At 42.2% G+C, this 57671-nt stretch carries 52 protein-coding genes and 1 CRISPR repeat array (2 of these 53 running past the window's edge); of the genes, 22 read left to right on the top strand and 30 right to left on the bottom strand.

Going from position 1 to position 57671, the window contains the following annotated elements:
* Positions 1 to 225 carry the start of an FAD-binding domain-containing protein gene (locus V7L31_RS02600; protein ID WP_334694803.1) on the bottom strand. It extends 624 nt beyond the left edge of the window, so only the first 225 of its 849 coding nucleotides appear in the window; its start codon is at positions 223 to 225; its stop codon lies off the left edge, out of view.
* A gap of 327 nt (positions 226 to 552) precedes the next feature.
* Between V7L31_RS02600 and V7L31_RS02595 the strand changes: the two genes are divergently transcribed.
* Positions 553 to 2238: a SulP family inorganic anion transporter gene (locus V7L31_RS02595; protein ID WP_334694802.1), complete on the top strand. Its 1686-nt coding sequence runs from the start codon at positions 553 to 555 to the stop codon at positions 2236 to 2238.
* A gap of 453 nt (positions 2239 to 2691) precedes the next feature.
* Here V7L31_RS02595 and V7L31_RS02590 read toward each other — a convergent pair whose 3' ends face one another.
* Both V7L31_RS02590 and V7L31_RS02585 read right to left on the bottom strand, forming a co-directional pair.
* Positions 2692 to 3360, bottom strand: coding sequence for a pentapeptide repeat-containing protein (locus tag V7L31_RS02590; RefSeq protein WP_334694810.1), 669 nt, complete (start codon positions 3358 to 3360; stop codon positions 2692 to 2694).
* Positions 3361 to 3569: 209 nt separating this feature from the next.
* A complete protein-coding gene (locus tag V7L31_RS02585; protein WP_334694801.1) occupies positions 3570 to 4244 on the bottom strand; it encodes a cadmium resistance transporter in 675 nt (224 codons plus the stop codon).
* A gap of 550 nt (positions 4245 to 4794) precedes the next feature.
* Between V7L31_RS02585 and V7L31_RS02580 the strand changes: the two genes are divergently transcribed.
* Positions 4795 to 5262 carry a Crp/Fnr family transcriptional regulator gene (locus tag V7L31_RS02580; RefSeq protein ID WP_179067769.1) on the top strand — a complete coding sequence of 156 codons (468 nt, stop codon included), beginning with the start codon at positions 4795 to 4797 and terminating at the stop codon, positions 5260 to 5262.
* A gap of 137 nt (positions 5263 to 5399) precedes the next feature.
* Here the strand turns inward: V7L31_RS02580 and V7L31_RS02575 are convergent, their stop codons facing one another.
* Both V7L31_RS02575 and V7L31_RS02570 read right to left on the bottom strand, forming a co-directional pair.
* On the bottom strand, positions 5400 to 6857 hold the full coding sequence (locus V7L31_RS02575) for a cobyrinate a,c-diamide synthase (protein ID WP_334694800.1): 1458 nt from the start codon (positions 6855 to 6857) through the stop codon (positions 5400 to 5402).
* 825 nt (positions 6858 to 7682) lie between these two features.
* Complete coding sequence (locus V7L31_RS02570) at positions 7683 to 9593, bottom strand: ATP-binding protein (protein WP_334694799.1); 1911 nt, start codon at positions 9591 to 9593, stop codon at positions 7683 to 7685.
* A 317-nt stretch (positions 9594 to 9910) separates the two neighbouring features.
* On the opposite strand from V7L31_RS02570, the gene V7L31_RS02565 reads away from it, so the two are divergent.
* Positions 9911 to 10114 carry a hypothetical protein gene (locus tag V7L31_RS02565; RefSeq protein ID WP_179067772.1) on the top strand — a complete coding sequence of 68 codons (204 nt, stop codon included), beginning with the start codon at positions 9911 to 9913 and terminating at the stop codon, positions 10112 to 10114.
* 286 nt (positions 10115 to 10400) lie between these two features.
* Entirely contained in the window at positions 10401 to 11255 is an 855-nt protein-coding gene (locus V7L31_RS02560; RefSeq protein WP_334694798.1) for a cyanophycinase, read from the top strand.
* Between the two features lie 238 nt (positions 11256 to 11493).
* Here the strand turns inward: V7L31_RS02560 and V7L31_RS02555 are convergent, their stop codons facing one another.
* The 7 genes from V7L31_RS02555 to V7L31_RS02525 form a co-directional block, all read right to left on the bottom strand.
* The gene (locus V7L31_RS02555; protein ID WP_334694797.1) at positions 11494 to 12045 is read right to left on the bottom strand and encodes a hypothetical protein; all 552 of its coding nucleotides are present in this window, start codon (positions 12043 to 12045) and stop codon (positions 11494 to 11496) included.
* Positions 12046 to 12246: 201 nt separating this feature from the next.
* A complete protein-coding gene (locus V7L31_RS02550) occupies positions 12247 to 13161 on the bottom strand; it encodes a M23 family metallopeptidase (RefSeq protein ID WP_334694796.1) in 915 nt (304 codons plus the stop codon).
* Positions 13162 to 13301: 140 nt separating this feature from the next.
* Positions 13302 to 14303, bottom strand: a complete 1002-nt coding sequence (locus V7L31_RS02545) for a phycobilisome rod-core linker polypeptide (RefSeq protein ID WP_334694795.1) — start codon at positions 14301 to 14303, stop codon at positions 13302 to 13304.
* Between the two features lie 684 nt (positions 14304 to 14987).
* A complete protein-coding gene (locus V7L31_RS02540) occupies positions 14988 to 15326 on the bottom strand; it encodes a CpeR family transcriptional regulator (RefSeq protein WP_334694794.1) in 339 nt (112 codons plus the stop codon).
* Entirely contained in the window at positions 15320 to 15949 is a 630-nt protein-coding gene (locus tag V7L31_RS02535) for a chromophore lyase CpcT/CpeT (RefSeq protein ID WP_334694793.1), read from the bottom strand. The genes V7L31_RS02540 and V7L31_RS02535 overlap by 7 nt, the downstream gene beginning before the upstream one ends.
* 92 nt (positions 15950 to 16041) lie before the next feature.
* Positions 16042 to 16578, bottom strand: a complete 537-nt coding sequence (locus V7L31_RS02530; RefSeq protein WP_334694792.1) for a phycobiliprotein lyase — start codon at positions 16576 to 16578, stop codon at positions 16042 to 16044.
* Positions 16579 to 16771: 193 nt separating this feature from the next.
* Positions 16772 to 17530, bottom strand: a complete 759-nt coding sequence (locus V7L31_RS02525) for a phycobilisome rod-core linker polypeptide (protein WP_334694791.1) — start codon at positions 17528 to 17530, stop codon at positions 16772 to 16774.
* Positions 17531 to 18244: 714 nt separating this feature from the next.
* Between V7L31_RS02525 and V7L31_RS02520 the strand changes: the two genes are divergently transcribed.
* The gene (locus tag V7L31_RS02520; protein ID WP_334694790.1) at positions 18245 to 18907 is read left to right on the top strand and encodes a HEAT repeat domain-containing protein; all 663 of its coding nucleotides are present in this window, start codon (positions 18245 to 18247) and stop codon (positions 18905 to 18907) included.
* Between the two features lie 376 nt (positions 18908 to 19283).
* Here the strand turns inward: V7L31_RS02520 and V7L31_RS02515 are convergent, their stop codons facing one another.
* Positions 19284 to 20108, bottom strand: a complete 825-nt coding sequence (locus V7L31_RS02515) for a pentapeptide repeat-containing protein (RefSeq protein ID WP_334694789.1) — start codon at positions 20106 to 20108, stop codon at positions 19284 to 19286.
* A 104-nt stretch (positions 20109 to 20212) separates the two neighbouring features.
* Here V7L31_RS02515 and V7L31_RS02510 point away from each other — a divergent pair, with 104 nt between their 5' ends.
* The 3 genes from V7L31_RS02510 (at position 20213) to V7L31_RS02500 (ending at position 22615) form a co-directional block, all read left to right on the top strand.
* On the top strand, positions 20213 to 20791 hold the full coding sequence (locus V7L31_RS02510) for a phycobiliprotein lyase (RefSeq protein WP_334694788.1): 579 nt from the start codon (positions 20213 to 20215) through the stop codon (positions 20789 to 20791).
* A 181-nt stretch (positions 20792 to 20972) separates the two neighbouring features.
* On the top strand, positions 20973 to 21707 hold the full coding sequence (locus V7L31_RS02505) for a 15,16-dihydrobiliverdin:ferredoxin oxidoreductase (RefSeq protein WP_334694787.1): 735 nt from the start codon (positions 20973 to 20975) through the stop codon (positions 21705 to 21707).
* Positions 21708 to 21868: 161 nt separating this feature from the next.
* The gene (locus V7L31_RS02500) at positions 21869 to 22615 is read left to right on the top strand and encodes a phycoerythrobilin:ferredoxin oxidoreductase (protein WP_334694786.1); all 747 of its coding nucleotides are present in this window, start codon (positions 21869 to 21871) and stop codon (positions 22613 to 22615) included.
* Positions 22616 to 22875: 260 nt separating this feature from the next.
* On the opposite strand, the gene V7L31_RS02495 is transcribed toward V7L31_RS02500, so the two are convergent.
* Positions 22876 to 23772 carry an ATP adenylyltransferase family protein gene (locus tag V7L31_RS02495; protein WP_334694785.1) on the bottom strand — a complete coding sequence of 299 codons (897 nt, stop codon included), beginning with the start codon at positions 23770 to 23772 and terminating at the stop codon, positions 22876 to 22878.
* Positions 23773 to 24209: 437 nt separating this feature from the next.
* Between V7L31_RS02495 and V7L31_RS02490 the strand changes: the two genes are divergently transcribed.
* Positions 24210 to 25472, top strand: coding sequence for an HhoA/HhoB/HtrA family serine endopeptidase (locus V7L31_RS02490; RefSeq protein WP_334694784.1), 1263 nt, complete (start codon positions 24210 to 24212; stop codon positions 25470 to 25472).
* Positions 25473 to 25801: 329 nt separating this feature from the next.
* Here V7L31_RS02490 and aroF read toward each other — a convergent pair whose 3' ends face one another.
* The 5 genes from aroF to V7L31_RS02465 all read right to left on the bottom strand — a co-directional run bounded on the left by aroF (position 25802) and on the right by V7L31_RS02465 (position 31157).
* Entirely contained in the window at positions 25802 to 26860 is a 1059-nt protein-coding gene (gene aroF / locus V7L31_RS02485) for a 3-deoxy-7-phosphoheptulonate synthase (protein WP_334694783.1), read from the bottom strand.
* 391 nt (positions 26861 to 27251) lie between these two features.
* Positions 27252 to 27722, bottom strand: coding sequence for a PAM68 family protein (locus tag V7L31_RS02480; protein ID WP_334694782.1), 471 nt, complete (start codon positions 27720 to 27722; stop codon positions 27252 to 27254).
* Between the two features lie 11 nt (positions 27723 to 27733).
* Positions 27734 to 28003, bottom strand: coding sequence for a 30S ribosomal protein S15 (rpsO, locus tag V7L31_RS02475; protein ID WP_094343580.1), 270 nt, complete (start codon positions 28001 to 28003; stop codon positions 27734 to 27736).
* A gap of 851 nt (positions 28004 to 28854) precedes the next feature.
* Positions 28855 to 29622 carry a circadian clock KaiB family protein gene (locus V7L31_RS02470; protein WP_179066174.1) on the bottom strand — a complete coding sequence of 256 codons (768 nt, stop codon included), beginning with the start codon at positions 29620 to 29622 and terminating at the stop codon, positions 28855 to 28857.
* Between the two features lie 266 nt (positions 29623 to 29888).
* Positions 29889 to 31157, bottom strand: coding sequence for a type IV pilus twitching motility protein PilT (locus V7L31_RS02465; protein WP_334694781.1), 1269 nt, complete (start codon positions 31155 to 31157; stop codon positions 29889 to 29891).
* Between the two features lie 729 nt (positions 31158 to 31886).
* Here V7L31_RS02465 and V7L31_RS02460 point away from each other — a divergent pair.
* On the top strand, positions 31887 to 32258 hold the full coding sequence (locus V7L31_RS02460; RefSeq protein WP_292844585.1) for a hypothetical protein: 372 nt from the start codon (positions 31887 to 31889) through the stop codon (positions 32256 to 32258).
* A gap of 478 nt (positions 32259 to 32736) precedes the next feature.
* Positions 32737 to 33867, top strand: coding sequence for a non-hydrolyzing UDP-N-acetylglucosamine 2-epimerase (gene wecB / locus V7L31_RS02455; protein ID WP_334694780.1), 1131 nt, complete (start codon positions 32737 to 32739; stop codon positions 33865 to 33867).
* A 233-nt stretch (positions 33868 to 34100) separates the two neighbouring features.
* On the opposite strand, the gene V7L31_RS02450 is transcribed toward wecB, so the two are convergent.
* Positions 34101 to 34691, bottom strand: a complete 591-nt coding sequence (locus tag V7L31_RS02450) for a peptidoglycan-binding domain-containing protein (protein ID WP_179066178.1) — start codon at positions 34689 to 34691, stop codon at positions 34101 to 34103.
* Positions 34692 to 35541: 850 nt separating this feature from the next.
* Between V7L31_RS02450 and V7L31_RS02445 the strand changes: the two genes are divergently transcribed.
* The 4 genes from V7L31_RS02445 (at position 35542) to V7L31_RS02430 (ending at position 39975) form a co-directional block, all read left to right on the top strand.
* Complete coding sequence (locus V7L31_RS02445; protein ID WP_334694779.1) at positions 35542 to 36579, top strand: NADP(H)-dependent aldo-keto reductase; 1038 nt, start codon at positions 35542 to 35544, stop codon at positions 36577 to 36579.
* A gap of 216 nt (positions 36580 to 36795) precedes the next feature.
* Positions 36796 to 37890: an aliphatic sulfonate ABC transporter substrate-binding protein gene (locus V7L31_RS02440; protein ID WP_334694778.1), complete on the top strand. Its 1095-nt coding sequence runs from the start codon at positions 36796 to 36798 to the stop codon at positions 37888 to 37890.
* Positions 37891 to 37916: 26 nt separating this feature from the next.
* On the top strand, positions 37917 to 39044 hold the full coding sequence (locus V7L31_RS02435) for an aryl-sulfate sulfotransferase (RefSeq protein WP_334694777.1): 1128 nt from the start codon (positions 37917 to 37919) through the stop codon (positions 39042 to 39044).
* 259 nt (positions 39045 to 39303) lie between these two features.
* Complete coding sequence (locus V7L31_RS02430; protein ID WP_334694776.1) at positions 39304 to 39975, top strand: glutathione S-transferase family protein; 672 nt, start codon at positions 39304 to 39306, stop codon at positions 39973 to 39975.
* A gap of 134 nt (positions 39976 to 40109) precedes the next feature.
* On the opposite strand, the gene V7L31_RS02425 is transcribed toward V7L31_RS02430, so the two are convergent.
* On the bottom strand, positions 40110 to 41141 hold the full coding sequence (locus V7L31_RS02425; RefSeq protein WP_334694775.1) for a zinc-dependent alcohol dehydrogenase family protein: 1032 nt from the start codon (positions 41139 to 41141) through the stop codon (positions 40110 to 40112).
* 48 nt (positions 41142 to 41189) lie between these two features.
* Between V7L31_RS02425 and V7L31_RS02420 the strand changes: the two genes are divergently transcribed.
* The gene (locus tag V7L31_RS02420) at positions 41190 to 42515 is read left to right on the top strand and encodes a DUF58 domain-containing protein (protein ID WP_334694774.1); all 1326 of its coding nucleotides are present in this window, start codon (positions 41190 to 41192) and stop codon (positions 42513 to 42515) included.
* 311 nt (positions 42516 to 42826) lie between these two features.
* Here V7L31_RS02420 and V7L31_RS02415 read toward each other — a convergent pair whose 3' ends face one another.
* The 4 genes from V7L31_RS02415 to V7L31_RS02400 all read right to left on the bottom strand — a co-directional run bounded on the left by V7L31_RS02415 (position 42827) and on the right by V7L31_RS02400 (position 47897).
* Positions 42827 to 44872, bottom strand: coding sequence for a bifunctional metallophosphatase/5'-nucleotidase (locus V7L31_RS02415; RefSeq protein WP_334694773.1), 2046 nt, complete (start codon positions 44870 to 44872; stop codon positions 42827 to 42829).
* Between the two features lie 81 nt (positions 44873 to 44953).
* Positions 44954 to 45625, bottom strand: coding sequence for a maleylacetoacetate isomerase (gene maiA, locus V7L31_RS02410; protein WP_334694772.1), 672 nt, complete (start codon positions 45623 to 45625; stop codon positions 44954 to 44956).
* Positions 45626 to 45814: 189 nt separating this feature from the next.
* Positions 45815 to 46903 carry a sulfonate ABC transporter substrate-binding protein gene (locus tag V7L31_RS02405; RefSeq protein ID WP_334694771.1) on the bottom strand — a complete coding sequence of 363 codons (1089 nt, stop codon included), beginning with the start codon at positions 46901 to 46903 and terminating at the stop codon, positions 45815 to 45817.
* A gap of 328 nt (positions 46904 to 47231) precedes the next feature.
* Positions 47232 to 47897 carry a class I SAM-dependent methyltransferase gene (locus V7L31_RS02400; RefSeq protein ID WP_334694770.1) on the bottom strand — a complete coding sequence of 222 codons (666 nt, stop codon included), beginning with the start codon at positions 47895 to 47897 and terminating at the stop codon, positions 47232 to 47234.
* A 67-nt stretch (positions 47898 to 47964) separates the two neighbouring features.
* Between V7L31_RS02400 and V7L31_RS02395 the strand changes: the two genes are divergently transcribed.
* The 4 genes from V7L31_RS02395 (at position 47965) to V7L31_RS02380 (ending at position 50628) form a co-directional block, all read left to right on the top strand.
* Complete coding sequence (locus V7L31_RS02395; protein WP_292843089.1) at positions 47965 to 48372, top strand: hypothetical protein; 408 nt, start codon at positions 47965 to 47967, stop codon at positions 48370 to 48372.
* A 185-nt stretch (positions 48373 to 48557) separates the two neighbouring features.
* Complete coding sequence (locus V7L31_RS02390; protein WP_334694769.1) at positions 48558 to 48722, top strand: hypothetical protein; 165 nt, start codon at positions 48558 to 48560, stop codon at positions 48720 to 48722.
* A 64-nt stretch (positions 48723 to 48786) separates the two neighbouring features.
* Complete coding sequence (locus V7L31_RS02385) at positions 48787 to 49560, top strand: hypothetical protein (protein ID WP_292843073.1); 774 nt, start codon at positions 48787 to 48789, stop codon at positions 49558 to 49560.
* Between the two features lie 450 nt (positions 49561 to 50010).
* Positions 50011 to 50628, top strand: coding sequence for an FMN-dependent NADH-azoreductase (locus V7L31_RS02380; RefSeq protein ID WP_334694768.1), 618 nt, complete (start codon positions 50011 to 50013; stop codon positions 50626 to 50628).
* A gap of 87 nt (positions 50629 to 50715) precedes the next feature.
* On the opposite strand, the gene pdxH is transcribed toward V7L31_RS02380, so the two are convergent.
* Entirely contained in the window at positions 50716 to 51357 is a 642-nt protein-coding gene (pdxH, locus tag V7L31_RS02375) for a pyridoxamine 5'-phosphate oxidase (RefSeq protein ID WP_334694767.1), read from the bottom strand.
* Positions 51358 to 51492: 135 nt separating this feature from the next.
* On the opposite strand from pdxH, the gene V7L31_RS02370 reads away from it, so the two are divergent.
* Positions 51493 to 52578: an AI-2E family transporter gene (locus V7L31_RS02370; protein ID WP_334694766.1), complete on the top strand. Its 1086-nt coding sequence runs from the start codon at positions 51493 to 51495 to the stop codon at positions 52576 to 52578.
* 283 nt (positions 52579 to 52861) lie between these two features.
* Here the strand turns inward: V7L31_RS02370 and V7L31_RS02365 are convergent, their stop codons facing one another.
* Together V7L31_RS02365 and V7L31_RS02360 are read right to left on the bottom strand one after the other, a co-directional pair.
* Positions 52862 to 53527: an O-methyltransferase gene (locus tag V7L31_RS02365; protein ID WP_334694765.1), complete on the bottom strand. Its 666-nt coding sequence runs from the start codon at positions 53525 to 53527 to the stop codon at positions 52862 to 52864.
* 33 nt (positions 53528 to 53560) lie between these two features.
* Complete coding sequence (locus V7L31_RS02360) at positions 53561 to 54454, bottom strand: NAD(P)-dependent oxidoreductase (RefSeq protein ID WP_334694764.1); 894 nt, start codon at positions 54452 to 54454, stop codon at positions 53561 to 53563.
* A 133-nt stretch (positions 54455 to 54587) separates the two neighbouring features.
* Here V7L31_RS02360 and V7L31_RS02355 point away from each other — a divergent pair, with 133 nt between their 5' ends.
* The gene (locus V7L31_RS02355) at positions 54588 to 54899 is read left to right on the top strand and encodes a hypothetical protein (protein WP_334694763.1); all 312 of its coding nucleotides are present in this window, start codon (positions 54588 to 54590) and stop codon (positions 54897 to 54899) included.
* 102 nt (positions 54900 to 55001) lie between these two features.
* Positions 55002 to 55898: a CRISPR direct-repeat array (repeat unit 36 nt; unit sequence GTTTCAATCCCTAATAGGGATTTTGATGAATTGCAA).
* 498 nt (positions 55899 to 56396) lie between these two features.
* On the opposite strand, the gene V7L31_RS02350 is transcribed toward V7L31_RS02355, so the two are convergent.
* Together V7L31_RS02350 and V7L31_RS02345 are read right to left on the bottom strand one after the other, a co-directional pair.
* Entirely contained in the window at positions 56397 to 56687 is a 291-nt protein-coding gene (locus V7L31_RS02350) for a hypothetical protein (protein WP_292843057.1), read from the bottom strand.
* 350 nt (positions 56688 to 57037) lie between these two features.
* Positions 57038 to 57671, bottom strand: partial view of a prephenate/arogenate dehydrogenase gene (locus V7L31_RS02345; protein ID WP_334694809.1) — the 3' portion only. The gene runs 206 nt beyond the window's last position; the window shows 634 of its 840 coding nt (coding positions 207–840); the start codon falls outside the window, past its right edge; the stop codon is at positions 57038 to 57040.

Raw genomic sequence — 57671 nt, 5'->3', positions numbered from 1 at the left:
ATAACGAATATAAGGCGAAAGTCGCGTGACTGCACCTGTGAAGAAATTACGTGTTTGGGCGTAGCGAACTGGGTCAATTTTTTGCAGCGTTTTTTGTGCGGCTTTGTGTCCCCCCACAGTTTCGCTGATGTGGCCATCGCGTTCTGCTGCACCTGGAAATTGTTCGCGCAGGTAAGCTAACAACTCATCGCGGTTGGTAAATTCGCGTTGCATATCTTTAGTCATGTGAACTTTGAAGGGTGAGAATAAATAAACAAAAAACCTATAAGTTAATTTATTATTGCGGATAAATATAAGCGATCGCTCTCAACCTGATGAGAGAATTTTTTCCCTGCTAAAGAACTCTGTAGCGATCGCTAACTCTTGTATATACACTATATCTACTTTGTCAAGTCAACCTGCGCTTTTATTAATCAGCAAGTAGGCGAACTTGAACAAGAAAGCCACACCCGATGGTAAAATCTTCCACAATTCTGATGAAATCTACCGAAAAGATCGAATAACATTTGGGTGTGCTTCAACAAATTGTATACAAAAGTTGAAAATGACGATATGGCAACATCTGAGATCCTCAAAGAACCATTGCTTTTGCGCTTGAGTCGCTTGTTTGGTGGACTGCGTGGCGATTTGACGGGAGGACTAACAGCAGCAGTAGTAGCATTGCCTTTAGCTTTAGCCTTTGCGGTGGCTAGTGGTGTGGAACCAAAGGCGGGACTTTACACTGCGATTGTGGCGGGAATTGTCGCCGCAATTTTTGGTGGTTCCTCAGTACAGATTACAGGGCCAACAGGTGCAATGGCTGTGGTTTTGGTGGGAATTGTCGCCAAGTACGGCCTTGAGAAAGTTTGGATTGCTGGGGTAATGGCTGGGATTATCCAGATTGCCTTGGGGGTTGCCAAACTTGGACAGTTAGTAAAGTTTATTCCTTATCCAGTGACGGCAGGTTTTACCAATGGTATTGCCGTGATTATTTTTTGTGGTCAGTTAAATAATTTCTTTGGTTTAAAATTACCACGTAGCGAACATTTTTTACCGGGACTTTGGCAAAGTTTAAGTCATGTAGAAGCTTTAAACTGGGCAGCAGTTACCTTAGCAGTTGTGGTGATTGCAACTAATCTTTTATGGCCCAGAATCAATACGACAATCCCAGGTTCTTTAGTGGGACTGGTGTTAGCAACTGCGATCGCTTCTGCTTTTCATCTAAATGTACCAACAATTGGCACGATTCCTCAATCTTTACCGATGCCTCAAGGTATTCCCCACTGGAATGATTTTAGTGTGATTCGAGAACTAATTAATCCAGCTTTGGCTTTAGCGGCGCTGGGAAGTATTGAATCGTTGCTATCGGCGGTGGTGGCTGATGGGATGACTGTTAGCGAGAAACATAATAGCGATCGCGAATTAATTGGTCAAGGTTTGGCTAATATGATTGTGCCATTTTTTGGTGGTATTCCTGCCACAGGTGCGATCGCTCGGACTGCTGTGAATGTCCGTTCTGGCGGTAAAACTCGACTATCTGGAGTAATTCACGGACTTGCTTTAGCCATCATCGTTTTAACTTTAGCACCCCTAGCAGCACAGATTCCTTTAGCTGCACTCGCTGGGATTCTGATGGTGGTTAGCCTGCGAATGATTGAGTGGGAAGCTATTGGTTTATTGATGCGTGCTACCTACTCAGATTTTGCGGTGATGATTCTCACCTGGCTAGTGACAATCTTGTTTGATTTAGTTCTCGCCGTCGAAGTGGGATTGATTGCAGCCGGAGCCTTGTTCATCAAACGGATGAGCGATTTAAGTTTAGTTAAAATACCTGAAACCGAAGTATTTCCCCCTGGTACTCCTTTAGAATTAGGTAAAGAAATTGCCGTTTATCGGGTAGATGGCCCCGTATTTTTTGGTGCTGCTGAACGGTTTGCTACCTTCCTCCGCGATGAACCGGAAGTAAAGTATTTAATTCTGCGGTTGCGATTTGTACCAAATATGGACACAACTGGGTTAGTAGCCTTAGAAGATATTTATCATGACTTAGAACGGCACAATTGCCGCTTAATTCTCACAGGTTTACAACCCGAAGTCCAACAACTACTAGAACGTACAGGATTGTTAAAAACAATTGGATTATCAAATTGTTTTGAAACAACCACTGAGGCGATTTGCTCTATCTCTCCTCAGATTGCATGTTCTCAACCTGTAGTAGCTAATTTGGAAACAAAAGAATTGATGGAATTAATTGACTAACAATATTTTGCCATTAAGAGAATGTTTGAAAAGTCGCAAAATATCCTATAAAGCCCTCTGGGAAGAGGCTTTGATTTACCAAAAATACTTTTTAAATATCCTCTCTATTTTTCCTCTCTCTGTGTTCTCTGCGTCTCTGTGGTTGGTAGCCCTGACTTTTCACGGTATCTGAAAAACCTCTCTCTAAATCTCACTCCTTGTAGGAGAGAGACTTTGAATTTTCCCCCTTCCCGAAACGGGAAGGGGGCTATGGGGTTAGGTCAATCGTTAGCTTTTCAACATAACGTGAAAAGTCAGGTTTAGCCTGCGACAAGCACCTTTGTGTCTACGTTTATTACGAATTACATACACATTAATTAAAGCCTGATTCAGCTATGAATACAGGCTTTTGATGTTTGTTATTCAATTTGGACAATCAGGGCACAGCATTGCCGTGCCCCTACCGTGTGGTAATTACTGAATAGCGAATCCTTCCGGTCTGATTGCATCTTCCAAATCAACGCCCATCAGGTTAGCTCCCTGGATGTTTGCATTTGTGAGATTTGTATTTTCCAAGTCTGCGTTTTGTAAGTTAGCGGTTTGCAGATTTGCTCCCAAGAGGTTGGCTTTTTCTAGGTCTGCATCAAAAAGGTTTGCTCCCATCAGGTTTGCTCCCCAAAGGTTTACCTTGCCTAAATCTGCTCCTTGAAAGTTAGCCCCTTGTAAGTTTGTTTGCTGCAAGTTAGCCCTTTCTAAGTCTGCATTTTGTAAGTTAGCACCTTCCAAGTTTGCTGCTTGCAAGTTTGTGTCCTTTAACATTGCCCCAGCGAGGTTACAGCCGACACATTCATTGGTTTGTAATAAATGTCTAACGTTTGCTGCTACAGACACTATTGGCGATACAATCGGTGATATGACTGGTGTTGTCACAGGCTCCATTGGCGATATCGGTGATATGACTGGTGCGGTTACAGGCTCCATTAGTGATTCAACTGGAGCTAGTTCAGATTCCGTAGGTATGGATGGTGTTAGTGTTTGGGCTTTAGCGCTAGGCTGGATAAGCAGAGTACATCCCGCTACAACTACCAAAAACACTACTTTTACGAGCCATTGAGTTAATTTTTTAGAGTTCGATTGATTCATTAGTTCCTTCATAATCTGATTCCTATTGGTGGGCTTGCTTTTATAAGAGCCATCGATAATGTGCTTTATTCTCACTTTAGATAACTTGATTGATAAGAGCAAATATTATTTTTATTCATATTGATAAATTCAAGTGATTAATAAATCTTTGTGGATGGGAAACGATCGCTGATTTTTTGTTTAGATCAGGAATTGCGATCGCCTCATACTTAGTTCCCAAGCATTGCCAGACTAGGTAAAAGTCGATATGTTTCACTTTTAATCAAGATGGAGAGTCCCAAGTAAATTAAGACAAAGGGGAAGATTTTTCGACCATAGCGAGTTAAAACGGGAGCCATGAGAGGATTACGAGTCAGGTTGTAAGAGAGGAAACACCACACTCCAACAGTGAAGTAGCAAACACAGAGAATTACACCCAAACTTGGAAGATTGCTACTGGCAAACAATGGTACATAAATTCCAATGTTGTTTCCTCCATTGGCAATGGTGACACTGGAAACGCGGTAGGTTTGCGGATCGCGGATGGTTGCTAATAGTGATTTCTTCTGGCGTGCAGATTTTGCAGGAGAGGTTAAATCAACTGATACCGCTTGTACTGTCTCTCCCTCTTCTTCTCGATTGATAAGATTACTGATACCAATAGCTACGGGAAGCAAACCAAGCAAACCAATCCAGGTAGTGGGAATAATCAGACCGCCGAAGAAACCAGGCAAACTAGCAAACACTAAGGCAGTGAATCCCAGAAATTCACCGATAATTATATGCTTAGGCCGAAAGCTGCGATTGACTTTTCCGAAGAAAGCCGTCAAATATAAGTTATCGTCAAAGGTGGTTGCAAAAGCAGCAGAGATTCCGATAATTAACGTACTAATTAGCCAACTCATAATTCTTACTCACAGTAATTCAATGCTGTTTGTCTTAGTCCTTCTCTGCTTCTGCCAATGAGAGCAGTTAAGGAAATTTTGTGGCTGTTTCACCTAACGACAACTGATCGAGATTCGTTGTTAATCAGCCAATAACCCAATTTTTAGAGGCAATCGCCTGCAATCAAATTGGTACTTTTTTCTCAGCAAGGTACCTTGGGAACTCATGGAGTTAATATTATGGCTTTCAAGGAAATAAGATCAAATATTCTTATTTTTTAAAAGGATAAATAAAAGTGATTGACAAATGTACTTTAATTGACAAAAATTCTTCCGGCTAAACCGCATAGAGAAAAGTAGCAGTTCGTCATACCAAATACTGAGTTAATATCTGAGAAGTTTAAGTGCGTAGTTTACCGCCGTAGGCATTGCTCCTATAGAAGAGAAACCCGATCAAATGCTAAAGGCTGAGATATTCTTGGCGACTAGCATTTAACATCGGTTAAGATGACTAATTGCCCTCAACTTCAGTTTTGAGATGTTCAGTAATGTTGGATTTTAACTTGTAATTATGCTAACCAGTGTTGACCGTTTATTATTTGTCCGGCGAGTCCCGATTTTTAAGGAATTGCGGGATGATTTTATTGTGCGGCTCACTTCAGTGATGAACGAATTGTCATTTCCAGCTAATTACACCATCTTTCGGCAGGGAGAAGAAGGGCGATCGCTCTATATTGTGGTGTCAGGTCGAGTTAAAGTTCACATTGGAAACAAACAACTTGCAGAAGTGGAACAGGGAAAATACTTTGGTGAGATGGCAGTATTTGATACTCAACCCCGATCCGCCACTGCCACGACTTTAGAACCTTGTGAATTTTTAGAACTGACGCAAGAGCAACTTTATGATGCGATCGAAGAAACTCCCGAAATCGCGGTGAATATCATTCGTGAGTTATCCCGTCTGATTCGCAGATTGAATGACGATATGAGTGTAACGAATCCCCCGCGAACAAATCCGGGGGTTTTTAGCAGAGAGTAAGATCGGCACTCATTTCCGAACTCTTGAAGAAGAATTCAGGAGTCAGAATTCAGAATTCAGGAGTCAGAATTAAGAAGACGCGACTCGAAAATACTCTCTACTGCTGCGCTATCCACCAGTTACACAGAATTTATTCTCTAAGCTTTAGCCCATTCTGGCTCCTGACACCTGAATTCTGTTTCGATAATTTCAGCTTTCAGAGATGCTACTTTCAGACATTCTTTAAGAAACTGCTGGGGAATCTCTACAGTTTCTCCCCAATGCAGATGCACATAAGAGGCATAAACATTTGCAGGCAAACCCCATCCCTCGTATCCCATATTTTCGTCACAGTCGTAGCGAGAAGTTGCAAATAGGGGCTGAGTGGGAGTTGACGTTAAATGGGAACGATGAAACTCATGTCCGTAAACAGTTGTACCTGTATTCACTAACAGATTATCTTGCAAAGCTACTGCTCGACGATACCCCAAAGTTAAACGCCCACCCATCACAGCAGATGTCGGTAAAACTCCGGCCATTGGCCAAGATTTACCCTCAAAATCGACAATTTGCTCACACAAATACATCAATCCGCCACATTCGGCAATTGTAGTTATTCCTTTAAGTATTGCCGTTTTTACTGCATCACGAGCGCTGGTATTTTCTGCTAATTGCTGGGCAAAAACTTCCGGGAAACCGCCGCCAAAATACATTCCCTGGATATCTTTTGGGATGTCAGCATCCTCTAAGGGACTCCAGAAAACCAGTTCTGCGCCAAGCTGTTGTAGCAAATCGAGATTGTCTTGGTAGTAAAAATTAAAAGCGCGATCGCGGGCTACTGCAATTTTAACTGGGGATGAGGCAGATGGGGGAGATGAAGGAGATGAGGGGAGAGGTTTCGATTTTAATAAAGGTAACAAGCGTTGCCAGTCGAAGCAAGTATCTCCTAAATCGGCGAGGCGATCGATTAAAGCATTGAGTTCGGGGAGTTCGGCGGTGGGTACTAAACCCAAGTGGCGATCGGGAATTGTGATGTTATCTTGACGCCGCAGTACGCCGAAAATGGCTAATTGTAAGGGTTCTAGGGAATCTTTGAGGAGAGAGAGATGGCGATCGCTCCCGACGCGATTTAACACTACTCCAGCTATTTTAATTCGGGGATCAAAAGATCGATAGCCGTGAGCGATCGCAGCCACAGAACCAGATAAACGACTACAATCAATCACCAACACCACAGGCAAATCTAAAAGTCGCGCAATGTGTGCCGTACTCGCAAAGTCTGTAATTTGTCCTTTGTCATTTGTCATTTGTCCTTTGTTTTTTACAAATGACGAAACTCCATCAAATAATCCCATCACCCCTTCCACGAGGGTATATTCACTCAGTTGACTATGATGGGCAAAACATTGCTGAATGTAGGATTCGGAAGTTAGCACGGGGTCTAAATTACGACAAGCCCGACCGGTTACGTGTTGATGAAACATCGGATCGATGTAGTCTGGGCCTACCTTGAAAGATTGTACTAAGCGATCGCGACGGCGTAAAGATGCTAAAAGGGTGAGCGTGACTGTTGTCTTACCCACCCCACTACGTTCCCCAGCAATGACTAAAGCCATAAATGAAACAAATTAGGTTTTGATGCAGCAACTATTTTGACTATTAACTGTGTGTCTATCATCACTTTTTGCAAAAGCAGATGCACCAGTTTCTCAAACCGACTTACTATTATCCTGCGATGCCTACGGCGGTAAACTACGTAAATAGACCATGCTGTAGGGGCACAGCATTGCTCATTGGTGTCAACTTAAGCTGGAAATAGCTTAACTGTTGGCTGACATGCCCGCCCGGAAATAAATGAGTAATGAGTAATGAGTAATGAGTAATAAGTAATAAGTGATACCCATTACTCATTACTTATTACTTCAAAAATAAATTTTTTTGGCTTTTAGCTTAAGTCTACTTCAGTAGACTGGAGATTTTTAGTCATCTTCAGATGACTTTAGCTATGAGACGGGAATTTCAATTCCCGGCGGACGAGCGGTTTCACGTTAAGTTGACACCAATGAGCATTGCTGCGCCCTTACGAAAGATATGGTTAAAAACCTTACTCATATTTGGTATTTCTTGTCAATGCGTAAGTCCTAGTTATTAGCCCTTTCAAGGTGGTGAAATTTGGAACGAAGATTGGTTATTTCGACCTTCAAAAATCCCCAAATCTAGGCGGAGGATTCAAGGTGGTAGCACTGGAACAGCGTATCTTCGTTTGCCACCTTGAAAGGGCTAGTCCTAGTTATTTAATTCTTATTCCTAGTTAAGGGAACTCCAATAAATAAATTATCCAATATTGTGGGATGGGCAACATGAGCGCCCAGTCGATATGGTTCTCGTGTTGCCCACCCCACAGGAGTTAATTGGATATTTTTTATTTGGAAGTCCCTAACTCACAAAATTGCCCCGGTTTCTTTCAAATAAACCCGCGTAAATGGTTCATCTTCACCCAAAGTATAATCTTCAATCAACCCTTTGCGACGAATAGAAATACCGTTGCCTTTTCTAATTACCACAGTCGAACTATCAAAAACATCCCGCACCAAAATCGTCTCAGTTTCGGTGGGATTATCCAAAACTACGAGATTGCTATTCTGGTAAAATATGCCCTGTTCTTCGAGGATGTCTTCAGGGTACTCGGCAATTAGCAAATCAAGTTTGGGATGACGCAACAAAGTTTGGACATTACTGTTGTAATCTTTGCTTAATACTTTTTTCGCGCGATTCACAAAAACGGCATCACGACAAACAGCGCCTATTATCCAGTTGGGATGTTGCAACAGGATATGGTCAATTGTCGCTTGCAGTTCTTCAACTGAGATTTTGTTAAAGGTAATAATTGGTATCCTGGCATCTGCACCCGACTCAAAAAAGGTTTCTAAAATATGAGAAGGGACATCAACACTTTCACCAACAGAAGGTTTAAGATGCATTAAAACCCCTGGTGCAGCATTGATTTCCAGGATGGCAAAGTTACTAGACTTCCAAGATTCTGCAAGACTTTTGGTAATCACATCAATCCCTAGACAAGTCAACTGGAAATGTTGGGCAATATCTTGGGCCAAGATAATATTGTCAGCATGAACTGTCGGAGTTGCATCAATGCTTATACCTCCGGCTGAAAGATTGGCGACTTTACGCAGGTAAACAGTACGTCCTTTCTCAATCACGCTTTCTAGTGATAAGCGTTGTTCCTCTAGATAGAGTTCCATCGCTTCATCAATCTGAATTTTACTCATTGGCGAAGTTGGCGTGTCTAAACGTGCAGGTTTGCGGTTTTCTTGGCGAATTAACTCTGCAAGCGTTAAATACCCATCACCAACAACCGATGCCGGACGGCGTTCTGTGGCGGCAACGAATCGACCATTGACACACAACAAACGAAAATCCGATCCTGAGATGCTTTTTTCAACAATTATTCGGGTTTGCTGATTTTCGGGAATCGCTGCCAGTGCGCGATTATAAGCAGATACCAGTTCTTTTGAGTCTTGTACATCAGCCGTAACGCCAATTCCTTTGTGACCTACCACTGGCTTAACTGCCACTGGGTAGCCAATTTCTCTTGCTGTTGCTAAGGCTTCTTTCTCGAAAAAGACAATATTACCTTCAGGTACCGGAAAACCCAAGGTTTTTAGAAATGCCTTACAGTCATCTTTACGGGTGGTAAACTCCGAATCTAGATGGCTATCACAGTTAAATGTTGTTGCTACCCCCCGGACGTGTTTTTTTCCCAACCCATATTGCATCAATCCTTCTTCCCACAAATAAAAGGCGGGAATACCTTTCTCGTAGGCGGTTCGCAATAGGGCGTAAACCGTGGGGCCGCCGTAGACAGATGCGCGGAATCTATCTTGCAACCTCACCAACTGCTCATCAAAGGTGAAGTCTTCGTCTTGGGTAATGGCTTCAAACCAATCCCAAACAAAGTAAACTACTTCTCTAGTTGTGCGTTCATGTAATGATTGGACACTAATTTGGGTGAGATGTGGATATGGCTTAACACTCCAATGGTTAAGGTGTAAATCCATATCTAACTTGCCGACTTCGGAGACAACTTGAGCAAAGAGATGGGCATAAGATTCGTAGGTTTGATCGCGAAGATTTGGATAGCGATCGCCAATGTTCGTAATATAATCTTCAATGGGCAAAGGCTCTCTAGAGTCAATTAGAGCAAAATCGAATACTAGCGCCCCAACATCTAAATAGGGGTTGGGCCCAATATAATGCTTGAAGTTGAAAATATCGAATACATCCGTTCTTCTAGCATTAACGCGGACTAATTCACTGCTTTTTTGTAGAACCATTGATTTATGAACCTTTGGCTGAACACCCTTAATTTTAAACGCTGAGTTATGGTTACTCAGAATTGTTGACTGTAGATTAGTTGACATTTATTTTGGAGAGTAATGGCTTGGCCATTCAACTAATCAGAACCTAAGCTAACTCTATTAGTAAGCATTTTCAACTATCTCAAGGCATAATTAAATCCCCATTCCTCAGCCAGGAATCAAGCACAGTCAATTCATCCTCATGAATCATCAGAGATATAACTTTTGAAAGGTACAACACTCACTTAAGAAAGTGTATAAATAAATGTGGGGTATCAAAAAGACAGCAAAGTATGAATAGCACACAAGCTGCTCTAAGAGATGAAATTCGAGAACTTGCTGAAGAAGCTTTTCACCAAAAGCTGATTTCTGGGCACGGAGATGGGGCTGACATGGATGAGTATCAAATTGTTTACCAAGGCAAACCCAGGCATCTCCCACTAGAACAAGCACGTTTTTTCTTAACTAACTTGCTTTACAGAAGCCGGATTCATTAGCATTTGCCATTAAATATCATCTAGTTGCACTCAGCTAGAGTTATATACCAATTACTCTTAGTCACATAGCCAACAATGCCTCTAGAAGTATTTTCTAGAGGCAGTTGACATTGTGGATTTTACTGAGTAGACGAAGATTTAGGTACTTTTTAGGATAAATCTTTTGGTCTAATTGCGATCGCAAATGTTAATCCTATTTGTATCAAGTAATCTACCAAAGGGATGATTTGATAGCTTTAATTGTCATGGTTTAGTGAAATTTATTAACTCAAATTCAGGGAGCATCATGGTAGAAAATAATATCAAACGGCAGTTGGTAATTATTGGGGGAGCCGAAGATAAAGAAGGAGATTCCGTAATTTTGCGAGACTTTGTACGACGCGCTGGCGGGACGAAAGCGTACATTGTCATTCTGACAGCGGCGACAGAACTACCAAGAGAAGTGGGAGAAAATTACATCAGAGTGTTTGAGCGCCTGGGAGCCGAAACTACTCGCATCATTGATACAGAAACTCGTGAAGATGCATCTTCATCTACCGCCTTGGAAGCTATTAAGAAAGCAACTGGTATATTTTTTACAGGAGGAGACCAAGCTCGGATTACCAGTATCCTTAAGGATACTGAAATCGATGTGGCAATTCACAAACGCTTCTCTGAAGGTGTAGTTGTCGCAGGTACAAGCGCGGGCGCTGCTGTGATGCCAGATAAAATGATTGTAGAAGGTGACTCCCAGACACATCCTCGGATTGAAACTGTTGAAATGGGCCCAGGTATGGGATTTTTACCAGGGGTAGTAATTGACCAGCATTTTTCTCAGCGTGGACGTTTGGGGCGCTTAATTTCAGCTTTAATACTAGAACCTGCTGTCTTAGGATTTGGTATTGACGAAAATACCGCGATGGTAGTTACAGATAATCAAGTTGAAGTGATTGGTGAAGGCGCGGTGACGATTGTTGATGAATCAGAGGCTACATATAACAATATGGGCGAAATTTTGAAGGATGAGTCTTTGGCAATTTGTGGAGCAAAGCTTCATATTTTGCCACATGGCTTCAAATTTGACCTGAATACCCGCCAACCTATCCTAAATAACGGCTCTGTTTCAAATAGCTCTGTGCCAGTTGCTTCAATCAGCACCTAACTTTTAACAGATGTATTTTAACTGCAAGTTTTATGCTTCGTGGCGGCGGCAGCCGCTAACAATAAAGTTCGGTTAACAAAATCTCAAAATTTTACTTTATAAGTAGTGGTATACATCTGTACGCCACTACATCCGATTGATTATGCTGCACAGATTTTTGAAAATCATAATACTCAAAGGAAGATAAAGAAGAGAAGCTGAACTGTATTGAGTTATATTGGTCTCTGATAACCAATGACTAATTTTGATAATTTGCCTCAATTTTGTTTAACCAAATTACTAAGTCATCTGCATGAACTTCTATCTCACTTCCTAAAGTTTTGACATATAGAAGTCCATCACTAATGCTTAAATCTCTGATTGGATACCATGAATCTCTTGTCTGGATTAAAAGATCAGATGAAATTCCTAGTTGTAAAGTATTCTTGCGATATTTCCACCAAGCTCGCCATAAAAGGACAGATTTAGTACATTGCAACCTATAGCCTTGAGGAACTTGGCAGTATTGATAGCAATAGAAGCCATGACTATTTATGTTACCCTTAAGAATGTAATTGTATTCTGCTAAAGCCTGATTCAACAATTCCCAATGAGATGATTTAGACAAAATCAAAAATTCAGATATTGTAGCATTCAGTTGGGCAGTGCTAATTATACCTTCAGATTTTGCTGTCAAATGGTTAATTTTATAAACTGTTTGTGCTGTTAAAGACGGATTTGCCAATAAAATATCTTTTTTCTGGATAGAGTTGCCTACAAACTCCCTAACTAAATCTAAATTAGACAGCATAAAATTGTTGATACTAACTGAACTGGTGTTGTGATTTCTCTAACACTCTGTAAATTAGTATCTACACTGATTTTGTTATGAGATCAGGATAATTCTGCTCTATATTTATACTGTCTTTGTAGCGGGAATTTACCAATAACATTAGTATTGAGTACTTTTACTTACTCACTACTGAGTAGGAATTTCTAATCGCCCAATACTTTATGGCGACTTTGTTAGAGTATAAAAACTGTCAGAACGAATCTGACTGCCATTTCGCCAAACTTCCACTTTTTGAGGAGTGATTAAATAAGAAAAACTACCATTATTTGCTCGATATCTGCTTTTACCAATATGCAAAGCTTGTATCTTTATCGGCTGACTTGAATCTTGCTTTAACTGCCCAATATAAAATAACTGACCATTTTCTTTACAGACTTTTACACGAGTGCTTGCAGTCTCACCTTCAATGATGGTAGTTCCGTTGCACTTAGTATCACTGCTTATAAGTACAAAATCTCTTGGAATTGGCTGTGAAGGTGAAATTTGCTTTGCTACTGGGGGTGTCGAGACTGGCTGATTTGGGTTATCGAGTTGCTGAACTCTAGAACCAGAGCCAATACTTGCAGTTACGGATGTCAACAGACGAAGGGGGTCAACTGCTATTTGGCCATTTGGATGAACTTCAAAGTGCAAATGAGGTGCTGTGCTATTGCCTGTAGATCCCATCTCGGCAATAATTTGACCTTGAATGACCTGTTGACCCTTGCTCACCAACAAACGGCGATTGTGACCATAAACAGTAGTGCTACCGTCGAGATGTTTGATGGTTATGGCATTTCCCAATCCCCAATTATCCCAACCGGCTTTGACAACTATACCGGATGCCGCAGCAACAATCGGAGTTCCAGATGACCCGGCGATATCAATTCCTTCATGTTGATATTTGCGGAAGCCTTGAGAAATAAACCCTTGAGTCGGCCAGATTAAATTAGAAGCAGGGATAGGAGTTTGCTGGATGGGGGAATCGCCTGCTAACTGTGTTAAGGCAGATGTAGCTGTACTTAATACAGCAGTTAAGGATATTAACCCAATTATTCCATAAGTACGATATTGATAAACGCTAGTTTTTTTCATAAATTACAAGTCTATTAAAACAATAATTCAGACACTTTCTGGTTATTTGTTGTTTCAAGCCGACTCGGAAAATATCAGGAAATAAAAGAGGTGAGTTAACAAAAGCCTAACCCACCTGACAAAACTAAACAATAGATAAATTAGCCATTAAAAACACGGCTGCGCCACTTATTCAATCGGGCTTCTCCAATTGTGGCAGACCGTCGAGAATCAGCAATTTGCTCTTGCAAAACTGCAATCTGTTTTGCTTGGGCGTCAGCTTGCTGTTGTAAAGATGTATATTCACCTGTATTGCTAACAGAACTGGAAGACTGCCAACTACTACTAAATTTTGTTGCCCCGATGCTAGCAAAGGGTCTTAAGTCTGCTAGTTGTTGTTGCAAAGCTGTAATCTGACTTTCTTGGTCTTGAATCTTTTGCCGTAAGCTTTGTTCGCCTGCTGTGGGAGTTGCAATAAAGGCTGGAGCAGTAGTTTCTGGCTTTGGCTTGAATATTTCAGCAAGTATTGCACTCACATCGGTGGGTTTCAGTTTACCGTAAGGAGTGTTGGTAATTAGCGATCGCACCAGTTGGGCTTCATTATTCGTAACTAGGTTCTTATCACTGCTAGAATTGCTCCGTACCAGTTGTAGCATATTGGTAAATTCCAATATCTTTTGACCCGTTTGGGTTTTGTAACCCCGGTAATATGGGACTATATTATCCCCAAAGGCATTTAGATACTCGTCACTATCAAGATAAGAATCAATATCTGCCTCAAAACCTTTCTCATCTAAAATATTGCTATGATAAATCGTCTCGGAGTAGTCATCAGGAGCGCGGCCCAGTAGGTGTTTAAAGTTCAGTTCAATGGCACGGTAGCGGTAAACGTTATTAAAAAATCTAGAGCGATACAACTCTGATTTGGCAATCTGACGCACAAACTCACGAACATCAATTAGGCCTTGCTTGAGTTGGGATTCTGGAACGATAAGCCGCTCACTTTCCATAACGTAGGCATTACCCAATACTTGCCGATAAACTGCCCGAATTACAATTTCGATGTCATCAGCTGAAGCAATAGTCCATAGTTCGATGGGTTCTGTTTGGGAAAATGCTTGATATTGGCGTCGGCCGGTTTTGTCGTCGATGAAGGTCTGCATATTTGGGTTGGTGTGGGTAGGAGTAACTAATGACTTTTAAAGGTAATGGGAATTAGCACCTTTCTCTTACGAGACACGCAAGAAATACAGAAGTCAAAAGTAGCCGATGTGTTAGGTTAAGAGACTTTTGAGAACCCGCAAAATAGCAACTTGCTCTCAAAAATCAAAAGTCTAAAAACTTCTTTGCCTAAGCTTTCAACCTGTTATTATCTGGCTGCTTACTTTTGCCCAACAATGCTAAATGGTTGTTAGTTTTTAGTTTTCAGCACTTAGTTTTACCAATAACTACTAAAGCCTAACTACTAATACCAATTCTTTATGAAGCTGCATAGAATTCGCTCCCTCCTAGCCCCCCTTAAAAAGGGGAGAATCGGAAAATGTCTATCAAAGTCCCCCTTTTTAAGGGGGATTTAGGGGGATCAAGATATCTGCAACTTCACATTAAATTGGTATAAGCTTTGCTAATTCCCTTTACAGTCACGATTAATTTATCAAGTTTTGGGGAGCTTTTTAGTTACATTTTCTAACAAACTTAGACGGCTAACTGTTAATAGCTAACAGCTAATCACAAACAGAAATTAGCAATTAGACATTAACAATTAGCCGTCAACCCCCTTGGGGAGTATTTAAATTTCAAAATTAAATTTTGAAGTTGTCAGAAAAATTTCCACAGGATAAAGACTCTCAAGGACGCTCATCAAATCTAGTGTAGAAAGCACCGTATTTTATCCAGTATTGTTTCAAGGTATGATGAGGCGTATGTAAACTAGCTTTTGCCTGATATAAGATAACTTGACGATGAGCGCCCATCCAAATTTTATTAATGGGGTCAACGGATATTGTTGTTCCTCCTAAAGAAGCAACACATTGAGAGAATCTCTCAATCGTTGTATATTCTAATGTCTCGAATATAAAAAAATTACCCGAACAAATCAAGTGGCGGCTGCGAATCCAGCAGCGCATCTTTCTTTCAGCCTGTGGAGGTAACATTTTGGATTTAATAGATTCAAGCTGAATTAACATAATGCGTTCACCGCAAGTAATTCATCAGCAAAACTTTCTCGTTTTTCAAATTGCAATGGGCCAGCAGTTGATCCCCATATTTGCTGATGGGTTTCAATATCCATACCTTTATCTAGACTTATCCAAGTATTCTCAGTTACTTCTACTTCGCTGATTAGATATGTCTGGCATCCATTACGCTTAATCAGACATTGATTGCCTGGTTCTACACTGCCTCGAAACATTTCACCTTCTCGTTGGAAAACCATTGAACAGTGATAACGCCGTTCGATGCTTTCTGGGGTGATGGTTTTGAGGATATCTAATTCACGAGCAGCACCCGCATAGAGTATGGGGTCTTTTAAGCTGTAATTTTCGATATAAATGCGATCGCCCCAATCAACTAGTTTATGTACTCCTTGGCGATAGGGTGTCCATAAATCGTGGTCGTAAGCTTGTTCCGAATAAAAACCGATGGCGGAAAAAAATTCAATCGGTAAAGGGCGAAAATAAATGTGAATGTGGGCGTAAAGTTGCGGATTTACAAAAGATTGCTTGTAGTTGCTAAAATCTCCTGCCATCCAACAGGCTAAGGTGAGCAAATCGCTGGCGTTGGTGCTAGATTCTCTGGGCGCTATAGTCACGTCGCTTCGCTCCAAATTCAAAATTCACGTATTACAATCCTCATAAATAAATTTAGGAGCTTGTATCTTTTTATGTTTTAACCTGATATTTGCTAACTGGTTGAATTTGACAAAGAGCGAATCTCTGAAGAAAAGGAAGCTGTTGTCACACCTTTACCATCACTGGTTTTAATCATCGCTACCCGAAATCGGAGATTTGGGTTAGCAAACCAAATTCGCTCCTCAGCAGCAGCAAGTTCATATTCTGTTAGCAGGGTAAAAACACCATCGTCACTCAGATGATATTTAGCCACTGCGGGAATCGTTTCGGCGTATCCCTTGTCTCGTAGTAATTTGCCTCTAGAAGGATTTTCGATATCGGGAATTGGCACTAGCACAGTAGTACCAGAGATTGGTTTATCATCCCAGTCTGACTCACCTTCCCAAGTCATCCGAAAGGGGTGGGTAATACTGGCGGGGTCAGTGCCATACAATTGACAGATTGCTAGTACTGCCGGATCGTCGGTGGATAGAGATTCAATGTCAATGTTAGACAGTACTTCTTCAAAATGGGCGAATGCTAAATGATGACCGCTACGCTGTGATCGCCATCGTCCAATTGAAAGTTCAAAGAATTCAGTAATTTCCATTAGAAAAGTTATCTTAAAAAGTAGCTTAAAATCCAAGAGATATCTTGGCTAAAAAGTTATTCTCCTAGTCTATATAATACTAGCTTCCTAGATCGCAACTGCATTTAGGAGTGCTGAGTACTGAGTACTGAGTGCTGACTGCTGAGTTATTATTCTCCCCACAATCCCCAGTCCCCAGTCCCCAGTCCTCTATTTAAGCAACTTCAGTGATACTGATAATTTTGCCGCCTGTCCGATGAATGTTTTGCACTTGCCCAGACAGTTGATTGTAGTTAACTACATATTCCAGCTTGCCCAGACGGGTAGGTGGATTTGCTGAACCTTTGACTGCCTTAATCAAGAAACGTTTGCTGGTGCTGTTTACACTAGAACCAGCAGCAGGAGCCTTGATGGATGTGGGTAGATTTGAACCAACATCGCTGATCAGTTTAGCTTTGCGATCGCTATCGCTGGTAGCTACTCCTCTCAGTAAGGTAAAAGTGCGGTTAAAGGTAACATTCTTAATTCCGATTTGGGACTTAGTGCTACGAACATAAGGAACTATATTCTCGCCAAAATTCTGCTGATACTCTTCGCTATCGATATAGGATTCGATCTCAGCATCATAGCCCTGTTCGTTGTAGATGCGGACGTGTTCGGAAATTTCTGCCTGATCGGCAGGAGGACGGCCTAGCAGATGTTTGAAGTTCAGTTCAATGAACCGATACTGAGAAGAAGAACTGAAAAACAGGGATTGATAAAGCTCTGATTTAGCAACGGTGTTAACGAATTCACGGACGCTGATTTTGCGATCGCGTAATTGCGATTCTGCTGTGGCTAGTCGCTCACTTTCCAACAAGTGAGCATTGCCCAAAACCTGTTTATAAACTGCCCGAATTAATGTTTGTAATTCACTTTCGCTGGTGTTCGGACGCAGTTCAACATTAGGTGAATCAATTGCCCAAAGTGACATTGAAGTATCTCCTGAAAAACGCTAATTAAATTTCCGAGCATCCTACCTCTAAGAGGTAGAATTTCCCTTCAGTTGTCAGTTATTTTTGCTACTGACTAGCTTTTGTAAAACTTTAGTTTGTAAAAATGCGTTAAATATCTTCGTATGTGACAACTGACGGCGGAATTCATCAAACCTCAAATAGTCTTACCAATCCCCATTTTCATAGAGCAATTCGACCACAATCAATAGAGTCAGTATTTTCAAACAAAGTGATTTCTAACCGTGATGCTGGTCTGAAAGCCATTTAAACTATCTCCCAGTTAACAACTAAATTTTATGAGAAGGATGTTTATAAAATGTAAAAAAACTTCATATCACTCTGACAAAGGGGAAGCCATAAAGACTTTAAACCCTTATTAGTCTTGATGATTTTTAGTTTTTGCATTGTTTGACTTTATATATTCTGATACCATGATGAAGCTATATTTATTAAAATTTATTAAGTTAAATAATACTTGAGATTGAGAAAATTTCAGCTTTTTTTAGTATCTGATTGGAGACTGGGGGAGAAGCAAGGGAGCAGGGAGAAGAATTTTCCCCTCCGCCCCCCGCACTTTGCCCCTCTGCCTCTTTATCAATGCCCAATGCCCTTGGTTCAATCTTCTGAGAATGCGATCGCCATTTGGTGGCATCTGTAAAATAAAGTAAAGAATAGTTGTAGTAAATGCACCTATGGAAATCGATCAAATCCAAACTGAACTGAAGAACCCAGATTTTCAATATCGTCTGAAGGCGATCGCGGCCCTCGATAATTATGAATCAGAAGTTGCAGTTCCTCTGCTCACGAGTAAACTTCATGACTCAGAATTTTTGGTGCGTTCTTTTGTGGCCAGGGGTTTGGGTAATCAACAATCAGCAGAATCTTTTGCGGCTTTGATGCAAATTATGAAATTTGACGATACCCCCAACGTGCGAGCAGAGGCGGCAAATTCTTTATCGCTATTTGGCAGAGTTGCAGTTTCTCATCTAGTTCTAGCATTTTATCAGGATGACCACTGGCTAGTGCGGCGGAGCATTTTGGCCGCGATCGCTGAAATGGATTGCCCTGAAGAACTATTTGATATCTGCATTCAGGGTTTAAAAGATGAAGATTTTACCGCTCAAGAATCTTCTGTGGATGCACTCGGCTTACTAGCTAATTCTAGCCAACATACTGCGGCATTATCCCAAATACTAACGTTAGTGAATGCTGAATCTTGGCGGATGCGTGTGCGAGTTAGCTATGCCCTCAAACGATTTCACGAGCCGGAAGCAAAAATAGCCCTGAACCAACTCCGACAGGATGAGGATCACCGAGTTGTCGGTGCTGCTTTAGAAGACTTGTTGCCAAATTGAAGGAGGCAGAGGGCAGGGGGCTGGGAGCAGGGAGCAGGAAGCATCAGATAATCCCAAAACACTTGTAGAAACGGTGATTTATCGCGTCTTGAAAACCTAAAAATGACTTGGCGATTACCAAGTTCCTCAGAATGCGCCTTACATTTACGGCATAATGCTTTAGAACCTTAGTGATCGTATAAAGAATTTCCACAATATCTTCTACCCGATCCGCCCGGCTTTTCCGAAGGATACGCTACATTTTTAGCGCTCCTGAAAAACTGGCAGCCTTTCTAAAAAGTGCTGAGTGCCTAAAAGTTGCTGTATGTGTCAGTTAACAGCACTCCTGAATTCGACTCAGGACTCGGAAACCAGCACTCTCTAGTACTCAGTTTGCTCAAGTACTCAAACTCTCACGAGTTGTTTTGCGGGTGTAAGCGTTCCAAACGTCGAGTTCTGAATATGGACGGCTGGACAGCATGGCTCTAGTTGCTTCTGTCAGTCCTTGGGCAAGAGTAAAATCTGCTCCAGCGATACTTTGAAGATGTTCCATCTCTGCATCACTGAGGTCAGTTGCTCGCAGGTCTGTATCCCGCAAATCGGCTCCAGTTAATCGAGCATTTCGCAAGCAAGCCCCTGTCAAATAAGCTTTTGTCAGGTCAGCCCCACTCAGAGAGGCATCTTGCAAATTAGCTCCTGTCAAGTCAGCACCACTCAGATAGGCTCCACGCAGATTAGCACCTTGTAAATCTGCATTTCTTAAAGAAGCTGTATTCAGAAAAGCACCATTGAGATTAGCACCCGGTCCTACTGCTCCAGAAGCTTTGTAATTATATTCTGGGGGCCATTTCGTTTGTGAATCATAACGCGCTACTTGGAGTTTGGCTCCCTCTAAATTTGCGCCACTGAGATTTGCTTGTTGAAGATCGGCACGGTTTAAATAGGCTCCCTGCAAATCAGCCCCACTTAAATCGGCTCCTCGCAGATTCGCACCTCGCAAATCTGCCCGACTCAAATCGGCATGACTCAAAACCAACCCACTGAGATCGGCTCCTAATAGCTTGGCTTTACTCAAGTTAGCTTTTTGTAAATCGACTTCTCTTAGGTTGAATTGGTACAAATCGACCCAATCCACAGCAATTCCGCCTTTAAGGGCTGTTAAGATTTCTGGAGTTGGACTGGGGCGAACGCTTGTAATAAGTTGAATTTCACTATTTGTCATCAGCTGATTAAAATATAACTTTTGGAGTTATTCTACACTTTAGCTAAATCGCGACTTCATCATTTAATAACGCCAAAATTTGATAAAACGAGGTTTCAAAACAGATGCATATAATACCGCCCTTGGCAATGATCGAATTCTTCCGTAAAAGTGAGGGTACATGGTTTACGGAACGTTCCGTTCATCATTTTGACTCGGCGGCGGATGAGTCAGGGGAATCGAATTTAATTATTAAAGTCCTAGAAAAGGACGATCCAAAAGTTCAAGAAGTTTGTATAGCCCAAGGAATAGACGCTACGAAAGCAACAGGCGGTGCTAGCTTTTCATGGCAGGCTAATCTGGATACCAGGCTCCCAAATACTGATAATGCCGCCATTTTGGTTGATGTTCCTGACGAAACCAGGCGTTTTGGAAAACTGATCCGCAACCAGGGCTATGTTGAGAGCATCCCGGTTGTGAGTCGGTATCGGTTTGCCGATGATGGAGTGCTGACCATTGATACTGACTATGACAATAATCAAGGTCAGGAACGTTGTTGGTTTGTTACAGATGATTTTCGTGTCAGGGTCAGTACAGTACGAATGATGAACGGAGTCAACTTGATGACTTATTGTTCTGAGCGTCGTTGTATTTCCCAAGAAGCCTTGGAGCAAATGATCGGTCGGAATCATGCTCGGCGTTAGGGGGAAGCAGGGGAGCAGGGGAGCAGGGGAGCAGAGGAGCAGAGGAGAAGTTACAGTAAATTTTTCCCCTCTGCCTCTTGTACCCCATGCCCCATTAAGGAATGTTGCTTTGTTTCTCATAAATGAGACGTGCATGATTGCCATAACTTATTTTCATGCAAGGGTTAACAAATCATGCTCCATGTATAAGCCTTTCCTGGAATTTTTAGAAAAAGAGCTATTTCAGCGGTTTGATTTACAAAGTAGGGTTATTCCCCCTGGTTTGGAATTCAAAGTTAGCGATCGCGGCAGAAACCCAGCAACTATCCGCAGTTGGTGTTACCAATCTCAAGAGTTGCGGAAAATTCGCTATACCTACATTGATGCCGGGGAAAGTGCCCAAATTTTTAACAGCGTAGTTTATCCCAGTCATAACTACGATCTACCTCTGTTAGGGATTGATTTTTTATCCTTTGGTAAAGTCAAAAACCTGATTGTGCTTGATTTTCAGCCTTTGTTTCAGGATGAAGATTATCAAAACAAATATATCGTTCCGCTAAAATCTCTCCACGATAAATACCCAGATTTGGCGCAAAACTTAGAAATGAAGTTTTACGATGCCAACCAGTATTTTTCTAAGTACCTATTGTTTGCCAAAACAGACCCAGAAACAGTTGCAACGCGAGTCTTTGAAGCTTTTCAAGATTATTTAAACTTGTATTGGCAAATGCTAGCAGATGCCCAACCGCTTGAAGATCCAGAAGATATCCAACGGATTGTCAAAGCCCAAAAAGACTATGACCAATATAGTGCAGACCGCGATCCTGCATCTGGTTTATTTAGCAGCTACTTTGGCCATGAATGGGCAGAGCGGTTTCTCCATGAATTCTTATTTGAAGATGCTGTTCCTTTAGCGGTTGCTGTCGGCAAAAGATGACTATTGTTGGGAATTGGGCATTGGGAAAGAGGAGGCAGGAGGCAGAAGTTCTTTAATTTTGAATTTTGTTAGCGAGTCTGCGTACTCTTACAGAGAAGCAAGCTACGCGCAGCGTCTCGTAGAGAGCGTCATTTTGAATTTTTAATTGGAGCGAAGCGACTGTGACACTGTATCAGCCATTTCTCGATTATGCGATCGCCTATATGCGATCGCGCTTGGATTTACAACCTTATCCTATTCCGGCTGGGTTTGAATCAAAGAGTGCTGTTGTGGGCAAGGGAAAGAACGAAGAAGAGGTTGTCACCACCAGTTATGCTTTTCAAACCACAAAATTACGGCAGATTCGTGCAGCTCACGTACAAGGTGGCAATTCGCTGCAAGTACTGAATTTTGTAATTTTCCCCCACCTCAACTACGATTTACCCTTTTTTGGGGCGGATTTGGTAACATTGCCAGGCGGGCATCTCATTGCTTTAGATATGCAGCCCTTATTTCGTGATGATTTAGCATATCAGGCAAAATATACTGAACCGATTCTGCCCATTTTTCACGCCCATCAACAGCATTTATCTTGGGGAGGGGATTTTCCAGAAGAAGCACAGCCCTTCTTCTCTCCCGCTTTTTTATGGACTCGTCCCCAACAAACGGCTGTAGTAGAAACTCAGGTGTTTGCCGCTTTCAAAGACTATTTGAAAGCTTATCTAGATTTCGTGGAGCAAGCAGAACCCATAACAAATTCCCAAAATTTAGAAGCCATTGAGCAAGCCCAACTGCGATATTTAAGATATCGGGCTGAAAAAGATCCAGCACGAGGGATGTTTAAACGCTTCTACGGTGCTGAATGGACTGAAGAATATATCCACGGCTTTTTATTTGACTTAGAGAGGAAATTAACAGTTATCAACTAGAGGCTCTTGTACAGGAAGTCAACCCCTTCTCTGCGAGACGCTACGCGAACGGGAATTAAAAATTAAAAATTACAATCCCCATAAATAAATTTAGAGTCAGGGGTAACAGTAAGGACAAGAATTTTTTCTTCTCCCAAAGGGAGACGCTAAGAGCGAACACGCGCGTTTAAAATCGGGGGCTTTAAACCTTAATTCTACATCCAGTCGCACAAAATCCATTCTGGATTCTGGCTCCTGAATTCTGAATTCTTCTTCGGTAATTAGGATATAGCAACATTTTTGAGGATGTTCATCGGCCCTTGGGCTTTGAGAATTTCCATTTCTGCTGCGTTTCGCACTAGCAAAGCACCAGCGAATCCTAATGAATTTACAGAGATAGAGTGAAAATGCTCCTGCGATCGCGGTACAATCAACATCCATTCTCGTGTCGCTAGCAGGTTGTAAGCACCACATTGCTTTGCATCTAAACCCACAGCCTGACGCAAAGTGCGATAAACTTCCAGTGTTTCTTGTGCCCCTGTAAAGGGCGACTGCGCCCAATTGGAATTTAGTGGTGCGAAAGCGTGTACAAAAGGAAGTTTTAGTGAAGTTGCATTCGAGTTGTGAAATTGTACAGACTTCACCAGAGGTTCAATAGGTATCTGCGGCCCTTCAGGTGCAAGTGGTAAGGGAACTAATTGCAAGTGTTTGTGTCGCTGACTAGCACCTGCGGTTTTACCACTGTTGTAAAAGACTAGACCATCGAAATCAGCCAAACACGCCCACATCGCCGCAAAATCTTCCAGAGTGAGTAAACTTTCCTGTTCCTCAAAGCGACGGGTGATAATTAACAGGTGATAATCAACAACATTGAATTTATTTAAAATACATAAATGAGTATCAGAAATATCTGCCACAAATAAATCTTCTTCATAGGGCAAAAAAGGATTAAACTCTTGGCCAGACTTCACAGATTGTTTTTTCTGTTTTTCGTCGGCTGCTTTTTTGCGATTCAGGTTAGACAAAATCCGCACTAAAAAGCGCACGTTATCCTGTTCGACAAATTCAAATTCCGTCGGTATGGATAGCAACGCCCCGCATTGCAAAGCATGTTCTGTCTGTTTTTTGACACTTGTCCATAAAGTACCAGGTTGAAGTAAGATTTTGTCCTGTGCCATTTTATTCCTTCAGACATAGATATAATACGCGATCGGGGCGTACATCTGTTCATTGGTGTCAACTTAATGTCAAAGCAAGTCTAGAACTAGCTTTTAGATTGCCTCATTCCCAGTCGGAGACTGGGATGCTCGTCTTTGAGGCTCCGTGACACCAATAACATCTGTGCGCCCCTAACAATGAATGACTAAGCTGTTGCGTCTTTAATTTGCACTAATATTTTTTCAATATGATTGTGGGGTGGGCAACATGAGCGCCCAGATAATGCAAGCTGTATACGTAACAGCTTATTAATCGTTTTTACCCCTGCCTTTCTGTATCAGGTGAGATGCGGTAAGTAAAATACCAAACCTTTCACAATAACGCAATACCCTCGCAACAAAACTGTCATAAATAATATCTACATTAGTAATACATCTAAATATCTTTCCAGACAGCAATGCAAAACCAATCTCACGATGGAGAAAACCCATCAAATAGCATTTTATCCAACACTGCTGACACCAAATACCATAATCGAGCGCCCTGGAAAAAGGCTGCTGCCTCTCTATCGCTGGTGCTACTGGGATCAGGTATGACGTTGGCAGGTGGCTATATGGCCGGACATTCTCAGCAGGTGTCTGAGACTGCATCTAATTTAGCGGTGAGTCGAGTCAGTGCTGCTCCTCCATTAGCAGCAGGTACAGATCCTAACTTTGTTACACAAGTGGTACAAAAGGTTGGGCCAGCCGTGGTGCGAATTGACTCTTCACGAACGATAAAAGCCCAGTTACCAGATGAATTTAACGATCCAATTTTTCAACGCTTTTTTGGCTCTCAACTACCACAACAACAGAATCGGGTAGAACGGGGTACTGGTTCAGGTTTTATTATTAGTGCTGATGGTCGTATTCTTACCAACGCCCACGTAGTCGATGGTGCTGATACGGTGACAGTTACACTCAAAGATGGGCGTAGCTTTAAAGGAAAAGTGTTAGGAAAAGACGAGTTAACTGATGTTGCTGTTGTCAAGATTCAGGCAGATAATCTACCGTTAGTAGCTTTGGGTAACTCAGATCAGCTGCAACCCGGAGAATGGGCGATCGCGATCGGCAACCCTCTTGGACTAGATAATACAGTAACTACCGGAATTATCAGCGCTACCGGACGCAGTAGCAATTTAATTGGCGCTCCCGATAAGCGAGTCGAGTATATTCAAACCGACGCAGCGATTAATCCTGGTAACTCTGGCGGGCCCCTACTAAATGCCCGTGGCGAGGTAATTGCCATGAATACAGCCATTATTCAAGGGGCACAAGGATTAGGCTTTGCAATTCCCATCAACACAGCACAACACATTTCTAGTCAATTAATAGCTACAGGCAAAGTAGAACATCCTTATTTGGGAATTCAGATGGTGGGGTTAACGCCTCAACTCAAACAAAATATCAACTCAGATCCCAATAGCGGTTTGAGTGTGAATGAAGATAAAGGTGTATTAGTTGTGAAGGTTGTGCCAAATTCCCCAGCAGCGAAAGCCGGGATACGTGCTGGTGATGTGATCCAAAAGCTTGGCGGCCAAGCAGTTACAGATGCCAGCAGTGTCCAAAAGGCAGTAGAAAATAGCCAAGTTGGAGGCGATTTACGTCTAGAATTAAGTCGCAATGGCCAGAATATTAACATAGCTGTGCAACCTGGCGCTTTCCCCACACAAGTACAATAATCACTGTGATTTATCAGGGCGGAAATCTTGATTACAAACTTTAGTTTAACGTGAGTTTGACTGGTCATATCATGTCCACCCAAAAGACCTCTCTCTGGTTTTACTACGCAAACCCTGTCCTTCTCCGAGTCGGAAAGAGACAGACTTGAACTTTAGTTTAAGGCAGGGAGAGGTTTGTCGAACTCACGTTAGTTTATTTATGCGTATAGCAATCCTCTTTGATTTGTAAGAATTACAACCCTAAAGATCCCCGACTTCTTCCAGAAGTCGGGGATCTTTTTTCTTACAGATGATTCAAAATTGCTATATCAAGAGGTTGCAACTAAATTTTAAGCTAGAGCGACTGCTGGTTGCTGCCAACGTCCGACAGCCTTGCCAATGACTGCTAATTCTTGCATCAAGTTATCGAAACGGTCTGGTGTCAGAGATTGGGGCCCATCAGATAGAGCTTTGGCAGGGTTGGGGTGAACCTCTATCATCAGGGAATCTGTACCAGCTGCGATCGCAGCCATTGCCATTGAAGGCACAAACTCAGACCAACCTACGCCGTGACTAGGGTCGATCATAATTGGTAGGTGAGTCAGCTTTCGCAACACTGGCACTACTGATAAATCCAGTGTATTTCGCGTATACTGGCGGTCAAAGGTGCGTATTCCCCGTTCACACAAAATTACATTGGGATTGCCAGATGCCAAAACATACTCAGCCGCCATCAACCAATCTTCAATCGTAGCCGCCATTCCCCGCTTTAAAAGAACTGGTTTCGGCTGCGCTCCCACTTTTTTGAGCAAGGAGAAATTCTGCATATTCCTTGCCCCCACCTGAATCACGTCAGCAACTTCTGCTATTTTATCCAGGTCAGCAGCATCCATTACTTCTGTAATAATACCTAGTCCGCTGACTTCCCGCGCCTTTGCTAATAAATCCAAAGCACTCTCACCGTGTCCTTGGAAGGCGTAAGGTGAAGTCCGGGGTTTGTATGCCCCTCCACGTAAAAATGCGGCTCCAGCAGCCTTGACGCGCCGCGCTGTCTCCACAATCATTTCTTCATTTTCTACTGAGCAGGGGCCAGCCACAACTACCAAAGGCTGATGTTCGCCAAATACTACCGCTCTATTGGGAGTATTAACCACTACTTCCGAAGCTTCACCGTGGCGGTACTGGCGGCTGGCTCGTTTGTAAGGTTGCTCAACCCGCAATACCTGCTCAATCCAGGGGCTAACTTCCTGAACTTGTAATGGATCTAAGTTGGCGGTTTCACCTACTAGACCAATAACTACTTTGTGTTGACCAACAATTTTTTCTGGAGTTAGCCCCCAGCTAGTTAGTTCCTCATCAATGCGGTTTATTTCCGCCTCTGGGGAACCACTTTTCATTACTATAATCATATTAAAGTTCCTAATTAAGTAAAATTTTCTGTAAATGGGATAACTTTATTGTTGCCTATTGGCTAATTACGAGTAGTTAAAAATAAAATTTGTTTACAAAATAAGTCAATAAATGTGGCGCTCAGTCAGTATTTTCACTAATAAATAACTTAATATTGGGTATAAAAAAGATTTTATAATTTTAATTGGCAATGTTGAGGTTTTAAAAAAGAACTCAGGACTCAGAATTCAGGAGTCAGAATCAAATTAGTCGAGGATTCGGACTCGCCAATAATTGATTCTGAATTCTGGCTCCTGACTCCTGAATTCTTTCTTGATAAAATTTCAACTTCAACATTCACTTTTTCATTTACCCAATACCGCAGTTACTTAATTCCTGAGCGCCGTTCGTTTATGAGTTTTTTTGCCGAGTTTCGCGCCAAGCTTGCGCCATTCGTCCCCAATTGGTGTTGAATTCACCAAAACCCAGCAAACTTCCAACTTTTTCTTCATCCCAAGAGGCAGAGAGAACGCCATAAGTTATCCCTAAGACCCCCAAACCAAATAATCCCATATTCACCAATAACACGGCGATGGGAGGTAGTTTGATGTCGGAGTAGATAGCAAGCAGATAGCTGACTACCAGAGCGCTAATGCCCAAAGCTGTTGGTACACCACAAAATCCAGCAACCCGTCGAATCATCCGCTGGCTGACTACTTGGGGAATTGCCATCTCTTGTTTGGTGTAAGGCGCTTTTCTATCAGCCTGTTTAGCAGATTCTTTTGGCTGTGCTGCTGGTTTACTTTGAGTTTTTGCGGGTTTTTGGCGCTTTTTGTTTGGTTCAAAGGGCAAGCGACTGCGTTCAGATTCTTCAGCAGACATAAGCGATAGTCCTATCCACGAATACCAAGGCGAGCAATCAAAGCTTGATACTTTTCCCGGCTTTCCTGCGATATATAAGCTAGAAGACGCTTGCGCTGACCAATTAGCTTCAACAATCCTCGACGGGAAGAATGGTCTTTTTTATTTGCCTGGAGATGTTCGCTGAGGCGGTTAATGCGCTCAGTGAGCATGGCAACTTGGACATCGGCCGAGCCAGTGTCGGTTTCGTGAACTTGGTAGGTGGAAATTATTTCTTGTTTCCGCAGTTGCGTGAGGGCCATGATCGATTCAGTTTCTAGTTTTTCTAAATGTATGTAGCAGTCTCCCATAATATCACAGCCCTCAATCTGGATGTGAAATGACCTGTGTTGCAAAAATTTGTATTCTTTTATACTAAATAATCAGTAGATCAAATCCCTATGATACTTCGTTTCAATCTCTACTAATGTTGATTGCAATCCATAAGCATAATAATCTCGTTGAATTGATTTTGTGAGTTTCAATCTCTAATAGGGATTTTAAGTAGGCAGGCACAAATAAATACAACTATGTAACGAAAAGTAAAAGCGGTGAAAACTTTGTGATTGCTTCACTCCACTTCGTTACGTTCGCAATGACATAGTTATAAATTTTCTCACCTACCTACTTAGTTGATTGCAATTGATGCCTACGCAGCAACATTTTTGTCTCTAGTATGGTTTCAATCCCTAATAGGGATTTTAGTTGATTGCAATTTTACCGGTAGCTTGTCATTAACTACAAATAAGAAAAGTTTCAATCCCTAATAGGGATTTTAGTTGATTGCAATCATTTGTTAATGGAGTTTTCCACCACTGGAGAAAAGTTTCAATCCCTAATAGGGATTTTAGTTGATTGCAATCGCTGGCCTCTGAGAGCTTTGTGTTATTTGGTTTTCAAGGTTCAATAGCGCGAATGTAGAAATCATAACATAAGGAGTGGTAATTGTGCTAGATGTAAATAGCTGAAAGTCAGTCTACATAAGGTGCGCGGATGGTTTAAAGATGATATAGCCCTGAAATCCTTGTATATACGACGATCTAGCCATTTTTGTTGTTACCCCTTCTCCAACACCCACCCATTCGCGCATTTGGCAAGAAAATTAGTCGATTATTTAAAATGTTTCCTTAGCAGCTAGCATTTGTAAAATCTTTTCTACATGATCCAACTCTCCAACGATGCGCCGAATTGGGTGAGGCCAAACCTTGACAAGGGTAGGAGTTGCAGAAACCTGATTGAGTTCTGCTTGTTCTGGATGACTTAAAACATCAATCACCTTCAGAGTATAAGGATGTCCGAGCGATCGCTCTAATAATTCATGTAAATTCTGAAGGATGCGTTCAGTAGTACTGCTATGTCCGGCGACAAACAAGCGGAGAACATAGCCTTGTGCGATCGCTTCTTTTTTTTGGACTATAACTGGTTGGTGGTATTTTGGCACAGGTTCAGAAAGGTCTAGGCGAACAATTAAATCGTGATCTTCCCAAAGCTGCGGGAATGAGGAACGATAAGTTGTTAACACCATGCGATCGCACAACCCCTCTTGCCAGGGAGCTGCTTGCCATACTAACTCCCCTGTGCCAAAAATGGCATTAAGTAAAGCTTGATGTCTAATTACAGCCGGATAAGCTTCAGCAAAAGTTCGCACTTGCTGAGTGCGCGGATCTAACCAGTTGTCAATAGTTGCAGTATAACAAGGCACTAAAAAATGCGGCGGCTCTGGCAAATCTAGAATTTCTTGCAAAGCCGAACACAAATGCAAATGCCATCGACCCTGCTTGCTAGGGTCGATGCAGTAAATTAAATCTCCTCCAGGTGTAAATAGGGCAATGCCTTTAAACAACTGGGGTGTAGATAGTTTATTTGTCGTCAAGTTATTCACAGAGGTTAGGAAGCTAAAAGTAAAAAATTCTCTCTTTTACCTTTTACCTTAGCTATAACCGCAACCAGGATCGCAAAGATATTTGGAATTGGGTACTAGGGACTAGGGACTGGGTGAAGATGAGGGTGATGAATCTGCGATCGCGAGTACATTTTCTACAGAAGTGAAGATGAGGGAGATGAGGGAAAATTACTGACTACTAAATATTGACCAATCCCCAGTCCCCAGTCCCCAATCCCCAATCCCCAATCCCCAATTCCCCAATCCTAAACCCGACCTCGGAGAAACTGCGCCATTTCGTTAGGAGTTGGCGACATTTCTAAAGCCGTTTCTTCAGTGATGCGGCCGTTTTGATAGAGATTGAGCAACGACTGATTCATCGTAATCATGCCATCAAAGCTAGCTTGTTTCATCAACTCGCCAATTTCATCATACTTACCGTCTTTAATCCATTCTTTAATAGCCTCGGTATTGATCAGCACATCGTGGAAAGCAGCCCGCTTACCATCAGTTGTACGACACAAACCTTGAGCAATTACTGACACTAAAGACTCAGAAATTGCCACCCGCATTGCATCCTGTTCGTCACCAGAGTAGAGGTTAAGAATCCGCTCAATGGTTTTAACAGCGCTATTGGTGTGCAGGGTTCCCATGACCAAGTGACCTGTTTGAGCAGCTTTTAGGGCGGTGTTAACTGTTTCCTTATCCCGCATTTCCCCTACCAGAATCAAATCTGGGTCTTCCCGCAAAGCTGCTTTCAAAGCGTTGTCAAATTTCCGAGTATGCATTCCCACTTCCCGCTGTTTGACTAAAGACTTGCGGCTTTGATGGATAAATTCTATCGGGTCTTCAATGGTGATGATATGCTTGGCCATCTCCTTATTGATGTAGTCAACCATCGCTGCCATTGTGGTGGACTTTCCAGAACCAGTGGGCCCAGTTACCAAAATTAAACCTTTATGGTGATGACAAATATCCCGAAAGATTGGAGGTAAATTCAACTGTTCCATAGTTAAGATTTTTAGCGGAATTAACCGCAACACCATTGCAGGCCCTCTAAGAGTACCAAAAACATTAATCCGCACGCGAGCAAAATCATATTGAGTTGCTCCGTCAAATTCTAAGTGTTCTTCAAAGCGCTGAATTTCCGCCTCACTCATCACCTCCCGCAGCCAATTCATAAAAGCTTCTTTATCTGTTTCGGGATAATCCATTGATTGAATTTCTCCTCGGCTGCGAAAGCGTGGTACTTCACCTACTCCTAAGTGAAGGTCAGAATATCCCTGGTCGTAAGCTTCCCTAATTAACTTTTCTAAAGTTGGCCCCTTACTGTTCTGAGGGCGAACTGAAGTCGGTATTGGTGGTGGACTACCCGGACGATGACCTGCAACAGGCGGGTTACTTGACATATCTAGTGTTTGTGTCATCTGCCGCGGCGTACTAACGGTTGGGGTTGGCGGTGGTGGCGGCGGCATTGGTGGCAGGTTACGTCCGGGAGCAGAGTTAGTAGCTAATGGAGACTGTGATTCTGTCATATATCTTCACATTTGGCAATTAAAAAGTTGAATTAACGAGAAGTCAAGTCACTTGCTTTGATGACTTTTGAAAAATGCTTGTCTGCAAGCTTTAGCAGTGATGTAAGACGATTGAAACTCTAGAACCACGGTCAATCCATTTAATCCACCTCAATTGGTATCTTTTTTTCCTGAGATTCTACTACTCAGAAAATTTAGATAAATTATTTAACTTATCTAACCTGGTTTAACACACGCAAGGACTCAAAACACCTCAGCAAATATACATTGATTTAAAAGTAATTTTTAATACTTAAGTTTTAAGGTGAATTTTATTAGGATTTAGATGAGAAATTTATTTTAGGTATGGACACGAATTGCCAGCAATTAACAGCACAAATACTGGCAGATCATTTATTCAGCCCATTTAGGAATTATGAGAACTACTGCTAATTTTTATAAGAAATGTTAAGTTGAATAGAAGCGATATCGTGGGGATCAAGGTTAAAAGGTGTGAGCTTTTAGGTTATATATCTCAAGATAGATGCAGTAAACAAGTTTTTTAAATAGATAGAAAATTGAGTTTATATCCATAATTACAAAAAATTAACTGTAAACTTTAGTAAACAAATGCTCATTTTTCCCATTAGTTTTTATATACTGAATTTCACTGAAAGAATTCAGTTTTACTTGCAAAAAGCGAGATATGACTGAAATTAAAATATGCTCTGTATTTTGGGAGGAAAAGTCATGGTTTCTGCTCAAAGCTCTAATCTAGGAAAGACCTACTCCTTGTTGATGATTAAAAGCTTTTTAATATGGACTTTTACATTAGCAGTATGCTTGTTGGTTGTGGGTTTTCCACTAGTTGTTTTAATGGCTACGGTCGGATGTCTGTTGTCGATTATCTTGCAATCGGTGATGCCTGTTAGTGCGGTTTTGCTGGTAGCAGGCGCTTTAATCATGTTTAATGTCATGGCAGTTGTATTGGCTGCGGGTGTGCTAACTGTTAAAGGAGTTCATCCTAGTGAAGTTAAATGGTTAAGCTGGCTGCATGGAGAGGCAGACCAAACGCAGACTACTGTTTATGCTGCTTGCCCTCTAACTTGTGAGATCAAATAGTTATTACAAGTGAATTGACAAACAGTGCGTCTGCCCGGTTAAGCCGGGTTTTTTCATTTGTGAGATCAAGAATATAGTCATTAACGTGAGTTCGACAGACCTCTCCCTGCCTTGAACTAAAGTTCAAGTCTGTCCCTCTCCGACTCGGAGAGGGACAGGTTTTGCGTAGTAAAACCAGGGAGAGGTCTTTTGGGTGGACATGATATGACTAGTCGAACTCGCTTTCATTAGTGCCAATGACCAATGCCCAATCACTAAAGCGGCGGGGCGGCTATCCCTCTCCACCGATTTGCGGGATGGTGTTTCCCACCGCTTTTAATAAATAGTGCATTTGCCCGGTGAAGCCGGGTTTTTTTGTATCTTGTGTGATTTATGATTTTATATTTATGGTTTGTGTGATGATTGACCGCCCACTCTTGACTATTGAGCAAAGACCATTGACTATAACCATTGGCAAATTACACACGACCAATAACTAATGACTAATCAAAAACGCGTTTGCATTATCTTAGGTACTCGCCCAGAAGCGATCAAACTAGCTCCGGTGATTCAGGTTTTCCAGAAGTATTCAGGTTTTAAGTTGCAAGTAATTCTAACTGGACAGCATCGGGAGATGGTCGAGCAAGTTATGCAACTGTTTAATATCAAGTCAGATTATAACTTGGAAATTATGCAGGTTCAGCAATCTCTGAATGATATTACCTGCCGGAGTTTACAAGGGTTAGAAGCATTATTTAAGGTGGAAAAGCCAGATTTAGTAATCGTGCAGGGGGATACTACCACGGCTTTTGCGGCAGCTTTGGCAGCTTTTTATCAAAAAATCCCTGTTGGTCATGTAGAAGCAGGGTTAAGGACTGATGATATATTCAATCCTTACCCAGAAGAAGCTAATCGGCGGTTGATTTCTCAAATTACTCAGTTGCACTTTGCGCCGACTCCTTGGGCTGTGGAAAATTTGCATTGTTCTGGTGTTTTGGGTGAAATTCACATGACGGGTAACACGGTAATTGATGCCTTGTTGAATGTGGCGGCAACCCAAGTAGTTTGTAATGTGCCAGGTTTAGACTGGGAATCATATCGGGTTCTGTTAGCAACAGTGCATCGGCGGGAGAATTGGGGAGAACCTCTCGAAGCGATCGCAGAGGGCTTTTTACAAATTTTAAACAAGTTTCCTGATACAGCTTTGCTTTTACCATTGCACCGCAATCCCACTGTGCGAGTCCCATTGCAGGAACTTTTAGGGAATCATCCCCGAATTTTCTTGACAGAACCTCTAGATTATGGTGAATTGGTGGCAGCAATTGGGCGATCGCATCTTTTACTGACTGACTCTGGTGGCTTGCAAGAAGAAGCCCCCAGTTTGGGAAAACCAGTACTGGTTTTGAGAGACACTACCGAAAGACCGGAGGCTGTTACAGCTGGTACAGCCAAACTTGTAGGCACTACAAGTGAGAATATTTTTGCGGCTGCTAGCGAGTTACTCAGTGACTCAGATGCCTATGAAGCGATGGCAAATGCAATCAATCCCTTTGGAGATGGTCATGCCGCAGAGCGCATTTTGCAGATTGTGCAAAATTACTTGGGTATTTCATCAGAAACATCAACTTAGGAACTTATAGATTAAACAAAGTGCAAAATTTCTGTTTTGTATGGTGTATAAAATCAGTTTTGATCCCGGTTTTTCATTTTTACCAGTTTTTGTCTAGTGAGGTCATCTTGCCCGCTTGAGGACGGGCGAGACGGTGCGAAGTTTTGATTTAAGTTCCTGATTTATGATTTCTCTCGATTGCGCCAGAAAACAGGTAGAACTTGGAAAGGAGATTTTTCAAAGATAGCTTCTGGCTAAATACCCAAAGCAGATCGAGTTTCGGGCCCCACAACACCATCTACCAGTAGACCTTTACTTTGCTGAAAGCTTCTGACTCGGCTAACAGTTTCTTGACCATAAATTCCATCAACTGTGAGATTACCTAAAGCTGTTTGAACATCTCTGACCAGCTGACCTTTAGAACCAGGGGTAAGAATCACCGAACCACCAACACCACCAGGTTTAGTCACAGGAGGGTTGTTAGGTTTATCACCAATCCATCGGGCAAAAACGTATCTACCCGTAGAAAGCCTAGCAAAACCGTTTTCATACCTTTCAATCTCTGGAAGTGTCGCCCCATTTGATACACAATCCACATAAGAGTAGTTAGTACTTGGGCCTGTACGGATACGTAAACAACTGCCGTTAGTTTTTACATAAGCAGCCGAACTCATTTGAATTTGGCTGACAGCACCAAGTAATACACCAACACCAGCTAAAGCTAACCAAGCCGAAGATTTAAGTAGTTTTTTCCAATTGAATTGAGGTTTAGGAAGATTATACTTAGGGTTTCCAGATGCCTCTTCTTGAGCAATAAACATGTGGGAATAAGCAAGATATTCCATAATTCGCTCCTTTATATGAAAAAATGAGTAATTGCAGAGAACTACTTGGTTGTTCTCTGTATTTATTCTTAGTATATTTTATATCACGGTTCTTTCCAAAGGTTTTTTTAGTAGTGAAATTAAGAAAAAATAAAATTAGTCATTGGTCATTAGTCATTGGTCATTGGTCATTGGTACTAATGATTAAGGAGTAATGACTTGTTTGAGTCCAAATAAACTCACAAAGAAGCTAACTCGTCTAAGTCTTTCGGCTTGTATCGGATCGTCTACCGAAGCCTCATATCCTTTTCAATATTTATTAAGTTTTAATTTTAGAAGAATCTGAAGACTTTTTGGTATACTACGGTAAGTCAGTCCATTTGTCGGAGTATATGCTTAGACTGAAAAAGTCGAACTCACAAAAACTCAATAAAAGCAAGTATTTTTTACTACAATTTCAGATTTTTTATCACTCCAAGCTAGATTACTTATCTGGCGGTTCACTACGTCCATTAAATACTTGCTGTGTATCAATTTAACGTAGTATTAGCACATAAAGATTTTGCTGATAGTTTTTTATTGGTTTATTGCCAGACGACTGTAGTTTTGAGACAAAAGAGTTGTATGACGAAAGCTCTATGATGAACATCGACTCAAAATGAGTGTAATGCAAACTTTACAGTATTTCAATTCCAGAAAATATCGTCTATTTTTTAGCGGACAAATGTTATCGATGAGTTTTACAAGCAATTATAAAAAATAGAGAATTTACTGCATCAAAATTATATTAAACAGGAAAATCTTTTAGAGTCAAGCTTGTGTGATAGATTATCTAAAAACCGCGTTTCTGACCTAAGACTAATACAAGAATATGAAGTATAACCAACTTGGCAAAAGTGACTTAAAGGTTTCCGAAATTTGTCTGGGCACAATGACTTATGGACAGCAAAATACTATCGAAGAAGCCCACGAGCAGCTAGATTATTCTATTGCCCAAGGAGTCAATTTTATTGATGCGGCAGAGATGTACCCTGTGCCAACAAGTGCTGAAACTTATGGCTTAACTGAAACTTACATCGGGGAATGGTTAAAACGTCAACAAAGAGAGCAACTTATTATAGCTACTAAAATTGCTGGCCCTGGACGAGGCTTTAAATGGGTACGTGGTGGAGCCAAAGCAATTGATCGTGATAATATCAAACAAGCTGTAGATGATAGTCTAAAAAGATTACAGACCGACTATATCGATCTGTACCAAATTCATTGGCCAGATCGCTACGTGCCACGGTTTGGGCAAACGGTATTCGATCCGACTCAGGTGGAAAAAACTGTTCCCATAACTGAACAGCTAGCAGTTTTTGATGATGTAATTAAAGCAGGGAAAATTCGCTATCTTGGTTTGAGTAATGAAACCCCTTGGGGAGTTGCCCAATTTAGTAATGCTGCTAAACAATTAGGATTGCCCAAAGTTGTTTCGATTCAAAATGCTTACAACTTGCTAAATCGAGTATTTGACGGAGCCTTAGCAGAAGCAGTCTATCACGAAGAAATTGGGTTACTAGCTTATAGTCCTTTAGCATTTGGCTACTTGACTGGCAAATACCTAAATGGCAAACCAGAGAAAGCAAGAGTTACGTTGTTTGAAAATTTTGGTCAGCGCTATTTGAAACCAAAAGTCAGTCAAGCAGTAGAAGCTTATGTGGAAATTGCCAAGCGCTATCAACTTAGTCCAGTACATCTAGCTTTGGCATTCGTGCGGAGTCGTTGGTTTGTGCCTAGCACAATTATTGGTGCTACCACACTAGAACAACTCAAAGAGAATCTGGAAAGTGTGGATGTAGTTCTCAACAAAGACATTTTGGAAGAGTTGGATATAGTTCATGCTCAGTCACCAAACCCGGCACCGTAGGAGTGGTGAGTAATGAGTAATGAGTAATGAGTAATGAGTGATGAGTAATGAGTGATGAGTGGTGAATTACCGAACTAACTTATAAACGGCGCAAGCCTGAGGAGTTTTGCCTCGTTACCAGGCTCCAGCTTGGTAACGCCTTCCTGAGCCTCTGGCTCTCATTAATCAATTTCCAGTTTGTCTGGAATTATCTTAGTTTTATGGAGCAATAAATCATTGACGAGTAAATTTAAAAATTCTTATTTGCGGTGTAGCTTAAAAAGTTTGCTTCGAGTTGGTCAACAGGGTTCAACCAAAGCACTCATCTGGTTATTGGTAACGCAATCTAGCTTGAGTTTGATGGTTTCTGGATGTAGCCCAACGAACTCTGCTAATTCCACAGTAAAACCTGTGAGTGACCAGAGTCAAACTTCCTCAACAGCACAAAATTCTGCAACTGAAAAACAGACAGTAGTTCGCATTGGTTATATTAAAGGAAGTTTGTCTGCGATCGCAAAAGAACGCGGCACTTTAGAGCGTGAACTCACTCCCAAAAATATAAAAATTGAGTGGGTTGGTACATTCCCATCATTTGCACCTGTATTAGAAACAATCAATGCTAAAAGTTCTGATTTAGGAGCAGGCGGTGATATTGCTGGTTTATCTGCTTTATCTGGTGGGATTAATGCTTGCATCATTGCCTACCGACCGGCTAATCGCAACTCAGAAGGCATTGTAGTTCATGCCGATTCACCCATTCGGAAATTCGATGATTTGATTGGTAAAAAAGTCATTGTGAATCGAGGCGGAATCAGCGAACATTTGCTATTGAAACTATTAGAAAAAGAAAATATTCCCAAAGAGAAAGTAAGTCGCGTTTACATGAAACCCGATGAAGCCTTACCCGCTTGGGCATCTCATCACGTCGATGCTTGGACAGTTTGGGACCCTTGGGTTGCTACTGCTGAACTCAAATACAATGCCCGCCAAATTCCTTTGCCTGCACAAGTCCCCCATTACTCCCTTTATATGGTGGATAGGGATGCACTAAAAGAAAAATCTCAGGCGATTAGGGAAGTTATTGCAATTCTTGCTAAAGAAGCTGAATGGCTAAATAAAAATCCCCAGGAGAATCAAAAAGTATACCAAAAAGTATCAGGATTACAGCCTGAAGTTGTAAAGCGTACATTTGAACGCCGGCCTGTTGATGGAGTACTTCCCTTAGAACCAAAAGTAATTGCTGATTTACAGAGTGCTGCTGATTGGATATACAAACAGGGAATTGTTCAGAAACGAGTAGAAGTGCGTGATGCACTCTGTCCGAGTTCTTAGATTCAAAACTAGATATTAGGTAAAATATGACTTTTACAGCAACATCAGTTGATCAAAATACTATTCGTCGTCGGGGTACTGGTTTAAAGGCTTACAATCCCGAAAAAGTATTCAAAGGATACACACTTTTCACACCTCTAACAGGCCAAGGTGAAGTCTACCTCCTAAATCTAGAAGGAGAAGTAGTACACCAGTGGAATCTGCCTTATCCACCAGGGTTATATGGTTATCTCTTGCCCAATGGCAACCTTTTTTATAACGGTAAGACTCCACCAGAAGAACCACTACGTTTTGCTTTGTGGGCTGCATTCAAAAGTGGCGTTGTTTTAGAAGCAGATCCCAAAGGAAATATTATCTGGGAATATAAGCATCCAGATCATCATCATGATGGACGCAGACTAGCCAATGGCAACACAATAATACTCGCCATTGAAAAGATACCTCAGTCGTTAGTTCCCCGGATCAAAGGCGGTGTAGCAGGTACAGAACCAAATGGTGAGATATATGCTGATGTGCTTTATGAGGTGACTCCAGGAGGCGAAATTGTTTGGACTTGGCACGCTCACGAACACCTCGATCCAGATATATTTACGATTACACCCCAAGATCATCGACATGAATGGACTCATGGGAATACTGTGGGTGAACTCGCGGATGGCAACATTATAGTCAGCTTTCGCAATATCTCCACAGTTGTCATTATCGATCGCAAAACCGGAGAAATCATCTGGACGTTGGGTGATGATGTGCTAGCACAGCAGCACTTCCCGAACGAACTCGCTAACGGTAATATCTTGATTTTCGACAATGGCGCACATCGTCGTAACATCGCTCTCAATTTCTCCCGTGTAATTGAGGTGAACCGCCAAACCAAAGAGATAGTTTGGGAATACAAGGACAACCCGCCCCAAAATTTCTTTAGCTCTTACATATCAGGAGCGCAACGTTTAGCCAATGGCAATACCTTGATTACAGAAGGTGCTTATGGTCGAATTTTCGAGGTGACAGTTACAGGTGAAATTGTTTGGGAATATATCAATCCCCACTTTGCAGTTAGAAATATTCCTGGTGAGAAGTCGCCCGTAACTAGTGGGGAACAAAATACAGTTTTTCGCGCCTTCCGGTATGCACCTGAAGAAGTGCCCTGGCTTTAGGGGAAGGCAGGGGGGCAGGGGAGCAGAGGAGGAAATAATTAATCCCTATTACCTATTCTTTACCCCCTATCCTTACCAACAATTTTGGGTTATTTGAGTATTACTCCAGTTTTAAAGTTTGGTTAGTGTCAAGAATTTTTCACGCTACACACGCCTCAAAAAGGATTTTGTGACACTAACAATTTAAGATTTGGGATTTTGGATGAAAATTCAATTCCCAATGGCGATTAACAAGTCCTATTTACCAAGGTACTTAAACATGGCTGAAATTAAAGTATACAGTGCAGTTGTTTGTCCTTATGCTCACCGTACCCGCTTGGTACTCCAAGAGAAAGGCATCGACTTTGATTTGATTGAGATTGATTTGCAGAATAAGCCGGAAGGGTTTACCAAAGTTTCCCCCTATGGTAAAGTTCCTGCGATCGCTCATGGCGATAACCGAGTTTGGGAGTCTGCGGTAATTAACGAATATCTCGATGAGGTATTTCCCAATCCACCACTGTTACCCAGCAACCCTATTGCTAAGGCACAAGCTCGCATCTGGATCGATTTTGCCAACACCAGGTTCGTTCCCGCTTTTTCTACCCTGTTGCGGAGTTCTGATCCCCAAAAACAAGAAGAAGCTAAACAGGAACTATACAAACACCTGGAATTCATTGAAAACGAAGGTTTAGCAAAGCTATCAAAAGAAGGCCCCTACTGGTTTGGTGAATCCATCAGTTTGGTCGATTTCACCTACTTCCCCTGGTTTGAGCGCTGGGCTGCACTCAAGCAGTATCGTGGCTTTGGAATCCCAGAGCAATTCACCCGTGTACGTCAGTGGAAACGGGCTTTGAAAGAGCGTGAATCAGTGAAAGCGATCGCTCATTCTAAGGAATTCTACATCGAGCGGTATGCTAAATTCGCTGCGCCTACTCTCGCTGCTGTTTAGGGACTTCCAAATAAAAATATCCAATTACTTCTTGTGGGGTGGGCGTCTCGCCCGCCCAGTCCATAGGGCGGGCAAGATGCCCACCCCACAATATTGGATAATTTATTTCTTGGAGTTCCCTACTACAAATTACGTTAGCGTAGCGTTAGCGAGTCCGCGAGCGTCATTACGACTTTTCCAAAGTGAGCCGCGCTTTTGAGGTAATGATAAGCCTCTCGTGCCTCAGTGAAGGGGAAAACTCGATCAATAATCGGTTTGATTTGATGTTGTTGCATCGCCTGATTCATCGCCTCAAACATTTCGCGACTGCCAACATAAATTCCCTGAACTGTTAAACTCTTAAAAAGTATTGGCATGGGGTCAATCTCATTTCCTCTGCCTGACAATACACCAATCAAACTAATACGTCCCCCAATGCGGACTGCTTGTAGCGATTTTGGTAGAGTACCTGCACCGCCTACCTCGACTACATGATCTACACCTGTACGATTGGTTAATTGATAAACTTGCTTTTCCCAATCTGGTGTTGTTTTATAGTTGATTGTCTCGTCAGCACCAAGTTGTTTCGCCCGTGCCAACTTTTCATCGCTGCTGGAAGTAATAATCGCTCTCGCACCATGTATCTTCGCAAACTGGAGAGCAAAAATTGAAACTCCTCCAGTACCGAGTAATAAAATACTATCACCTGCGCCAATATTGCCTTTTGTCACTAGTGCGTGCCAAGCTGTAACTGCTGCACAAGGTAAAGTTGCACCTTCAATATAGGATAAGTATTCAGGTAATATCACTAAACCATCTTGGTGTAATACAACATACTCAGCCAGCATTCCATCGATCCCGCCTCCGAGATCGGATTTCATTTTCTCTTTAGTTAAAGAGCCATAAATCCAGTCTTGGAAGAAAATACCAGCCACGCGATCGCCTATTTTTACCCGTGTCACACCTTCTCCCACCGCCACCACTTCCCCTGCACCGTCAGATACCGGAATTAACGGATATTTCTGTCGAGTACCGTAAGATCCTTCAATAACAAGCAGATCGCGGTAATTTAAGGATATTGCTTTGATTTGAATGAGAACTTGTCCAGCTGCGGGTTTTGGTTGGGGGCGATCGCCTAACGCTAGGGCATCAATTCCGGCGTTGCTTTGAATTTCGTAAACTTTCATATAATTTCTGTCTTATTCCCGCTTTAACTTATCTTCTCGCTTTAAAAAATGGTTCCTTCCAAACGAGTTTATTTATTATTGGTTTTGGGTATAGCGATCGCTCCGATCCTATCCTTATTTCTGAACGTTAGAGCAGCCATCGCCATCACTGTGCTATTTGATGCCATCGTTCTCGGACTGATGGTTGTAGATGGTTTACAGATGCGGCGTTCTCGTGTGCAAATTACCCGCGAGTTGCCATCACGGTTATCCATTGGGCGGGATAATCCCGTGGTGCTGAAGGTGACATCGCCAAATACCAACGCCCAAATTGAAATCTGCGACTATTATCCAACAGGATTTGGCGTTTCTGCACCTACACTAAATGCGATTATTCCCAGTAACAGCACGGAGGAATTGACGTATACCGTACATCCAACACAGCGCGGAGAGTTTCCTTGGGGGAATATCCAAGTTCGACAGTTGGGGATTTGGGGATTAGCTTGGGATGATTGGCAAATCCCTCAAAGTCTGCCAGTGAAAGTTTATCCTGATTTAGTCGGATTGCGATCGCTCACAATTCGTCTGACACTGCAATCATCGGGATCAATGCGCCAATCTCGCAAAACTGGTATTGGTACAGAGTTTGCCGAATTGCGAAACTATCGCACTGGTGACGATTTGCGGTTTATTGATTGGAAAGCTACTGCCCGTCGGGTTGGCGCTTATGGTAATGCTATGCCACTGGTGAGAGTTCTAGAACCAGAACAGGAACAAACATTACTGATATTACTTGATCGCGGACGGTTAATGACAGCAAAAGTGCAGAGTTTGCAGCGATTTGACTGGGGTTTAAATGCAACTTTATCCTTAGCTTTGGCAGGTTTACATCGAGGCGATCGCGTGGGTGTTGGTGTATTCGACCGCCAGATGCATACGTGGATTCCCCCAGAACGCGGTCAACATCATCTGAATCAGCTAATTGATCGCCTAACTCCCATTCAACCAGTGTTTTTGGAATCTGATTACTTAGGGGCAGTGACAAACGTTTTACAGCGACAAACTCGCAGAGCGCTGGTAGTAGTGATTACCGATTTAGTTGATGTCACCGCCTCTACAGAACTCCTAGCCGCACTCTCCAAACTAGCGCCCCGCTATCTCCCCTTTTGCGTTACTCTGCGAGATCCGCAAGTTGATCGTCTAGCAAACACCTTCACCGATGATGTTACAGGTGCTTATGCCCGTGCAGTATCACTAGATTTATTAATGCAACGACAAGTGGCTTATGCCCAACTAAAACAAAAAGGTGTATTGGTACTAGATGCACCAGCAAATCAAATTGCCGATCAGTTAGTTGAGCGATATCTGCAACTCAAAGCCCGAAATCAACTTTGACCAAACTTGAGGGCAAGTAATATCATGTCCGGTTAAAGACTTATCATTAAAGCAGCAGAGGAGCAGGGGGGCAGAGGGGAAGGGTTTTTGATAGATTCGGGAATCATAACTAATTAGCCGGACTTGATATAATGGGCGCTCTCAGACTCTTTACTAGGGACTGGGGCAATACGCTTGGGTTAAGGGCGACTGGCAACAATTTTGGGTTTTCGAGACGGCGATTTATCGCCGTCTCTACAAGTGTTTTGTTGCTCATTCTGAACTGTATTAGGGACTGGGCAAGAAATTTCATAATCCCCAATCCCCAATCCCTAAAACACCCCATCTTTACGGAATTTGAGATTTTGAATGCGAGTATCTTCAGCCGGTGGTACATCCTCTTGAGCAAAGGGAATCTGCTTAAACTTAGCAGCTAGATATTCTGCTAAGGCATCTTGCTCAGAACCATCAGCAGCAAAGGTGGCTAAACCTGTGCGTTTACTCTTATCAGCATCCTTTGATGTCAAATCAACTCGTTCTCTTTTAGGAAAAGGATAGCCATCACCACCACTTGCTAGAAAGTTGAGGGTAACAGTGCGGAAAACCCGATTAGGATCGCCCACTAACTCTGCATTTTTAACTACTACATCAATAATTTTGCCTTTCCCATCTTTGATAGCAAGGGATTTGACACGCTTACCTGCTGGCAAGTTTGGGTCAAAGCTAAAGGCTAATCCCGCTACTTGGGGAAAACTGCCAGGGGTAGAACCTGGTGCTATGGCTGCAACGCTGTGTTCAATTACTGTCAGCAATTCCACAGCATTCAGAGTAACTAAAGTCAAGCCATTGTTAAATCGTAAAGCATTGGTGATATCAAGTTGGGAAATTTCTTTTTCTTTCTTGCCTGCCACAGGATTTGCTTGGGGTGGTAGTTTGATAACATCTTGTGAGCGAGTCGAACCTTGGGGAAAGGTATATATACCGATATTGTCACGGATACTACCGCCGTTTTTAATGGAAATGACAGTTTTAGGATCGTATCGTTTAGCGATCGCTAAATTAGCTTCGGCTGTCAAATTTCCTAAATTCGTTTCTTGGGTGCGGACATCACCCCGCCAGCCATTGAGAAAAACGTTGGTTTTCCCAAAAATTTGGCCATCTTGGGCAATAATCACTTTTTTGAGTGCTTCTGTAATGGCGACAATTTTGGGGTCGGGTTTCCCGCCTACAGCCGCGACTCCTTGGGAGTCAGTCGCATAAGCACCGCTGATTTTGGGGTCAATACTCTGAGGAATAATCACTCCATTAGCATCAAAGTTAACTACTAGACGACCAACATAGCGATAGTTTCCATCGGTATTAACTATCGCTATCGGATTCCCATCTGCTGCTTTTTTGATGATTGGGTAAGTTCCAGCAGATTTATCACCCACTCGAAGACGGTCTGTTTTGTCGGCTAGTAAGGTATTAGAACCACCAGCAACAATGATATCTACTCCCTTGAGTAATTCTGCTAGCTTTTGCTCAATGGCAATTTGCTGCATGTGTGCCAATAAAATAACTTTATTAATTTCTGGGTTTTTTGTTAGCAGTGTATCAACAGAAGTTTGAATTTCAGCAGCTAAGGCGGCGATGTCTGCGGCATTACGGTCATTAAACTCTTTGGGTAACACCGTCACACCGCCGGGAGAAGAAATAGTTCGCAGTGTGGGAGTTGTCGCCCCAACTACAGCAATTTTTTCACCATTGACGGTAATAATGGTGTTATGGGCAATTTTATTCGGAATTTTACTTGCTTCTTGTCCATCAGCAGTAACTAATTTTGCCAGGTCTTTATCAGTGCTGAAATCGAGATTCGTGCTGAGATAGGGAAATTTTGTACCTGGGTAATCTTCTTTAGCGCGGATTAAGTCAGCAACAACACCCGTACCCAAGTCAAATTCGTGATTGCCAAAGGCGATCGCACTAAAACCAAGAGCATTTAGAATTAAAATATCTCCTCGTCCCTGACCACCAAAAACTGTGTCACTGGCAAATAAGAAGGGACTGGGAATATAGGTATCTCCAGATGAAAGAATTAAGGTATTCGGATAATCAGGTTTCCCGTCACCATTAGCATCTTGATTTTTGAGTGCATTCAACACCGCCGAAAAGTTCGGTGCATCCTTCAGCGCGGGGACACCGGCTTCTTGGTCGGAAGTATGTAAAAGTTGCAGTGTGAACCCTGACTTATGTGCTGTTCTGACTTGCGCCACGCCACCAGTAGTTCCTAGAAATAAAAAAATGCTAGATATAATTAGCAAACTTAACTGGCTAGCATTTAAATCTCGGCGATTAAGCTTACTGATAAATCGATTTTTCTGACCTAACAAAGGCATAATAAATTTTAGAGTTCATCAGTGGTGAATAATCTTTAGTGTATTATCAATATTCCATAGCAAGTATTTCATAAGTTAATTTTAATATTCATCTTCAGGGCTGTATTCAGAAGCGTCTGGTTGCAAATGTGGTTGTGCAGCAATAAAGGCTGGATGACAAATACACGATTGGTGAATTTTACGAATAGTTGGATATGGATCTAAAGAATATTTAAATCGCTCGGCATTATATACTTGAGGTGCAAGGAATACATCTGCGATCGTTGGCTCATCACCATAACAAAAACTGCCACACAATTTACTGTTAGCCAGAATATCTTCGAGTGCATTTAAGCCTTCTCCTAGCCAGTGGTGATACCAATTCATTTTATCCGCCTGATTTAAACCTATTGCTGAGGTCAGATATTTACGAACTCTCATGATGCTCAAGGGATGAATATCACAGCCGATTAAAAGCGCAATTTGTCGTGTATAAGCTCGTGCTAAAGTATCTAATGGTAAAAGTGCTGGTTGCGGATAACGTTCTTCCAGATACTCAATAATAGCTAATGATTGAGTGATGATAGCCTGACCATCGATGAGAGTTGGAACTAATTTTTGAGGGTTGATTTTGCGATACTCATCTACAAATTCAGGCTCACCTTTTCGTAGTTTTGAGACACTTCTATACAAATAAGAGATTTTTTTTAACTCTAGTGCAATCCTGACTCTGTATGAAGCTGTTGAACGATAATAGCTGTAAAGTTCTAACACAGTATTGATACTAGAAACAAATGTTTAATGACTGACTTTGATTTATAGCCTTTTAAAACCTTATATCGAGCAATAAATCACTCTTGAAAAAATTAAATCTAGTTGTATATACTTACTTATCCATGATTATTATTCACCGTAATTCGTAATTTGTAAATTACGAATTACGAATTACAAATTACGAATTATTTACTTGCCTTGCCAAACAATTTCCTTAACTTTGATTTCTTTTGGAATCAATTTAATTTTGTAGAAGGTATCTGCAACTTCTTGTTGTTTAGTAATCACTTCATCAGTGAGCGGAAGTACATCATACTCACGCCGCTTTTCTGCTGTTTCCAACACAGGAGCATCTATACCCAAAGCTGGGGAAAGAAACTTAGCAACTTCACTAGGATTATTCTTTGCCCAGTCACTAACTTTCTTGACTCCATCCAGAACTACTTTCAAAGCATCCGGCTTGGTATCAACAAAAGATTTTGCAGCCAAATAATAACCACGATTGGGGGCTAATCCCGTCGCATTTACTAAAGTACGTGCGCCTGTTGCTGCTTCTGCTGCGGCTAAGTAAGGGTCCCAAATTGCCCAAGCATCAACATTATTTCCCTCAAAAGCAGCACGAGCATCGGCTGGGGGCAAAGTTGCTGGCTTGATGTCACTGTATTGTATCCCTGCTTTTTCCAGCGCCTTCACTAATAGGTAGTTAGCATTAGAACCTTTGGCAAAGGCAACTTTTTTGCCCTTGAGTTCAGCTACACTTTTAATAGGTGAATTCTTATGTACTAGAATGGCTTCAGCTTTGGGACTCCAGGGGTCGTAGGCAACATAAACCAAAGGAATACCCCCAGCTTGAGCAAATATAGGTGGTGATTCTCCGGTATAGCCAAAATCAATACTGCCTGCATTCAATGCCTCTAGCATTGGGGGGCCAGCCGGAAATTCCGACCAAGTTACGGAAGATCCTGAAGCCGCGAAAGCTTTCTCTAATTCCCCTCTTCCCTTGAGCGCATAGAGGACAGTTGAGGCTTTCTGATAGCCGATGCGAACTGTAATACCGCTAGCTGCTGGACTAGGGGTGGGGGTTTGGGTTGTCTGCGGTGTGCCAGTGCCAGAGTTAGAGTTGTCGCTTGCACTTGGAGAACAAGCAGAGAGAGCTAAAGTTAAGCCAAGTCCTACTGCAAATAGTATGGAAAAAGTGCGGATTCTTCGTTGTTGGAACCTCTGGAGGAAGGCAAAAGCCATACCTAACAGTTGGGTTGGAGAGAACTTAGTCAACATTATTACTCTGCTTTCAGGGATCAATAAATATTAGATTTCAGTAAACCTACGGCAATGCCCGATAAGTTTATTGATTTACCGTATTATATTGGACTATGGACACAAAACATTGGCTAGCAGCTTATTTACGCAAAATCCTGAAAAAAACCTGCTTCTAACCAGCTTTTACCCCCTTTTCAAGTGCAGAACTGGTTTATCCCCTAAAGGTCTACGACTATTTTTGTTGGGTGGAACGTAGTGAAACCCAACATCTACCCCTCAAGATTTCCCAACTCCTTTTACCATACTCAGTGCTGAGTACTCTTTTTCTTACTCAGCACTCAGCACTCTAAGGTCGCTTGATGGCTAAAGTAAGTCCATCGGCGATGGGGACAAGGGAGAGTGTTATCCGTTCGTCATGATGTAACTTTTTGTTGAGCGCCCGGAGTGCTTGGGTGCTTTCATCTTGAATTTGCTCATCAGCAACTTTTCCTGACCATAAAACATTGTCAATCGCAATCAATCCACCTGGACGGACTAATTGCAGCGATCGCTCATAATATCCATCATAATTTTCTTTATCGGCATCAATAAAAGCAAAATCAAATGTCTCGGCTTGCCCAGTTGCCAATAACTGATCTAAAGTCTCTAAACCTGGTGCTAATCGCAAATCGATTTTATCGGCAACCCCAGCTTCTTGCCAATATCGGCGGGCGATCGCAGTAAATTCTTCACTTACATCCGCAGCAATGATTTTCCCATCATCTGGTAGTGTCAAAGCAACAGAAAGTGAGCTATAACCTGTAAACACTCCAACTTCCAGGGTTTTTTTCGCTCCAATTAACTGTACCAGAAGTCTCATAAACTGCCCTTGTTCTGGTGAAATCTGCATTCCACTCCGGGGATGATTGGCAGTTTCTTGGCGCAACTTCCTAAGAATCTCTGGTTCCCGCAGCGAAACGGATAAAAGATAATTGTAGAGTTGGTTATCAAGACCTATAGACTGTTTTGGCATGGTAGATGAGAAAATTAAGAGAATCTACAGTTATACTATCGCTGATAAGGGGAATCTCAGGAATAACATGGTGCGGTTAGTTTTGACAGCAATATTGCTAGTGTTAGTAACAGCTTGTGGCAGTATTGGACTGCTACCAACTAGCGAGTTAGTGCAAAAAGCGATCGCACTTGGGCTAGAACAAACTCAACAAAAACTTAGCCAACAGTTGGATTTAGATTTTCAAGGATTTGAAATCAAGCGGCTATCAATTACCCAGGAACAACCACTGACGATTGAAAATTTACCAGCTTTCCACGTTCGGGGAACTTATGACTTGATTGTTAAGTTACCAAAACGAAGCTTGACGCAACCACAAAAACCCTTTGATGTTTACCTGCAAATTCAGCAAGAAGGTAAAACCTGGCGATTGCTGCTTCCAGAAAAAGGTAGTAAAAATACTCAATCAATTTGGCGTAGCTATCTCATTCAATAGCTGGTATGTGCAACTATCAAAACCATCACAATCCTTTCTGTTGCTATTTTCATAAAAAGGTAGTCAACCCAACGTTAAATCAGCGTGAATTCGACGAGTCATATAGTGTCAATTAGCTGTAAAAAAGACCTCTCCCTGGTTTTACTACGCAAAACCGTCCCTCTCCGACTCGGAGAGGGACAGGCTTGAACTTTAGTTCAAGACAGGGAGAGGTTTATCAAATTCAAGTTAAATCGGCGGTTAGAAACCGCCTTGGTTTTGTGTGGTCTATTTACCTAAAATTTGCTGTAATTGGCGTAGCTATCCGATCGAAAAGCTGGTGTGTGCAAAGAGAAAAACCATCACAATAATTTACGTACAAATGCTGGGTTACAGTCATGATCGAGGTAATAGTTTCACCGGAGACAGGGCAAGATGTATATTAACTTTTTTATCAGTTCCATAGCTGGAATTGTGGTTGTAGTGCTGGCGGCTTTTGGACTACTGCAATGGTTGCACATCCCTGCGGGTAACTTTCTTGATTGGGTGATTGGTGGTGCTAGTTTTTGGTGGCTATTGGTAATTGTTACCGTACCGTGGAATGTGCATTTTCAAGCCAAAGAAGTCTTAGCAGAAGCAGCACAATCAACTGAGAAAGGAATTCCAGTCGATGGGAAACAAGTGAAGTATGTCACACTTTTGGCCAAGCGATCGCTCTGGGTTGCCATTGCTTTACACTTATTCTCAACCGTTGGTCTTTATACTCTGGCTGCTACAGGTATTAGTACGGTGGGGTATATAAGTTCTGGTGCAGCTTTGTTATTAACAATTCTACGTCCTGCGATTCGCGCTTATGAGTATTTATATGCGCGGTTAGCGATGATTCGCCAAGAATGGAAGTATCCGCGCGAAGATATTTTTGAACTGCGCGATCGCTTCTCTACATTGGAACAAAAAATTCAGTCGTTGGAAGATCAACTCAACCCAGAACAGCCCTATTCTTTCTCTGCAACTCAACAACGCTTTGCTGAAGAGACTCGCAGAGATTTAGCCCGAATTGCAGCTAACTTCGAGGAATTACGAGCGACAAATCAAACCGAACATGAGCGTTTGGCAAGAGAAGCCAGAAATGCGATCGCCCAACTTTCCACCGACGGGCAATTTCTCGATCATGTGCGCGAAATCATTCGATTTTTTAAGACTGCTTAATTATTCCAATAGACATCTCCGAAAAAGAATGTAGAGACGTAGCACTGCTACGTCTCTACAAGGGTTATGGGTAACGCATATTTAATTTCTGGAGATATCTAATGAAACTATTGTCTATCCCCGAATTCTTCAATCAGTCGGGGATATTGTTCATCACAAATTATTAGTCAATTTTGTGTGGGGAAAGCAACAGAATATCTAATAAGTGTTGAAGTAAAAGCTTTTTCTGAAAAACACTAAACGAATCATGGCATTGTCAATGATTATGACATTAACTCTTAAATTAGTTGCTGAATATGGGATCGATAAGTTAGCTAAAATTTTCTACAGTTACTTTATGGTAACTACTTTACTTTAGTAACTAGTTACTTTTAGTATCTGATGTAATGCTTTAAAATTTAGACTCAAAAACAGTCAAAGCAGAAACCTTAGCTAATCAGGAGATATTTGGTGGTAAACATTCTACATATTGATTCCAGCCCCCGTGCTGAACGATCGCACTCTAGAGAACTATCTAAGGAATTTGTCAGTGCTTGGAAAGCCGCGCATCCTGAAGATGCGATCGCCTACCGAGATTTAGGGCATCATCCAGTTCCTCACGTTGATGAAGCTTGGATTGCAGCGTCTTTCTCACCACCAGAAACCCATACCCCAGAATTAACAGAGGCCATCAGGATTTCTGATGAGTTAGTAGATGAGTTTTTGGCAGCCGATCGCTACGTCTTTGGAGTGCCAATGTATAACTTTACTATACCTTCCACCTTCAAGGCTTACATTGACCAAATTGTTCGCATAAACCGGACTGTTGCAATAGAAGCTCAAGGTTTTAAGGGGTTAGTCCAGGGTAAAAAGGCAGTTATCATCACATCTCGCGGCGGTGACTTTAGCGCCACCTCTCCTTATGCCGCTTATGACTTCCAAGAACCATACCTACGGACGGTATTTGGTTTTATTGGGATTACAGACATTCAATTTATTAACGCTAATAGTCTAAACGAAAATGATGCCCGTACCAAATCTCTATCAGAAGCACGGGCAGCAATTCAAGATGCGATCGCCCAGTGGTAAGAGGAACGCAGGGGGCAGAGGGGCAGAGGAGCAGAGGAGAAAAACTTCTCCCCTGCTCCCCTGCTCCCCTGCTCCCTTGCCTCTTCTTCATGGCGACAACCGCTCAATTTTCCAAGTATTATCTAAGCGGCTATAAAGCAAGCGATCGTGCAGACGGCTAGGGCGTCCTTGCCAAAACTCGATTTCTGTGGGGATCACTCGTAAGCCTCCCCAATGAGGCGGTCGAGGAATCTCCTGATTTTCATATTTGCTATAGAATTCTTGCAGGCGTCGCTCCAGGATTTCTCGGCTTGCGATCACCTCACTTTGATTAGATACCCACGCACCCAGGCGACTTTTAGCAGGGCGACTTTCAAAATACTGGTCAGACTCAGTTTCGGAAACTTTCTCCACATACCCCGAAATTCTGACTTGACGTTCCAGTTCTGCCCACCAAAAGACTAAAGCCGCCTGGGGATTTTCTGCTAGTTGTTGTCCTTTGTGACTGTTGTAGTTGGTAAAGAAGGCGAAGCCGCGTTCATCAAAATCCTTAAGTAAGACCATTCTGGCTGAAGGCTTACCATCTGGTGTAACAGTGGCAATGGTCATAGCATTGGGTTCGGGGAGTTCTGCTGCTAGTGCCTGATCGAACCATTTTTTAAATTGGATAAAAGGATTGAGGTCTACTTCGAGTTCGCTTAAACCTTCCAAGGTGTAGTCTTTGCGGAGGTCAGCTACGGTTTTGTCCATTTTGATTTGTTTCCTTGCTATCAGATACGCTTATACATATCTTTGTTAAAAATATCTATGATGATTAGATAATAATCAGTGCCATCAAGAATTTTACAAGTTCTCTCAAGGAATACCTAATATAGGTTGCATAAGATGCGCCGTTCAGCCTCCCTTCAACGCCTGTTAATTTATGGTCTGAGTGGCCCGATTATCGCTCTCAATGTCTGGCTACTATCCGTACTTTTTCGCTATTTCCAGCATCCCATTACCGTCTTGAGTATTGCGACGATTCTGGCTTTTCTCCTAAATTACCCAGTTAAGTTCTTTGAACGCGCTCGGATTACTCGCACTCAGGCGGTGATCATCGTTTTACTTGCAACCTTAACCCTGCTTGGGATTCTAGGCGTTACCTTAGTGCCGTTGATCATTGACCAAACCATCCAACTGTTAAATAAGATTCCTGATTGGTTAACCGCTAGTCAAGCAAACCTAGAGCAGTTTGAAATGGTGGCTAAACAACGACGTTTGCCAATTGATTTGAGGGTTGTGAGTAGTCAAATCAATGCCAATATTCAGAATTTGGTGCAACAGCTAGCTTCTGGTGCAGTGGGATTTGCTGGAACATTGCTCTCAGGATTACTTGACGTAGTGTTAGTCATTGTGCTTGCATTTTATATGCTTTTATATGGCGATCGCGTCTGGTATGGTCTAGTCAATCTTTTGCCCTCTAATATTGCAGATCCCCTGACCGCATCCTTACGCCTAAATTTCCAGAACTTTTTTCTCAGCCAGTTGTTGCTAGGACTATTCATGGTGCTAACCCTAACGCCAATTTTCTTAGTGATGAAAGTACCTTTTGCTCTGTTATTTGCTATATTAATTGGTATTTCAGAACTTATTCCCTTCATTGGGGCGTCTTTAGGTATTGGTTTGGTGACGATTTTAGTACTGTTGCAAAATTGGTGGTTGGCAGTTCAAGTTGCGATCGCGGCGATTTTGATGCAGCAGCTTAAAGATAACCTGTTAGCTCCCAGGTTACTCGGCAACTTTATCGGGCTAAATCCTATCTGGATTTTTGTAGCTATTTTGATGGGATTTGAGATTGCTGGGTTGTTGGGGACGCTGGTTGCTGTTCCCATTGCTGGAACCATTAAAGGTACTTTTGATGCGATCAAGAGCGGCAAGTCGAGTGATTTTGTCTCAAATTTCACTATTACCAACGATCCACCGCCTGATTAAGACTTAAATGTGTTTTAGGAACTTCTAAATATAAGTGTCAACTTAAGCCCCGGCGAATTCCATTCGCCCGTATTGATTCTGACTCCTGTTAGCGATAGCGGGGCGTTTAGCCCATTCTGACTTCTGAATTCTTCTTCAACATTTTCCTACTCTCCAATTAGGTAGTTCCAAATAAAAAAATATCCAATTAACTCTTGTGGGGTGGGCGTCTCGCCCGCCCAGTCCGTATGGCGGGCAAGATGCCCACCCCACAATATTGGATAATTTATTTCTTGGAGTTTCCTTAGATGACGATCGCGATCGCAAAACCATCGTATCCTTTGCTGCCCACAGTCTGGATTGCTGTAGCATTGACACGCGGCTCAGATGCAAGCAGTTCATTGAAGCGGCGTACTCCCTGGACGCTAGGATCGCTGCTAGCAGCATCAATCACGGCTCCGTTACGCACAACATTATCAGCGATGATCAGGCTGCCGCGACGGGAAAGTTTGAGCGCCCAGGCGAAATATTTGGGATTGCTTGGCTTATCAGCGTCAATGAAAATCAAGTCAAATGGCCCCTGATTCTCGGCGGCAATCTGTGGCAGCGTAGAAAGTGCCTGTCCGAGCCGAAGGTCAACCAGTTTAGACAAACCAGCGTGGGCGATATTGGCACGGGCGACTTCAGCGTGTTTTGGGTCAGCCTCCAGCGTGATTAGGCGGCCGTCACTGGGTAACGCCCGCGCCAGCCAGATTGTACTATAGCCGCCCAGCGTACCAATCTCCAGAATGCTTCGCGCCCCTTGGATTTGCGCCAATAGTAGCAGCAGCTTGCCCTGGTTTGGTGAAACGTTGTGTGGCGGCAGTCCGGCTGCGGCGCTAGTCTGGAGGGCTGTATCTAGTGCGGGGTCTGATGGTACAAGCAAATCGGTAAAGTAACGATCGACCGCAGTCCATTGCTCTTGAGTCATAGATTCTCGCTTTTTACCCCATCTTTAAAATACTCAAGATTGGGTGTCAGAGCTTGCTTCATCGGAAAGGATGGTAATGATTTCACTCAACGGGCGATCGCGATTAGACTCCTCTGGTGTTTCTTTACCCAAGGAGGTTTCTTTTACCAAACGGTAAACGTCGGCTGCTCCGTAAAAAATGCGCTCTGTTAGACCTAACTCTTTAAAGGTTTCTGCAATCTCTTCCATTTCTCCTATCCAACGATGGGCTTTTGGTGTCATCGATGGAATGGAACGGGTTAATATGCTAGCAAGTTCTGGTTGGCTATTAGATACTTCATCCCATAGTTCTTTATCTAAGCCTAAACGATGGGCTGCAATTAGTAATTCTGTGCTGATTGCTGTAAGTCCTTTTGTCAGGGCGGCGTAGGACATTTTCAAGCCGGAAGCCTGACCAATTTCATCACCAATCACCCGCACATCTAAGCCATGATCCCGCAGTTGTAGGAGTTGATTTGCTTGTTTTCCTGAAGTATAAATGCGGGTGCGATTGGGAACTCGCGGTGGTGGGCCAATAATTGATCCATCTACGAATGTTCCCCCAACTGATTCAATGAGTTGGCCGATACTGATGACTTTCTGGGGTGCGATCGCATTACAGTCAACATAGAGAATGGGTTTACCAACATTACCAATCGCCTCAGCTACTTGCTGCGCTGCTTGGGTAGCTGCTGCGGGTACTAGAACTGACAACACTACATCAGATTCAATTATCAGTTGCGTGAGAGAACCCACATCTTGAATGTTGGCTGCGGCTGCTAGTTGCCGAGTTCGTTCACTGCGATCGTTTAGGGCTGCAATAGTTTTCAATCCATGTTGATTGAGAACAGCTGCGATCGCTTGTCCCATATCACCCGGACTTAAAATACCAATGGTTTGGATAGGCATGGAAAGTTTTGTATTTACTTTGTGGCTGACAAGTTAATTCAGATAATCGAGTCGTCAACAAACCACACTAAGTTGATTCAGATGCCGTACTTTAATCAAACCACGGATAAGGTTTACAAGCAAGCCATCTGCTATGAATACAAACGTTTACCATCCTGATTACTATCGAGTTCTTGAACGTCGTGATGGGAAGTGGTTTTTAAAACTTGGCGAGTTATTCTACTCGAAGCTGCCATTTGCTGTTGACATGAATGATTTTAAATTGCTGTACGGAATATCCAAGCAACAAGTAGCCATTGAATTATTCCGCATCAACGGCGGGATATCTGGCTATTACTTGGCGGATCTTCGTCAGAAAAAATACTACTACTGCGGGGCTGAGGTGGAGGGAGTGAAAGCAAAGTTGCGATCGCTTGGCATCGGACGAGATGATCCAATGGATTAGGCGATCATTCCTAGTAAATCATCCTGAAAAATTTTTCAGGATAATTTATGCTGTGTTGTATTGCAATCAGCGATCGCAGAAGGAGTAAATTTTTTCTGGGCTGTTTCAATCCCTAATAGGGATTTTGATGAATTGCAATTTATCATTTCGTTGAATTAAAGAGGTTGCAGTTGTTTCAATCCCTAATAGGGATTTTGATGAATTGCAATGCGATTACGGGGGTAATGTTTTGCTGAATATAAGTGTTGTTTCAATCCCTAATAGGGATTTTGATGAATTGCAATGTAGTCAATAGTATGACTACTTTTTTATTTAAGGTTTCAATCCCTAATAGGGATTTTGATGAATTGCAATGCTACATACGGATTTAAAGAACTACGATTAGTTAAAAGTTTCAATCCCTAATAGGGATTTTGATGAATTGCAACTCAACAGGTTTACCACGCGAACCAAGCGGGGCGTTTCAATCCCTAATAGGGATTTTGATGAATTGCAATTAATGCTGTAAAGCTCAAGAGTTCTTTGCAATGTTTCAATCCCTAATAGGGATTTTGATGAATTGCAAAAATACGATATATATCTCTTAGATATTTAGGTTCTGTGTTTCAATCCCTAATAGGGATTTTGATGAATTGCAAATTGTGGACTAGATGTGAAATACTGCAACGAAAGTGTTTCAATCCCTAATAGGGATTTTGATGAATTGCAAACGATCTTTTGTTCTGTTCCATCCCAAGTTAATGGGTTTCAATCCCTAATAGGGATTTTGATGAATTGCAAGTAATGTTTGCCATCCCTATAGAATCCTTTATACTGTTTCAATCCCTAATAGGGATTTTGATGAATTGCAAGGACGGATGGCAAGGGGGCAGTAGCACAAGTGCTACCGTTTCAATCCCTAATAGGGATTTTGATGAATTGCAATTGTAAGCTCCAAACTCTTTATTGCGGATCTCCTGCGCGGTTTCAATCCCTAATAGGGATTTTGATGAATTGCAATGCGGCAGGCTGAAAGCCAAGCTATATTTAGTTTTCAAGGTGCGGTTGCGCGAATCTAGGGTAATCATAGCATTAGAGAATTTCTTTGGGAAGAGTTTCGGGAAAAATTGAAGGCTGACACCCAGTTTTTGTAAGCTTTTCAGACATCGCGCGGATGATGATCGAGTCATTAATGGAGTCAAATGCTTGCTGGTGTTGAGATAGAAGCACTTTTTTGAGGCTGCGGAATTTGTACACCTACCCTTCCGCGCATTTTATATACAGGAAACCTGTGAGATGATGCGATCGCTAAAAATAACCTAATACAGAACGGCGCAAATAAACCATCCATTCCAAATCAACGAAACGCTTACGTTGTATTCATTTTTAATTTTTAATTTTTAATTTTTAATTCCGCCTCGCGGTAGGTGATGGGGGGCACGATCGCTGCTTTCAAAGCCAGAAATCCCAGTTTTCATATACTTGTAGCCTCCCACATCACACGCAACAATAGTAATACTACTCTTGAGATTCCTCAGAGACGGATTCTGATTCGGTTTCAAGTTCTTCTGTTTGGACTTTGGGGGCTGGAGGTTTAACGGGTTTTGGGCCACGCGCTAGGGCAGGATTTCCCTGATGCCTGTTTTCATCCCCTAATGATTTTTTCCCTTTATCAGCCGAGCGATTACGGCTCGGTTTTGAGTTTTTGGGGTTGGATTCAATCGGAGTTACAGAATCCGTATTCTCGGAATTTTTGTCAGTGCTTTCTTGAGACTGACGTTCCGATTTTTTGATTGGGCGTTCTACCATTGTTGATTTTTGTAAATTTATCTGTATAGTACATCGGTTTGGTGGCTATCAAACTGTTGAGTAGCATTTTTTAAAGATTTTATGAGAAAAGAATTCAGGAGTCAGAATGGGCTAAACGCCCCGCTATCGCTAACAGAATTCAGAATTAAAGAGTCAGAATCAAGAAGCGACTCGAAAATACTTGCTAAGGGACTGACAAATAAAAAAATATTCAATTAACTCTTGTGGGGTGGGCGTCTCGCCCGCCATATTAAACTGGGCGGGCAAGATGCTCACCCCACAACATTGGATAATTTATCTCACCAAATATAAAAATGGGTGCGTTCAGTTATCGTTAACGCACCCAACAACTATTTAACAAAATCAGGTCGTGCCTGTTGCCTTGATTTAAACTTTTCTTCTAAAACTGCCCAATTTTTTTGCTCGATTAAGTTAGTCAACTCATCAAGATGATGACGATATTGTTGGAGCGATCGCAGCAATGCTTGACGATTATACCGCGCCATCATCACGCCCAACTCTGGATTCCCGCCTCCTACACGACTGGTATCCCGAAAACCGGAACTAGCTAACTTTTGGGCTAATTGCAAAACATCGGGGTCACTTTCACTCAAACAAGCAGCAATCAACGAGGAACTGATCATTACAGGTAAATGGGAAATCCAACTCACAGCGCGATCGTGTTGCTCTGGTTGACAATAGTAGATATTTGCTCCTAGCGATCGCACAATTTCTTCTACAACTGTAATTGCACTAATTGGTGTTGTAGTCGTTGGTGTTAGAACATAAGGTTTATCGACAAATAAATGCCGTTGTGCAGCTTCTATACCATTGTCTGTTCTTCCCGCCATTGGATGACCGCCGATAAAATTATCCCAAAGGGGAGAAATTTCTTTGACTATCTGTGCTTTCGCCGAACCCACATCAGTTACGACTGTAGCGACAGACAAATGAGCGATTAACTGTTCAAATTGGGGCACAATA

Source organism: Nostoc sp., from assembly GCF_036916655.1.
Taxonomy (GTDB): domain Bacteria; phylum Cyanobacteriota; class Cyanobacteriia; order Cyanobacteriales; family Nostocaceae; genus Nostoc.
Note: the sequence above shows the minus strand (reverse complement) of the source record. Positions and strands in the feature narration are given on the sequence as shown.

What these genes read in the sequence shown, in the direction of transcription:
- V7L31_RS02355 (WP_334694763.1), top strand. Translation starts at nt 54,588, where the DNA reads ATGAATACAAACGTTTACCATCCTGATTACTATCGAGTTCTTGAACGT.
- V7L31_RS02460 (WP_292844585.1), top strand. Translation starts at nt 31,887, where the DNA reads ATGGTTTCTGCTCAAAGCTCTAATCTAGGAAAGACCTACTCCTTGTTG.
- V7L31_RS02575 (WP_334694800.1), bottom strand. Translation starts at nt 6,857, where the DNA reads ATGGCTTTAGTCATTGCTGGGGAACGTAGTGGGGTGGGTAAGACAACA.
- V7L31_RS02555 (WP_334694797.1), bottom strand. Translation starts at nt 12,045, where the DNA reads ATGCTGTCTAATTTAGATTTAGTTAGGGAGTTTGTAGGCAACTCTATC.
- V7L31_RS02415 (WP_334694773.1), bottom strand. Translation starts at nt 44,872, where the DNA reads ATGCCTTTGTTAGGTCAGAAAAATCGATTTATCAGTAAGCTTAATCGC.
- V7L31_RS02590 (WP_334694810.1), bottom strand. Translation starts at nt 3,360, where the DNA reads ATGAATCAATCGAACTCTAAAAAATTAACTCAATGGCTCGTAAAAGTA.
- V7L31_RS02495 (WP_334694785.1), bottom strand. Translation starts at nt 23,772, where the DNA reads ATGGCACAGGACAAAATCTTACTTCAACCTGGTACTTTATGGACAAGT.
- V7L31_RS02350 (WP_292843057.1), bottom strand. Translation starts at nt 56,687, where the DNA reads ATGGTAGAACGCCCAATCAAAAAATCGGAACGTCAGTCTCAAGAAAGC.
- V7L31_RS02585 (WP_334694801.1), bottom strand. Translation starts at nt 4,244, where the DNA reads ATGAGTTGGCTAATTAGTACGTTAATTATCGGAATCTCTGCTGCTTTT.
- V7L31_RS02435 (WP_334694777.1), top strand. Translation starts at nt 37,917, where the DNA reads ATGACTTTTACAGCAACATCAGTTGATCAAAATACTATTCGTCGTCGG.
- V7L31_RS02425 (WP_334694775.1), bottom strand. Translation starts at nt 41,141, where the DNA reads ATGAAAGTTTACGAAATTCAAAGCAACGCCGGAATTGATGCCCTAGCG.
- V7L31_RS02545 (WP_334694795.1), bottom strand. Translation starts at nt 14,303, where the DNA reads ATGCAGACCTTCATCGACGACAAAACCGGCCGACGCCAATATCAAGCA.
- aroF (WP_334694783.1), bottom strand. Translation starts at nt 26,860, where the DNA reads ATGATTATAGTAATGAAAAGTGGTTCCCCAGAGGCGGAAATAAACCGC.
- V7L31_RS02445 (WP_334694779.1), top strand. Translation starts at nt 35,542, where the DNA reads ATGAAGTATAACCAACTTGGCAAAAGTGACTTAAAGGTTTCCGAAATT.
- V7L31_RS02560 (WP_334694798.1), top strand. Translation starts at nt 10,401, where the DNA reads ATGGTAGAAAATAATATCAAACGGCAGTTGGTAATTATTGGGGGAGCC.
- V7L31_RS02420 (WP_334694774.1), top strand. Translation starts at nt 41,190, where the DNA reads ATGGTTCCTTCCAAACGAGTTTATTTATTATTGGTTTTGGGTATAGCG.
- V7L31_RS02365 (WP_334694765.1), bottom strand. Translation starts at nt 53,527, where the DNA reads ATGACTCAAGAGCAATGGACTGCGGTCGATCGTTACTTTACCGATTTG.
- V7L31_RS02385 (WP_292843073.1), top strand. Translation starts at nt 48,787, where the DNA reads ATGTATATTAACTTTTTTATCAGTTCCATAGCTGGAATTGTGGTTGTA.
- V7L31_RS02530 (WP_334694792.1), bottom strand. Translation starts at nt 16,578, where the DNA reads ATGGAAATTACTGAATTCTTTGAACTTTCAATTGGACGATGGCGATCA.
- V7L31_RS02570 (WP_334694799.1), bottom strand. Translation starts at nt 9,593, where the DNA reads ATGGTTCTACAAAAAAGCAGTGAATTAGTCCGCGTTAATGCTAGAAGA.
- rpsO (WP_094343580.1), bottom strand. Translation starts at nt 28,003, where the DNA reads ATGGCCCTCACGCAACTGCGGAAACAAGAAATAATTTCCACCTACCAA.
- V7L31_RS02450 (WP_179066178.1), bottom strand. Translation starts at nt 34,691, where the DNA reads ATGGAATATCTTGCTTATTCCCACATGTTTATTGCTCAAGAAGAGGCA.
- V7L31_RS02515 (WP_334694789.1), bottom strand. Translation starts at nt 20,108, where the DNA reads ATGACAAATAGTGAAATTCAACTTATTACAAGCGTTCGCCCCAGTCCA.
- V7L31_RS02430 (WP_334694776.1), top strand. Translation starts at nt 39,304, where the DNA reads ATGGCTGAAATTAAAGTATACAGTGCAGTTGTTTGTCCTTATGCTCAC.
- V7L31_RS02490 (WP_334694784.1), top strand. Translation starts at nt 24,210, where the DNA reads ATGCAAAACCAATCTCACGATGGAGAAAACCCATCAAATAGCATTTTA.
- V7L31_RS02505 (WP_334694787.1), top strand. Translation starts at nt 20,973, where the DNA reads ATGTATAAGCCTTTCCTGGAATTTTTAGAAAAAGAGCTATTTCAGCGG.
- V7L31_RS02480 (WP_334694782.1), bottom strand. Translation starts at nt 27,722, where the DNA reads ATGTCTGCTGAAGAATCTGAACGCAGTCGCTTGCCCTTTGAACCAAAC.
- V7L31_RS02405 (WP_334694771.1), bottom strand. Translation starts at nt 46,903, where the DNA reads ATGTTGACTAAGTTCTCTCCAACCCAACTGTTAGGTATGGCTTTTGCC.
- V7L31_RS02395 (WP_292843089.1), top strand. Translation starts at nt 47,965, where the DNA reads ATGGTGCGGTTAGTTTTGACAGCAATATTGCTAGTGTTAGTAACAGCT.
- pdxH (WP_334694767.1), bottom strand. Translation starts at nt 51,357, where the DNA reads ATGGACAAAACCGTAGCTGACCTCCGCAAAGACTACACCTTGGAAGGT.
- V7L31_RS02370 (WP_334694766.1), top strand. Translation starts at nt 51,493, where the DNA reads ATGCGCCGTTCAGCCTCCCTTCAACGCCTGTTAATTTATGGTCTGAGT.
- V7L31_RS02540 (WP_334694794.1), bottom strand. Translation starts at nt 15,326, where the DNA reads ATGTTAATTCAGCTTGAATCTATTAAATCCAAAATGTTACCTCCACAG.
- V7L31_RS02580 (WP_179067769.1), top strand. Translation starts at nt 4,795, where the DNA reads ATGCTAACCAGTGTTGACCGTTTATTATTTGTCCGGCGAGTCCCGATT.
- V7L31_RS02360 (WP_334694764.1), bottom strand. Translation starts at nt 54,454, where the DNA reads ATGCCTATCCAAACCATTGGTATTTTAAGTCCGGGTGATATGGGACAA.
- V7L31_RS02525 (WP_334694791.1), bottom strand. Translation starts at nt 17,530, where the DNA reads ATGTCACTTTGGGCAATTGATTCACCTAATGTTGAACTGCGTCCGAAC.
- V7L31_RS02520 (WP_334694790.1), top strand. Translation starts at nt 18,245, where the DNA reads ATGGAAATCGATCAAATCCAAACTGAACTGAAGAACCCAGATTTTCAA.
- V7L31_RS02595 (WP_334694802.1), top strand. Translation starts at nt 553, where the DNA reads ATGGCAACATCTGAGATCCTCAAAGAACCATTGCTTTTGCGCTTGAGT.
- V7L31_RS02565 (WP_179067772.1), top strand. Translation starts at nt 9,911, where the DNA reads ATGAATAGCACACAAGCTGCTCTAAGAGATGAAATTCGAGAACTTGCT.
- V7L31_RS02550 (WP_334694796.1), bottom strand. Translation starts at nt 13,161, where the DNA reads ATGAAAAAAACTAGCGTTTATCAATATCGTACTTATGGAATAATTGGG.
- V7L31_RS02465 (WP_334694781.1), bottom strand. Translation starts at nt 31,157, where the DNA reads ATGACAGAATCACAGTCTCCATTAGCTACTAACTCTGCTCCCGGACGT.
- wecB (WP_334694780.1), top strand. Translation starts at nt 32,737, where the DNA reads ATGACTAATCAAAAACGCGTTTGCATTATCTTAGGTACTCGCCCAGAA.
- V7L31_RS02510 (WP_334694788.1), top strand. Translation starts at nt 20,213, where the DNA reads ATGCATATAATACCGCCCTTGGCAATGATCGAATTCTTCCGTAAAAGT.
- V7L31_RS02400 (WP_334694770.1), bottom strand. Translation starts at nt 47,897, where the DNA reads ATGCCAAAACAGTCTATAGGTCTTGATAACCAACTCTACAATTATCTT.